At 59.6% G+C, this 56809-nt stretch carries 54 protein-coding genes and 1 pseudogene (2 of these 55 running past the window's edge); 20 read left to right on the top strand and 35 right to left on the bottom strand.

Features of this window, described 5'->3' with window-relative positions; all coding sequences use genetic code 11:
* The 13 genes and pseudogenes from AC2FFD_RS04830 to alr form a co-directional block, all read right to left on the bottom strand.
* Positions 1 to 158 carry the 5' end (the start) of an SDR family NAD(P)-dependent oxidoreductase gene (locus tag AC2FFD_RS04830; protein ID WP_170344073.1) on the bottom strand. It extends 487 nt beyond the left edge of the window, so the window shows 158 of its 645 coding nt (coding positions 1-158); the start codon lies at positions 156 to 158; its stop codon lies beyond the left edge, outside the window.
* 42 nt (positions 159 to 200) lie between these two features.
* Positions 201 to 449: a hypothetical protein gene (locus AC2FFD_RS04835; RefSeq protein WP_496872175.1), complete on the bottom strand. Its 249-nt coding sequence runs from the start codon at positions 447 to 449 to the stop codon at positions 201 to 203.
* Between the two features lie 299 nt (positions 450 to 748).
* Positions 749 to 2272 carry an amidophosphoribosyltransferase gene (purF, locus tag AC2FFD_RS04840; protein ID WP_257598839.1) on the bottom strand — a complete coding sequence of 508 codons (1524 nt, stop codon included), beginning with the start codon at positions 2270 to 2272 and terminating at the stop codon, positions 749 to 751.
* Positions 2273 to 2916: 644 nt separating this feature from the next.
* Positions 2917 to 3510: a CvpA family protein gene (locus tag AC2FFD_RS04845; RefSeq protein ID WP_170344077.1), complete on the bottom strand. Its 594-nt coding sequence runs from the start codon at positions 3508 to 3510 to the stop codon at positions 2917 to 2919.
* Between the two features lie 40 nt (positions 3511 to 3550).
* Positions 3551 to 4915, bottom strand: a complete 1365-nt coding sequence (gene radA, locus AC2FFD_RS04850) for a DNA repair protein RadA (RefSeq protein WP_480684156.1) — start codon at positions 4913 to 4915, stop codon at positions 3551 to 3553.
* A gap of 121 nt (positions 4916 to 5036) precedes the next feature.
* The gene (locus tag AC2FFD_RS04855; RefSeq protein ID WP_496872177.1) at positions 5037 to 5819 is read right to left on the bottom strand and encodes a DNA repair protein; all 783 of its coding nucleotides are present in this window, start codon (positions 5817 to 5819) and stop codon (positions 5037 to 5039) included.
* Positions 5820 to 5969: 150 nt separating this feature from the next.
* Positions 5970 to 6422 (bottom strand): paraquat-inducible protein A, encoded by a 453-nt coding sequence (locus tag AC2FFD_RS04860; RefSeq protein ID WP_170344080.1) that lies wholly within the window; start codon positions 6420 to 6422, stop codon positions 5970 to 5972.
* A 77-nt stretch (positions 6423 to 6499) separates the two neighbouring features.
* On the bottom strand, positions 6500 to 6982 hold the full coding sequence (locus AC2FFD_RS04865) for a cytochrome b (RefSeq protein ID WP_496872179.1): 483 nt from the start codon (positions 6980 to 6982) through the stop codon (positions 6500 to 6502).
* Between the two features lie 100 nt (positions 6983 to 7082).
* Positions 7083 to 7292, bottom strand: a pseudogene (locus tag AC2FFD_RS04870) (paraquat-inducible protein A); the annotation flags it as partial.
* A 2-nt stretch (positions 7293 to 7294) separates the two neighbouring features.
* On the bottom strand, positions 7295 to 7747 hold the full coding sequence (locus AC2FFD_RS04875) for a hypothetical protein (protein WP_496872180.1): 453 nt from the start codon (positions 7745 to 7747) through the stop codon (positions 7295 to 7297).
* The gene (locus tag AC2FFD_RS04880) at positions 7744 to 8490 is read right to left on the bottom strand and encodes an ABC transporter ATP-binding protein (protein WP_496872182.1); all 747 of its coding nucleotides are present in this window, start codon (positions 8488 to 8490) and stop codon (positions 7744 to 7746) included. Before AC2FFD_RS04880 ends, AC2FFD_RS04875 begins: the two co-directional genes overlap by 4 nt.
* On the bottom strand, positions 8487 to 9269 hold the full coding sequence (locus tag AC2FFD_RS04885) for an MlaE family ABC transporter permease (RefSeq protein ID WP_170344083.1): 783 nt from the start codon (positions 9267 to 9269) through the stop codon (positions 8487 to 8489). Before AC2FFD_RS04885 ends, AC2FFD_RS04880 begins: the two co-directional genes overlap by 4 nt.
* Complete coding sequence (gene alr, locus AC2FFD_RS04890) at positions 9266 to 10300, bottom strand: alanine racemase (protein ID WP_496872184.1); 1035 nt, start codon at positions 10298 to 10300, stop codon at positions 9266 to 9268. Before alr ends, AC2FFD_RS04885 begins: the two co-directional genes overlap by 4 nt.
* A 241-nt stretch (positions 10301 to 10541) precedes the next feature.
* On the opposite strand from alr, the gene AC2FFD_RS04895 reads away from it, so the two are divergent.
* Positions 10542 to 11081, top strand: a complete 540-nt coding sequence (locus AC2FFD_RS04895; RefSeq protein WP_496872186.1) for a GNAT family N-acetyltransferase — start codon at positions 10542 to 10544, stop codon at positions 11079 to 11081.
* A gap of 45 nt (positions 11082 to 11126) precedes the next feature.
* Here AC2FFD_RS04895 and AC2FFD_RS04900 read toward each other — a convergent pair whose 3' ends face one another.
* The 7 genes from AC2FFD_RS04900 to AC2FFD_RS04930 all read right to left on the bottom strand — a co-directional run bounded on the left by AC2FFD_RS04900 (position 11127) and on the right by AC2FFD_RS04930 (position 18312).
* The gene (locus AC2FFD_RS04900) at positions 11127 to 12173 is read right to left on the bottom strand and encodes a Hint domain-containing protein (protein WP_496872187.1); all 1047 of its coding nucleotides are present in this window, start codon (positions 12171 to 12173) and stop codon (positions 11127 to 11129) included.
* Positions 12174 to 12296: 123 nt separating this feature from the next.
* Entirely contained in the window at positions 12297 to 13787 is a 1491-nt protein-coding gene (locus tag AC2FFD_RS04905; RefSeq protein WP_170344087.1) for a replicative DNA helicase, read from the bottom strand.
* 225 nt (positions 13788 to 14012) lie between these two features.
* The gene (locus AC2FFD_RS04910) at positions 14013 to 14693 is read right to left on the bottom strand and encodes an orotate phosphoribosyltransferase (protein ID WP_170344088.1); all 681 of its coding nucleotides are present in this window, start codon (positions 14691 to 14693) and stop codon (positions 14013 to 14015) included.
* 142 nt (positions 14694 to 14835) lie between these two features.
* Positions 14836 to 16017, bottom strand: a complete 1182-nt coding sequence (locus AC2FFD_RS04915) for an ammonium transporter (RefSeq protein WP_496872189.1) — start codon at positions 16015 to 16017, stop codon at positions 14836 to 14838.
* 197 nt (positions 16018 to 16214) lie between these two features.
* Entirely contained in the window at positions 16215 to 16691 is a 477-nt protein-coding gene (locus AC2FFD_RS04920) for a CinA family protein (protein ID WP_496872190.1), read from the bottom strand.
* Positions 16688 to 17185, bottom strand: a complete 498-nt coding sequence (locus AC2FFD_RS04925; RefSeq protein WP_480445293.1) for a phosphatidylglycerophosphatase A family protein — start codon at positions 17183 to 17185, stop codon at positions 16688 to 16690. The genes AC2FFD_RS04920 and AC2FFD_RS04925 overlap by 4 nt, the downstream gene beginning before the upstream one ends.
* Positions 17182 to 18312 carry a bifunctional 2-C-methyl-D-erythritol 4-phosphate cytidylyltransferase/2-C-methyl-D-erythritol 2,4-cyclodiphosphate synthase gene (locus AC2FFD_RS04930; RefSeq protein ID WP_496872193.1) on the bottom strand — a complete coding sequence of 377 codons (1131 nt, stop codon included), beginning with the start codon at positions 18310 to 18312 and terminating at the stop codon, positions 17182 to 17184. Before AC2FFD_RS04930 ends, AC2FFD_RS04925 begins: the two co-directional genes overlap by 4 nt.
* A gap of 182 nt (positions 18313 to 18494) precedes the next feature.
* Between AC2FFD_RS04930 and dusB the strand changes: the two genes are divergently transcribed.
* From dusB to ntrX, 5 genes are all read left to right on the top strand, one after another.
* Positions 18495 to 19478, top strand: coding sequence for a tRNA dihydrouridine synthase DusB (gene dusB / locus AC2FFD_RS04935; RefSeq protein WP_496872194.1), 984 nt, complete (start codon positions 18495 to 18497; stop codon positions 19476 to 19478).
* Positions 19475 to 20563 carry a two-component system sensor histidine kinase NtrB gene (locus AC2FFD_RS04940; protein ID WP_496872195.1) on the top strand — a complete coding sequence of 363 codons (1089 nt, stop codon included), beginning with the start codon at positions 19475 to 19477 and terminating at the stop codon, positions 20561 to 20563. The genes dusB and AC2FFD_RS04940 overlap by 4 nt, the downstream gene beginning before the upstream one ends.
* Complete coding sequence (locus AC2FFD_RS04945) at positions 20563 to 21930, top strand: response regulator (protein ID WP_480684167.1); 1368 nt, start codon at positions 20563 to 20565, stop codon at positions 21928 to 21930. The genes AC2FFD_RS04940 and AC2FFD_RS04945 overlap by 1 nt, the downstream gene beginning before the upstream one ends.
* 123 nt (positions 21931 to 22053) lie before the next feature.
* Complete coding sequence (locus tag AC2FFD_RS04950) at positions 22054 to 24318, top strand: sensor histidine kinase NtrY-like (RefSeq protein ID WP_170344732.1); 2265 nt, start codon at positions 22054 to 22056, stop codon at positions 24316 to 24318.
* On the top strand, positions 24315 to 25724 hold the full coding sequence (gene ntrX, locus AC2FFD_RS04955; protein WP_152458151.1) for a nitrogen assimilation response regulator NtrX: 1410 nt from the start codon (positions 24315 to 24317) through the stop codon (positions 25722 to 25724). Before AC2FFD_RS04950 ends, ntrX begins: the two co-directional genes overlap by 4 nt.
* A gap of 18 nt (positions 25725 to 25742) precedes the next feature.
* Here the strand turns inward: ntrX and AC2FFD_RS04960 are convergent, their stop codons facing one another.
* Positions 25743 to 26222: a hypothetical protein gene (locus AC2FFD_RS04960; RefSeq protein WP_257598826.1), complete on the bottom strand. Its 480-nt coding sequence runs from the start codon at positions 26220 to 26222 to the stop codon at positions 25743 to 25745.
* Between the two features lie 96 nt (positions 26223 to 26318).
* Between AC2FFD_RS04960 and trkA the strand changes: the two genes are divergently transcribed.
* The 5 genes from trkA (at position 26319) to AC2FFD_RS04985 (ending at position 31202) form a co-directional block, all read left to right on the top strand.
* Entirely contained in the window at positions 26319 to 27695 is a 1377-nt protein-coding gene (trkA, locus tag AC2FFD_RS04965; RefSeq protein ID WP_170344096.1) for a Trk system potassium transporter TrkA, read from the top strand.
* Positions 27695 to 29233, top strand: coding sequence for a TrkH family potassium uptake protein (locus AC2FFD_RS04970; RefSeq protein ID WP_496872198.1), 1539 nt, complete (start codon positions 27695 to 27697; stop codon positions 29231 to 29233). Before trkA ends, AC2FFD_RS04970 begins: the two co-directional genes overlap by 1 nt.
* Before the next feature lie 132 nt (positions 29234 to 29365).
* Entirely contained in the window at positions 29366 to 29605 is a 240-nt protein-coding gene (gene hfq / locus AC2FFD_RS04975) for an RNA chaperone Hfq (RefSeq protein ID WP_005982826.1), read from the top strand.
* The gene (hflX, locus tag AC2FFD_RS04980; protein ID WP_496872199.1) at positions 29605 to 30882 is read left to right on the top strand and encodes a GTPase HflX; all 1278 of its coding nucleotides are present in this window, start codon (positions 29605 to 29607) and stop codon (positions 30880 to 30882) included. The genes hfq and hflX overlap by 1 nt, the downstream gene beginning before the upstream one ends.
* A gap of 14 nt (positions 30883 to 30896) precedes the next feature.
* Positions 30897 to 31202: a putative quinol monooxygenase gene (locus AC2FFD_RS04985; protein WP_496872201.1), complete on the top strand. Its 306-nt coding sequence runs from the start codon at positions 30897 to 30899 to the stop codon at positions 31200 to 31202.
* A gap of 1 nt (position 31203) precedes the next feature.
* On the opposite strand, the gene AC2FFD_RS04990 is transcribed toward AC2FFD_RS04985, so the two are convergent.
* The 4 genes from AC2FFD_RS04990 to hemB all read right to left on the bottom strand — a co-directional run bounded on the left by AC2FFD_RS04990 (position 31204) and on the right by hemB (position 36056).
* Positions 31204 to 31599, bottom strand: coding sequence for an SgcJ/EcaC family oxidoreductase (locus AC2FFD_RS04990; RefSeq protein WP_496872202.1), 396 nt, complete (start codon positions 31597 to 31599; stop codon positions 31204 to 31206).
* Between the two features lie 109 nt (positions 31600 to 31708).
* Complete coding sequence (locus AC2FFD_RS04995) at positions 31709 to 34171, bottom strand: penicillin acylase family protein (protein ID WP_496872203.1); 2463 nt, start codon at positions 34169 to 34171, stop codon at positions 31709 to 31711.
* Positions 34172 to 34339: 168 nt separating this feature from the next.
* Entirely contained in the window at positions 34340 to 34915 is a 576-nt protein-coding gene (locus AC2FFD_RS05000; RefSeq protein ID WP_152458143.1) for a lipid-binding SYLF domain-containing protein, read from the bottom strand.
* Positions 34916 to 35057: 142 nt separating this feature from the next.
* Positions 35058 to 36056, bottom strand: a complete 999-nt coding sequence (gene hemB / locus AC2FFD_RS05005; RefSeq protein WP_257598820.1) for a porphobilinogen synthase — start codon at positions 36054 to 36056, stop codon at positions 35058 to 35060.
* Positions 36057 to 36176: 120 nt separating this feature from the next.
* On the opposite strand from hemB, the gene AC2FFD_RS05010 reads away from it, so the two are divergent.
* Positions 36177 to 36701, top strand: a complete 525-nt coding sequence (locus AC2FFD_RS05010) for a component of SufBCD complex (protein ID WP_170344104.1) — start codon at positions 36177 to 36179, stop codon at positions 36699 to 36701.
* 21 nt (positions 36702 to 36722) lie between these two features.
* Positions 36723 to 40181, top strand: a complete 3459-nt coding sequence (gene mfd, locus AC2FFD_RS05015) for a transcription-repair coupling factor (RefSeq protein ID WP_496872208.1) — start codon at positions 36723 to 36725, stop codon at positions 40179 to 40181.
* A gap of 146 nt (positions 40182 to 40327) precedes the next feature.
* Here the strand turns inward: mfd and AC2FFD_RS05020 are convergent, their stop codons facing one another.
* The 4 genes from AC2FFD_RS05020 to AC2FFD_RS05035 form a co-directional block, all read right to left on the bottom strand.
* On the bottom strand, positions 40328 to 41986 hold the full coding sequence (locus AC2FFD_RS05020) for a tetratricopeptide repeat protein (RefSeq protein WP_496872210.1): 1659 nt from the start codon (positions 41984 to 41986) through the stop codon (positions 40328 to 40330).
* A gap of 58 nt (positions 41987 to 42044) precedes the next feature.
* On the bottom strand, positions 42045 to 43253 hold the full coding sequence (locus tag AC2FFD_RS05025; RefSeq protein ID WP_496872211.1) for a multidrug effflux MFS transporter: 1209 nt from the start codon (positions 43251 to 43253) through the stop codon (positions 42045 to 42047).
* 76 nt (positions 43254 to 43329) lie between these two features.
* Positions 43330 to 43989 carry a DsbA family oxidoreductase gene (locus AC2FFD_RS05030; RefSeq protein WP_425078353.1) on the bottom strand — a complete coding sequence of 220 codons (660 nt, stop codon included), beginning with the start codon at positions 43987 to 43989 and terminating at the stop codon, positions 43330 to 43332.
* The gene (locus AC2FFD_RS05035) at positions 43986 to 45503 is read right to left on the bottom strand and encodes a class I adenylate-forming enzyme family protein (protein ID WP_496872212.1); all 1518 of its coding nucleotides are present in this window, start codon (positions 45501 to 45503) and stop codon (positions 43986 to 43988) included. Before AC2FFD_RS05035 ends, AC2FFD_RS05030 begins: the two co-directional genes overlap by 4 nt.
* A gap of 64 nt (positions 45504 to 45567) precedes the next feature.
* Here AC2FFD_RS05035 and AC2FFD_RS05040 point away from each other — a divergent pair, with 64 nt between their 5' ends.
* A complete protein-coding gene (locus AC2FFD_RS05040; RefSeq protein WP_170344110.1) occupies positions 45568 to 46191 on the top strand; it encodes a helix-turn-helix domain-containing protein in 624 nt (207 codons plus the stop codon).
* Here AC2FFD_RS05040 and AC2FFD_RS05045 read toward each other — a convergent pair.
* Positions 46180 to 46419 (bottom strand): hypothetical protein, encoded by a 240-nt coding sequence (locus tag AC2FFD_RS05045; RefSeq protein ID WP_170344111.1) that lies wholly within the window; start codon positions 46417 to 46419, stop codon positions 46180 to 46182. The genes AC2FFD_RS05040 and AC2FFD_RS05045 overlap by 12 nt on opposite strands.
* Before the next feature lie 559 nt (positions 46420 to 46978).
* Positions 46979 to 48796, bottom strand: a complete 1818-nt coding sequence (locus AC2FFD_RS05050) for an extracellular solute-binding protein (protein WP_496872215.1) — start codon at positions 48794 to 48796, stop codon at positions 46979 to 46981.
* Here AC2FFD_RS05050 and AC2FFD_RS05055 point away from each other — a divergent pair.
* The 3 genes from AC2FFD_RS05055 (at position 48741) to AC2FFD_RS05065 (ending at position 50958) form a co-directional block, all read left to right on the top strand.
* Positions 48741 to 48959 (top strand): hypothetical protein, encoded by a 219-nt coding sequence (locus AC2FFD_RS05055; protein WP_257598813.1) that lies wholly within the window; start codon positions 48741 to 48743, stop codon positions 48957 to 48959. The two genes, AC2FFD_RS05050 and AC2FFD_RS05055, sit on opposite strands and share 56 nt — an antisense overlap.
* Positions 48960 to 49094: 135 nt before the next feature.
* A complete protein-coding gene (locus AC2FFD_RS05060) occupies positions 49095 to 49868 on the top strand; it encodes a 3-hydroxybutyrate dehydrogenase (RefSeq protein ID WP_480684179.1) in 774 nt (257 codons plus the stop codon).
* Positions 49869 to 49932: 64 nt separating this feature from the next.
* The gene (locus tag AC2FFD_RS05065) at positions 49933 to 50958 is read left to right on the top strand and encodes a patatin-like phospholipase family protein (RefSeq protein WP_480684180.1); all 1026 of its coding nucleotides are present in this window, start codon (positions 49933 to 49935) and stop codon (positions 50956 to 50958) included.
* On the opposite strand, the gene AC2FFD_RS05070 is transcribed toward AC2FFD_RS05065, so the two are convergent.
* The 3 genes from AC2FFD_RS05070 to AC2FFD_RS05080 all read right to left on the bottom strand — a co-directional run bounded on the left by AC2FFD_RS05070 (position 50959) and on the right by AC2FFD_RS05080 (position 53502).
* Positions 50959 to 51636, bottom strand: a complete 678-nt coding sequence (locus tag AC2FFD_RS05070; RefSeq protein WP_170344115.1) for a DUF502 domain-containing protein — start codon at positions 51634 to 51636, stop codon at positions 50959 to 50961.
* Positions 51637 to 51700: 64 nt separating this feature from the next.
* The gene (locus tag AC2FFD_RS05075) at positions 51701 to 52612 is read right to left on the bottom strand and encodes a pseudouridine-5'-phosphate glycosidase (protein WP_496872217.1); all 912 of its coding nucleotides are present in this window, start codon (positions 52610 to 52612) and stop codon (positions 51701 to 51703) included.
* Positions 52609 to 53502 carry a PfkB family carbohydrate kinase gene (locus tag AC2FFD_RS05080; protein ID WP_171725442.1) on the bottom strand — a complete coding sequence of 298 codons (894 nt, stop codon included), beginning with the start codon at positions 53500 to 53502 and terminating at the stop codon, positions 52609 to 52611. The genes AC2FFD_RS05075 and AC2FFD_RS05080 overlap by 4 nt, the downstream gene beginning before the upstream one ends.
* Before the next feature lie 171 nt (positions 53503 to 53673).
* Between AC2FFD_RS05080 and AC2FFD_RS05085 the strand changes: the two genes are divergently transcribed.
* Positions 53674 to 54816, top strand: coding sequence for a HupE/UreJ family protein (locus tag AC2FFD_RS05085; RefSeq protein ID WP_496872219.1), 1143 nt, complete (start codon positions 53674 to 53676; stop codon positions 54814 to 54816).
* On the opposite strand, the gene AC2FFD_RS05090 is transcribed toward AC2FFD_RS05085, so the two are convergent.
* Entirely contained in the window at positions 54813 to 55433 is a 621-nt protein-coding gene (locus AC2FFD_RS05090; protein WP_496872220.1) for a thiamine phosphate synthase, read from the bottom strand. The two genes, AC2FFD_RS05085 and AC2FFD_RS05090, sit on opposite strands and share 4 nt — an antisense overlap.
* Before the next feature lie 155 nt (positions 55434 to 55588).
* Between AC2FFD_RS05090 and AC2FFD_RS05095 the strand changes: the two genes are divergently transcribed.
* A complete protein-coding gene (locus tag AC2FFD_RS05095) occupies positions 55589 to 56332 on the top strand; it encodes an RNA methyltransferase (RefSeq protein WP_496872222.1) in 744 nt (247 codons plus the stop codon).
* Between the two features lie 59 nt (positions 56333 to 56391).
* Positions 56392 to 56809, top strand: partial view of a heme A synthase gene (gene ctaA / locus AC2FFD_RS05100; protein ID WP_496872223.1) — the 5' end (the start) only. It continues 731 nt past the right edge of the window; 418 of the gene's 1149 nt are visible here — the first part of the coding sequence; it begins with the start codon at positions 56392 to 56394; its stop codon lies off the right edge, out of view.

Below are 56809 nucleotides of genomic sequence, written 5' to 3' on the forward strand. Positions count from 1 at the left end.
CCACCCTTGGCCTTGATGCGATCGTCCAGTTCTTCCAGCCCGCCAGTGGTCCGGGCGACTGCGACGATGTGGTATTCGGGCGCCAGCGCTTCGGCCAGCGCAGCGCCCAGCCCGCGAGAGGCCCCGGTTATCAGGGCGATTTTGGTCGTATCGGTCATGCCTGCGGTTTGAACCCCCGCGCGCGGGGCGTCAAGATGTGATCAGCCGCCGGGGATGGCGATACGCCTGGTCTGGCCGCTTTGTCGCAGCATGATGCCATGCTCATCAATCGCGACCACTGTGCCCGAGGCAACGCGGCTTCCGGGTTTGACCTTTTTTACACGGCCTGATGACAGGCGCATCAGGGCGCGCATGTCTGCTTTCGGCCCGAATACGCCCAGAACCGAGACGGAATTCTTCTTCAGCGCGCCCCGCTGCGTGGCCGCGCTTTTGACTGTGGCGTTTGACATGATCCGTGGTCCGGGACATGGCCCGGAACCCCTTGTTGAGTGAGTGGTGGCCGCCGGATAACAAAACGCTCAAGCGAACAAAAGCGCTGCGCGGACAGGTGTCATCACGATTTGGCGCCCTTGAAAAAAGCCCTTGTGATTGCGTGGAATTCGCCGTTTGGTTGTGGCAAGTTTCCACTCATCCACATCACGTGACAGCAACCGGACCGGCCGACGGTCATCGACTGCCCGGAACGATCCGCCGTTCTGATTCGCCATTCAGAATGGAAAACCGACTATGTCAGTTCCGTATCGTCCGCTCAGCCCGAGGCCAGTTTTGCCGCATTCCAGGACCCGCCCGGGACCTGCATGTCAGCGCGTTTCTGGCTGACACGGCTGCTGTTTTCCAGATTGTCCAGATAGCCTTCGCTGACGCTGCCCGTGATGTATTTGCCGTCAAAACAGGAACAGTCGAAGGCTTCGATCTCGGGATTGCCCTCCTTGGCGGCCCAGATCAGATCTTCCAGGTGCTGATAGAACAGGGCGTCCGCACCCAGTTCTTCGCGGATCTCTTCGATGTCCTTGCCATTCGCGATCAGCTCGGCCTTGGTGGGCATGTCTATACCGTAGACATTGGGGTATTTCACCGGCGGCGAGGCGCTGGCGACATAGACCTTCTTGGCCCCGGCATCGCGGCACATCTGAACGATCTTCTTGATGGTGTTGCCCCGTACGATGGAATCGTCGATCAGCAGAACACTGTGGCCGTCGAATTCCAGCGGCACGGCATTCAACTTGCGGCGGACGGATTTCTGCCGTTCCGCCTGACCCGGCATGATGAACGTACGCCCGACATACCGGTTTTTCACCAGCCCTTCGCGATAGGGGATGCCGGTGATCTTCGCGGCTTCCAGAGCCACGGGGCGGGCGCTGTCGGGCACCGGGATGATCCGGTCGATTTCCAGCCCCGACTCCTGAATCTGCTTGGCCAGCGTCTGGCCCATGCGCATCTGAGTCTTGTAAACCGAAACACCGTCCAGCAAAGAATCCGGACGGGCCAGGTAGACATACTCGAATATGCAGGGCGTCAGTTTGCCCTCGACCGCCTGAAACTCGTGCATGTTGCCGTCCAGATCGATCAGAATTGCCTCACCCGGGCGAAGATCACGCAGCTTTTCAAAGCCGTTGATGCCAAAGGCCACGTCTTCCGAGGCAAAGGCATAATCATCACCGTCTCCGTCCACTTCGCGTTTGGCGACCGACAGTGGGCGAATGCCAAACGGATCGCGGAAAGCCAGCATGCCGACGCCTGCGACCAGACAGATCACGGAATAGGCGCCCTGAACGCGTTCCATCGTCATCTTCACACCGGCAAACAGATTGCGGATGGGTTCGCGATTGCCATTCACCTTGATCGCATCCGCCACTTTGTCGGCCAGCACGTTCAGCAGGATTTCAGAATCCGACGTGGTGCGCAGGTGACGGCTGTATTTGCCGGTAACCTTTTCGCGCTGTTCAGCGGTATTGGTGATGTTGCCGTTGTGAACCAGATAGATGCCGTAGGGGGCGTTCACGAAAAAGGGCTGCGCCTCGGCCGCGCTGAGGGACCCCGCCGTCGGATAGCGCACATGACCCATGCCCACACGACCCAACAGGCTTTCGGCATCCTGGGCATTGAACACGTCCTTGACCAGACCGTTGGCCTTCTTTTCGCGGAAGAATTCGCCGTTGTAGGTCACGATCCCAGAGGCATCCTGACCCCTGTGCTGCAACATCAGCAGCCCGTCATAGATTTCGGCAAACACATCATGTGTCCGGCTTGCGATTCCCAAAATCCCACACATTTACGGGGCTCCAACTTCTATGACGATTTGACCTGAGGATTGACCGCAGTTCGGCATCGGATCCTCTGCAAGGCGCGTGCAGTCGGTTTGGTGGCAGGCGACAACGACGCCAATAGGGCGACCATCACAACGACCAGCGCGCATTCGTACAGAAAGAACAAGATCGGTGGCTCCGATTCCGTGGCGGGTTGGCCTCCACATAATGCCTAATGGCGTGGCTGTCATCAAAGGATCCACTCACCTATTGCCGCAGGTCGGGATTTCAGGGATCGTGGCAGGGTCAGGAACAAGATGACATGTGCAATCATATGTGCTGTCATGCCAGTCAATAAGTGCAAGTCAGGATGGGTGAAGCACGCAAAGGGCCGGAATGTGGCAACATAAACCTCAACAGAACAAGCAGGAGCGGATCAAGCAACGGTGCCACAGGTGCCGGGGAATGGGGCGGGCACCCTGTCAGATCTGCAACGGCGCGGGCGAAGTTGTCAAAAGCCGCGATATTCTTGGCAAACCGATTTCCAGCCGGTGTGACGGGTGTTTCGGGCTGAAAACGATCCGCTGCACGGTTTGTGGCGGGGAAGGGTATATGTGAATCGAAAAAGCCCGGACGATGCCGGGCTTTCCTCACGCTATGCACCCCAAGATTACCCGTCAGCTGGTGCCGTGGTTTCGGGTTGTTCGTTTCCTGCCGTGCAGCTGGCGACCAACTCTTCATATTGTGCAGTCACCCACCCCAGAGCCGCTTCGGGGTTTTGTTCTTCAATCTGGCTGCTGAACTGCTCGAACACCTTGGCCGAGCGGCTTTCGTCCACGATTGTGTAGGACTGGCCGGTCATGACCGTGTCATAGACAAAGAAGGCGATTGCAACCAGCAGAATGCCGCGTGCGATGCCGAAGAACAGCCCCAGCGCCTGATCCAGGCCGCCCAAAGCCGAGCGCTGGACCAGCGATGAAAACAGCGGCGTGAAGATGCTGACCACGATCAGCGCCACGGCGAAGACTGCTGCAAAGCCGGTGATCACCGACAGTTCACAGCTGTCGCGCAGGAAATCTCCGACCACCGGGATTTCCTTGACCAGCGGTACGGCCTGTGGGGCAAAGATGAATGCCAGAACGGCCGCTGCGACCCAGCCTGCAATGGCCAGAACCTCGCGCATGAACCCGCGTGAGTAGGCCAGCAAGCCCGACAGCACGATGATCAGGGCGACCACCCCGTCAATTATTGTAAAACCTTCCATTGCCCTCGCCTGTTCTTTTTCTGCCCCTCGGGGCGCGACTTTAACCTGCTCCGAAGGTTTCGCCAACAAACCCCACCAAATCAGAGGGTCGGGTGAGTGTCAGACCTGCCACAGTGCCGGTTTTGCCACCTGCCGGAGCAATTGCCGCTGTGAAACCAAGTTTTTGCGCTTCTTTCAACCTGTTTTCGGTCTGTGGGGCCGGTCTAAGTGCCCCTGACAGCGAGATTTCTCCGAAAACGACCGTATCCGTGGGAAGGGCCGTGTCTTCGCGTGCGCTCAGTAACGCAGCGGCAACGGCCAGATCGGCAGCGGGTTCGCTGATTTTCAATCCTCCGGCGACGTTCAGATAGACATCAAGACCCGCGAAGGGGATGCCGCAGCGCGCTTCGAGCACTGCGAGGATCATTGCCAGCCTTCCGCTGTCCCATCCAACGACGGTTCGGCGCGCTTGCGAATGAGGTGAGGGTGCGACGAGCGCCTGCAATTCGACCAACACGGGGCGGGTACCTTCAATTCCGGCGAAAACAGCAGAGCCGGGGCTTGGTTTGCCACGTTCGGACAAGAACAGGGCCGATGGGTTGGTGACTTGTGCCAACCCCTTGCCGGTCATTTCGAATACACCGATTTCGTCCGCCGGGCCAAAGCGGTTCTTGACTGCGCGCAGGATGCGGAACTGGTGGCCGCGCTCGCCCTCGAAATAAAGCACCGTGTCAACCATGTGTTCGACCACGCGAGGGCCGGCGATCTGGCCCTCTTTGGTGACGTGGCCAACCATGATGATCGAAACACCGTGCCGTTTCGCAAACGTGGTCAATTCATGTGCCGCAGCCCGGACTTGTGAAACAGAGCCGGGTGCGCTGTCGACATTGTCTGCCCACATGGTCTGAATCGAGTCGATGATGGCCAGACCGGGTTTTTCCGCTTCAAGCGTTGTGAGGATGTCGCGCAGATTGGTTTCGGCGGCGAGTTGAACTGGGGCGTCCTCAAGCCCCAGACGGCGGGCCCGCATGCGAACCTGTGCGCTGGCTTCTTCGCCCGAGACATAGATGGTTTTCACGCCCGCACGCGCAAAACGCGCTGCGGCTTGCAGCAGCAGGGTGGATTTCCCGATGCCGGGGTCTCCGCCCACCAAAAGGGCCGAGGCCGGGACCAGCCCGCCGCCCAGAACACGATCGAGCTCCTCAACCCCGCAGAGGGTGCGGGGCGGCGGTGTTTCCTCGGTCGACAAATCCGTGAGTGCAATGGACTGGCCGCGTTTTCCGCCAAGGGATTTTTTGGCCGGGCCAGCCGAAAGGGGCGCGTCCTGAACTATGGTGTTCCATTCGCCACACCCATCGCAGCGCCCGGACCATCGTGTATGCGTCGTGCCGCAGGCCGAGCAGGAGAAGGATGTCGTCTTTGCCATGACGCTCTTCGTGCCCGAGGTTGGGCGGTTCTTCAAGCCCTTGTCGGCTTTCGTCACCGCCGGTGGCGCGCTGCGGCCTCAGGCCCCGATGGGCCATCGCCCGCAGCGGGCGCGGTCGCGCCTATTCCGCTGGTCGAAGGGGCGACATTGCTATCACGCTGGCCGCCTTGGAAGAACTCTCATTGCGTGGAGCCTGTAGTTGGGTGGACAATTCGGGCAGAAGCTCGAACAGCTCATCCCGCAGACGGGTAAGTTGCGACCTGGCGATCGTCTCTTCCATTTCCACATCCCGCGTCCACTGGCGCAATTCGTTCTGGATGACCTGCGCTTCTTCCAGACGCCGCTGAAACAGCTCGATCTCTTCCTGCCGCTGTTGCAGGAACATCCGCGCGCGTTCGACCTGCGCATCGCCATAGGTTCGGGCCAGTTCCTGACTGATCTGGCTCATCTGTGCGGCCAGTTCCAGAATCTCTGGTTCAAGCGATTGCAGATCAGGGTGCTGGCGCAGAAAACCCAAACGTTCCTTTACGGCGTCAAACTCGGACGACATCATGAACAGCCCGCCGCGATCGGCGGCATGGGCCATTTGATACGCTTCCGCGATGTCATGCATGTTGAGCGCGAATTTGCGGTGGTTGTTTTCCAGAGCCATCATTCGGGCATTGGCCGGCAGGTAAAACGCCAGCATGAGAATTAGCGCTGTCAGGCCGATCTGGATGAACATGCCGGCATCCGCTGGTGGAGCCTCGCCGAATCCGGCCTGCATCGAGAGCCAGGGCAATACGCCAAAAGCGGACAACAACGTGGCTGAAACGGCCGACAAGGCCGCCAGGCAGATCAGGAAAAATGTCAGTCTTAAAAAGGCATTCTGAAATTGCATTGTAATACTGTGGAGGGCGGCCATGATCGTCGAACTCCTTCTTGAAACCGGAACACACCGGGCCAAAGCGGAAGGTGATCTGACGACTTAGTGCGATCCGCTGCGGACCCGAAAACTACAAAACACTGCTGCTCGAAATATAAAGATGATACTTAGATTTGTGTTTTCAATCAATTAGGTCTGAGCTTTTCGTGATGTGGATGTCATCTCTGTAATATGGCCAAGCGCGATGGAGGCCAGAATGCAGGCTGTAAACAGGTATAGACCCCATGCGGTCTCAACGGTCGCGTAAGAGATGCCTTTGGCCAAAGTGATGTAAAGCGCGATCAGGAAGATGTCGGCCATGGCCAGCTTGCCGAGGATGTTGAGCGCCGGCTGGACGCGGGCATCCAGCAGATTCCATTGGATCAGCGCGGTGCCGATGGTTTTGATGTAAGGCGCAAACAGGGCGAAGATGGTGACGATCAGCGCAAGGAAGACATCGGATTTCCACAGGGATTGCAGCCCGGTGATGACGCTGATTTCGCTGAGGCCGAAGATCGGCAGGAACCCTGCACGCATCAGCGGGGCGAACCACGCGATGGGGTAGAGGATCAGCAGCGAGAGGGTGGCGAGGCGGAGGGTCATGGCGGCCAGTTCTGTTACGTTTGACCGCCTAACAGTACGTCGTTGGATCGTCTGTGCAAGGATGCTTGTTTGGGAGGTTACTCTGCCCGCCTCATACGGGCCATCAAATTGGTTTTCAGGACGAACTGATGGAACAGGGCGGCCAAAATATGCAGAAGAACCAGAACAAGCATCAGTGTTTTCAAGACTTCATGCACTTCGGCGGATGCTTCTATCCCTCCGAACCAAGCCAGAGCACCGGTCACCGGCAAAAGCACCATCAAGGCATATAGCGAGAAATGGGTCGCATGAGCCGCGAGTTTCATCGCAGCAGTTTCCTTTTCCGGAAGGGAGGGCGCGCCGCGGCGAAGGCGCAATGCAATCCGCCAAAGCGCGAGTGCCAGAATAAGGAAACCCCCGAAAACATGCAAAGCAACCGGGGCTTGAAATGCGACCGGCAACCCACGTTCAATTTGATCCCATGCTTCTGAAATCGGCTCGTGAAAGAGGAACTGAACTGCGATCAGTACGAAAATGGCCCAATGAAGGGCGATTTGTGCGCGGGAATAAGAAGTGGGCATGGGGAAGCTCCGGGAAATACATGGGTTACATTGGTGTAACGCGTGACGTTCGGAATTCCGTCGATGAGTTTTGAGTTTTTTCGTCGCGCGTGGGAACCTTCAGCGCGGTGCCGATGGTTTTGATGTAAGGCGCGAAGATGGTGACGATCAGCGCGAGGAAGATGTCGGATTTCCAAAGGGATTGCAGGCCTGTGATGACGCTGATCTCTGAGAGGCAGAAGATCGGCAGGAACCCCGCGCGCATCAGCGGGGCGAACCACGCGATGGGGTAGAGGATCAGGAGGGAGAGGGTGGCGAGGCGGAGGGTCATGATCATATGCGCGAGAGAAGAAAAAGCAGTCCTATCGCAATACTGCCAAAGTCAAATTCCAGCATACTGCCAGACCAACGTTTTCGGAAATTCCTTCGGATATTTATAGCCATGATGATCATTAGAACCCCGGCAGCCAAACTCAATATCGGATAGTGGAGCCTATTCATCAGAAACCACATAAAGAAAGCAATGGTTGCCAAGACTATGAGCCCCAGAACGTTTTGAAACAGAGAAGATTTCGTTGCCGCATCGGAGTACTTTTCCTCGGCGCCCCAGCCAAACTTTTGCCTTCTGAATGCGGCGATGGCGTCCGCGTAGTTTTCACCGGAGTCAGAGGTTCGTTGGAAGCCAGGAATAAGGCCGGATAATATTATGCCAAGACCAGCCAAATAGCTGAAACCAATCTGTTTGACGAAATTCGACAGTTCGCCAAATGTCATTGGTTCGATCATCGCACCGCCTCAATCGGCCCCTCTGCGCTCCCGCTGATGAACTGCTCGACATAGGGATCACCAGACGCATCCATCTGGCTGACCGGGCCGGTCCACTGAATGACGCCACCGTGCAGCATGGCCACGTTGTCGGCAATCGCGCGGACCGAGCTCATGTCGTGGGTGATGGTCATCGCGGTGGCGCCCATCTCGGTCACGATCTCGCGGATCAGGTCATTGATGACGCCGGACATGATCGGATCGAGGCCCGTTGTGGGCTCATCAAAAAAGATGATCTCGGGCTCGGCAGCGATCGCGCGCGCGAGGCCCACGCGTTTCTGCATGCCGCCTGACAGTTCCGCCGGAAAGCGGTCGGCCACGTCGGATTTCAGGCCCACGCGGCGGAGTTTCTCGATGGCGATCTCGCGGGCTTCTTCGGTCGGGCGCTTCAGCGAGCCGCGCAGCAGGCGGAAGGCAACGTTCTGCCAGACGGTCAGCGAGTCAAACAGCGCGGACCCCTGAAACAGCATCCCGAACCGGGCCAGAAACGCGTCACGGTCGCCTTTGCTCGCGTCTTTGCCGTCGACATAGATCATGCCGCTGTCGGGCTTGATCAGGCCCAGAATGCATTTCAAGGCGACCGATTTGCCGGTGCCCGAACCGCCGATGATGACCATCGAGGTGCCCTTGGGGATCTCAAGGTTCATGCCTTGCAGCACGTGGTTGTCACCAAAGGCTTTATGTACGTTCTCCATCCGGATCATAGCGAGAAGAATACCCCCGTGAGAACGAAGTTTGCAGCCAGGATCAACACGGCGGCGGCCTCGACCGAGCCTTTTGTGGCGCGGCCCACGCCCTGCGCGCCACGGCCGGAATTCATGCCGTAGTAGCAGCCCATGGTGGCTGCGATCAGGCCGAAGGCCGCGCCTTTGACCAATGATGAGACGATGTCGCGGGTTTCCAGGAAATCCACGGTGTTTTTAAGATAGGCCGCCGGGTTGAAGCCCAGGTTTTGCGTTGCCACGGTGTAGCCGCCGGCAATTCCGATGATGTCACCCACGGCCACCAAAGCAGGCACTGTGATCAGGGCGGCCAGAACGCGCGGGACGGTGAGGTATTTCATCGGATGCGTGGACAGCGTGACCAGCGCGTCGATCTGTTCGGTCACTTTCATCGTGGCGATCTCGGCCGCGATCGAGGATGTCACGCGCGCCGCAATCATCAGGCCGACCAGAACCGGGCCAAGTTCGCGCACCATACCGATGGCCACGATCTGCGGCACCACGGCTTCGGCGTTGAAACGCGCGCCGCCTGCGTAGATCTGCAATGCCAGCGCACCGCCGGTGAAAATCGCGGTCAGGCCGACGACCGGCAGAGACAGCCAGCCGATGTTCAGCAGGGCCATGCCAAATTCGCGCGGATAGAAGGGGGGACGCAGGATATGCGAGATCGCATCAAGCGCGAACAGTGCCACCCGGCCAAAGGCCGCAAGCAGGCTCAGAACCGTGCGGCCCAGACCTCCGAGCGCGGTGAGAGGGTTCATTCCACATAGCCCCGCGAATAGCGATTGCCCATTGAGGTGAGGATCTCATAGCCAATTGTCCCGGCAGCTTCGGCCAGATCATCGACGGTCTGATGGCCATTCAGGATACGCAGGCGTTCCGGGTCTTTCGGCAGGTCCGTGACGTCCACCGTGATCAGATCCATCGAGATACGGCCGACAACCGGGCAGGGCTGATTGCCGGCGAAGGTGTCTATGCCGCCGCCGATGGCGCGATGCAGGCCGTCTGCATACCCCGCCGCGACTGTGGCGATACGAGAGGGTCGGCGCGCAACCCAGCTGTTGCCGTAACCAACAGTTTCGCCCACGGCCACCTTGCGCACCTGGATGACAGGCAGATCGACCGTGACAACGGGTTTGGCGTCCCCAAAGGGCAGGCCGCCATACAGGCCGATGCCCGGGCGGCAGAAATCGAAATGGAACTCGGGACCCAAAAGCATGCCGCCGGTCGCGGCCAGAGAACGCGGCGCGGTGACACCTTCGGTCATCTCTCGGAAGGTTCTAAGCTGCTGCTGGTTCATCGGATGGTCCGGCTCGTCCGCGCAGGCCAGATGGGACATGATGACAACCGGTGACATCGCCTCGGCCTTTGGGCGCAACTCGGCCCAGTCGGCGGGTTCAAGACCCAGCCGGTTCATGCCACTGTCCAGTTGAATGCCGAACGGATGGTTGGGCAGGGCGTGTTGGTGGAGTTGGAACTGCTCTGGCGAATTGATCAATGGTGTCAGATCGTTGGCGAGCAGCAACTGGGTATCGCCTTCCATATGCCCTGAAAAGACACAGATCATCGGGCCTGGACCAACCGCCTGGCGGACAGCGGCGCCTTCTTCTGCGGCAGCCACAAAAAACTTGCGAACGCCCTCTTCGGCCAGCGTGTCGCTGACGGGCCCGGCACCCAGCCCGTAGGCATCGGCCTTGACCACGGCACCGGTTTCGACCCCGGTTTTCGCGTCGAGCGCCCGCCAATTGCTGGCGAGCGCCTGAAGATTGATCGTCAAACGTGCAGTACTCATGGCACTGTTCATGACATTGCGCCGTCCAAGGTCAAGAGGGAATGGCGCATTTACCTGGCGGTTTATGACGGTGTTTCGTCTGTTGTGGCGGAAAACACCAAAAAATCGGAAGATTCGGCAACCTGCCGCTGTAATTGCCCGGTTCGGGGATTGTCTTCACATCCAAGTTAAAGCGATCCTGTGAACAGGATCGTTCTGTCCCGGCGAAGGCGAGGGCGCACCGTCAACCAATGAGGAAGTCATGGATTTTTCTAGCGGATTGGCCGTAGACCCATCACAGATCACAAGTTTTTTTGCAGACGTTTTTTCCGCATCGGAAGGGCCGGAAGAGGGCGCAGCAATTGGTACGTTCGTACGTGAATTGATCAACAGCACGCCGCCTGAAGACATTCTGGTGTGCACGGCGCATCACGATCACGAGCTGCTTGGCTGTGCCATTTTTTCCCGGATGACGTTTTCGCAGGATACGCGCAGTGTGTTCATCCTCTCGCCGATGGCCGTTCAAACGGGCTCGCAAAAAACAGGTATTGGACAGGCGCTGATTTCTTATGGTCTGGATCGCTTGCGGGCCTCAGGTGTGGATGTGGCACTGACCTATGGCGACCCGGCCTATTATTGCAAGACGGGATTTGTGCAGATCACCGAGGATACTGCCCAGCCACCGCTGAAACTCAGCCATCCGCATGGCTGGTTGGGTCAGGCGTTGGATGGTCACGAACTGAAGCCTTTGAAAGGCCCATCGCAATGCGTTTCCGCACTGAACAACCCGGCGCTGTGGTGAGTGGGATTGGTTTTTCGCTTTGGTCGATGGCCTTGGCTCCACAGCCTAGAACAGGGCCTGATCTATGATCGCCTTGCTGTTCCGGACATGTCGGGCCACCAGCTTTTTCTGCCGCCTGCCGCTGGGGATATAGAAGGCAGGGTCCATATCTTTATCGCAGCTGAGACCCGGAAAAATCTGCAACAGCTCGTGCAACGCTTCGGGCGGAAGGGATTTGAGAGCTTCGGGGCCGGTAAACAGGCTTTCACTTGGCGCGCCTTCGGCAAAAAGAACCACGTGACGGTCACAGACTACGTGATGGTAAACCACCTGCGTCGCGTCCCGATCCACGTAAACGCCCGGTAGGTCTGTCAGCCGGATGGCCGAGACCAGAACCTCCCTTGAGTCGAACATGCGCTGCGCGATGTCCGAACGGACCAGCATTCTGTGCTGTCGTGAAACCGTCAGGTCCCGGCGGGGCAGGCCGTGCCCCAGGGCGCCGGCCGTGATGCGGACTGGGCGCAGTTCGGGTGTTTTTAACAGATCGGCCTGGCGCAGGTGCCGGGACAGAACAAGCCGAACGGTTGCCGAGCTGTCTCCGGTCGTCATCACCCTGTCACCCCGGCAGATATCCTGAACCCTGATTTCGCCACGGTCCGTCAGGACCAGGGTGTCCGAAGCAAAACAGGGGGCGCCGGGGCTGGGGTTGGGATCCTCGACAAAGTTGACCCCGTCCTTCGATGACAGCGACGCGGTATCGTCCGTGCCGTTGCTGCCGATCTGGGTCGAGGTCTGGCCACTGGCCGGCCCCTGGGTCGCTGTCACCTGCGAGTCAAAGGATACAAAGCTGAGAACCGAACCATTGTCAGAAAGAGAGACCGCCCCTAATCGGTTGATGCGCGCCGAAATCACGTAATAGTCGAACCCGCCCACGGTGGTCATCGTTCCGGTGTCGACATCCGTCGAACTGCGTACCGAGCCGTTGGCGTTGTAAACATCGACCTGCAACCCGGTGACATCGGTTCCGACGGGGACACGGATTTCAATGTAATCTCCGTCCGGAGCAAAGTTCGGGCCGTTGCGATATCTTATTTCCGATATGATCGCGGGCAAATCTGTGGGTCTCCGGGCGGAAATGGCACGTTTTGGTTGAACGACACCGTCACGTTAACACCGGGCAGGGAAAACACCAAAGCGCTTGGCGTGTCCAGCACGGGGCGGGCGTTCTTTACGCGATCAATAACCCTCGATTTCACCGCCCTGTTGCCAGGGCTTGACCAGATTGCCAAAGCGGGTGAATTGTGCCTCGAACGACAATTCGACCGTACCGATGGGTCCGTGACGTTGTTTGCCGACGATGACTTCGGCCTTGCCATGCAGACGTTCCATCGCCTGCTTCCACTCTTCCATCTTTTCCAGTTCGTGATCGCCGGGCTTTTCCCGTTCCTTGTAGTATTCCTCGCGGAACACGAACATCACCACGTCGGCGTCCTGCTCGATCGAGCCGGATTCGCGCAGGTCGGACAGTTGCGGGCGCTTGTCGTCGCGGCTTTCGACCTGACGGGACAGCTGTGAAAGCGCAACGACCGGGATGTTCAGTTCCTTGGCGATGGCTTTCATGCCCATCGAGATCTCGGCGATTTCGTTCACCCGGTTGTCGGACATGCCGCGGCACAGCTGTAGATAGTCGATGACCAGCAAGTCCAGCCCGTGGGTCCGTTTCAACCGTCGTGCCCGGGCTGCAAGTTGCGAGATCGGCAAGGCAGGGGTGTCGTCAATAAACAAAGGGCAGGCTTCCAGTTCCTTGGCCGCATCCACGAAACGGCGGAATTCGGCCTCGGTCATGTCGCCCTGACGGATTTTGTGGCTCGAGATCTCCGAGGCTTCCGCCAGAACCCGGCCTGCAAGCTGTTCCGCACTCATCTCGAGTGAGAAGAAGCCGACAACGCCGCCATCGATCGCACCTTCGCTGCCGTCGGGCTTAGTCCCGCGCTTGTAGGCCTTGGCAACGTTGAAGGCGATGTTGGTGGCCAGCGAGGTTTTACCCATGGATGGGCGCCCGGCCAGAATGATCAGGTCGGACGGGTGCAACCCACCCAATTGCTTGTCCAGATCGGCCAGACCGGTGGAAATCCCGGCCATGCCGCCGCCACGCTGGTAGGCCTCGTTGGTGACGTTGACGGCTTCGGTGACGGCCTTGAGGAAGGATTGAAAGCCTTGTTCGGTCTGGCCCTGCTCGGACAGCTGATAAAGCTGCTGCTCGGCCTCGACGATCTGTTCTTTCGGCTCGCTCGAGACATCGACCCGCGCCGCCTTGTCCGAGATGTCGCGGCCCAGCCGGATCAGCTCGCGCCGGATGGCAAGGTCATAGATCATCTGGGCATAGTCGTGCACCGCGAATGCGCTGATCGAAGCGCCGGCCAGTTTGACCAGATAGGCGGGACCGCCCAGTTCCTTCAGACCCTCATCCTCGGCCATGAACGATTTGAGCGTCACGGGCGAGGCGAGCGCATTCTTTGCAATACGGGCCGAGGCCACTTCGTAAATCCGGGCATGGACCGGATCATAGAAATGTTCAGCCCCGATGATCGAGGCGACCCGGTCATACAGGTCGTTGTTGGTCAGGATCGCACCCAGAAGCTGTTGTTCGGCCTCAATGGAATGCGGCATGGTTTCGGCGTTCTGAATCTGTGCCGCTGCCTGCTCGATACTGCTGATCTCGTTCATTTTGTCCCCGCTGCCCGTCCCGAGGTTCTACACATGAAACACCACCGCAAGCTATCTGGAAATACCTGTGGCTAACTTGGGGTAAAGCCTTGGGATAACTTTCCAGACCGCTTGGATGCCGGCGTCCGCATCCCTTATTATGTAGGAATTGTGGGAAAAGTCACCATATATCGTGGCGAGCTGCCCGATTCTTCCGGGTTTATCCCCATTCCGTCCACAACAGGTTTACGCTGGTTTATTGGCCTCTTGCCAGCCGCGCGGATCGTTCAGAAAGGCCTCGACTTCGCTAAGGGTCTCGTCGTCAAAGGCTTTCTGTGCCTTGGCCTCGGCCAGAACATCCCACCATGTGCAGAGCGAGTGCAGCTTGACGCCATGATCACCCAGCGTTTTCTCGGTCTCGGGGAAGATGCCGTAGTAGAAAATGACGGCGGTGTGCCCGCAGGTGGCGCCGGTTTCGCGGATCGCATCGACAAAGGACAGTTTCGAGCCGCCGTCGGTTGTCAGGTCTTCGACCAGCAACACACGTTCACCTTCGCTCATCGCGCCTTCGATTCGGGCGTTACGGCCATAACCTTTGGGTTTCTTGCGAACGTAAGTCATGGGCAGGGCCATGCGCTCGGCGACCATGGCGGCAAAGGGGATGCCCGCCGTTTCCCCGCCTGCGATGTTGTCAAACGCCTCAAAGCCAGCATCCCGCATCACCGTGACGGTCAGGAAATCCATCAGGGTCGAGCGGATGCGCGGATACGAGATCAGCTTGCGGCAGTCGATATAGGTCGGGCTGGGCAGCCCGCTGGCCAGCGTGAACGGTTCCCGCGAGTTGAAATGCACGGCTTTGATCTCCAGCAACATCCGTGCGGTCAGGCGGGCGATTTCGGTGCTGTCGGGAAAGGAACTGGGGATCATGGTGCAAACCTCGGGGCTGAAAACACGTTGCGGGCTGATAGCCCGACCCTTGGGCCGGAGTCGAGAGGGATTGGACAAAAGAAAAGCGGACCCCCAAGAGGTCCGCTTTTGCCCTTACGGGCGATGGGCAGCCAAGGTGGGCTTAACTGCTCATGTCATAGGCCCGCTCGCCATGTACCGAGAGGTCGAGGCCATTTGTCTCGGTCTCGGCGTCTACGCGAAGTGGCGTGATCTGTGCAACCAGTTTGACCAACACAAACGTGACAACTGCCGTAAAGACACCCACGATAATCAGCCCGCCCAACTGAGCGGTCCAGGTTCCGAGGCCAAACAGGGCGATCATGAGCGTGCCGAAGATACCGCCGACGCCATGCACGGCGAATACATCCAGCGTGTCGTCGATATTCAGCTTGTTGCGCACCACGCTGACGGCTTCCTGACACAGAACGCCGGCCACGGCGCCAATGATCAGGGCCTGAACCGGACCGACGAAGCCCGAAGCCGGCGTGATCGAGGCCAGACCCGCGATTGTGCCCGTGACCAGACCGACCATCGAGGCCTTGCCAAAACGGATACGTTCCCACAGGGCCCAGCTCAGCGAAGCGGTGGCTGCGGACAGGTGCGTGACGGTCAGGGCCATCGCCGCTCCGCCATCAGCGGCCAGTTGCGAACCACCGTTGAAACCGAACCAGCCGACCCACAGCATTGCGGCACCGATCATGACATAACCGGGGTTGTGCGGTGGTGTCGTGCGGTTGCGGCGCGGCCCGAGGATGACCGCGATGATCAAGGCTGCCAGACCAGCGGTTTCGTGCACCACGATACCGCCCGCAAAGTCGCGCACGCCGATCTCGCCCAGAATGCCGCCATCAGCCAGCATCCCTCCACCCCAGATCCAGTGCACCACGGGCGCATAGCACAGCAGCATCCACAGCGCCGAGAAGGTCAGGACAAAGCCAAAGCCCACACGTTCGACATAGGCGCCCACGATCAACGCCGGGGTGATGATGGCGAAGGTCATCTGGAAGGCAAAGAACAGGACCTCGGGCAGGGTTCCTGCAAGGCTGTCCACGTCGACGCCGTTTAAGAAGACCTTGCCCAAACCACCCCAAAGCCCGCTTTCACCGGGGCCGAACGCGATGGAATACCCAGCGACCAGCCAAAGAACGCTCATCAAACAGGCAATTGAAAAGCAATGCATGAACACGCTGAGGACATTTCGGGCACGCACGAGGCCGCCATAGAACAGGGCGAGGCCCGGCAATGTCATGAATAGGACCAACGCGGTTGCAACGATGATCCAGGCTGTATCGGCTCCGTTCATGGGCCATTCTCCCTTCCGAATGAGTGCGCCGGTCCGTCGAAATTCGGCACGGATCGGCGCTGTGTGAGCGGTGTGGGCTGTTTCAAGCCACCGTCGGTTGGAGAAAAAAGAGGCAAGGCGAAAAAAAGCGCCTGTTTTGGCGGCCTTTTTTCAACTGACTGCAAAAGGAGCGGTTTCAGGGGTCTTGTGCTAAAAGTTTAGGCGCCTGCGGAAAGGGCCGTATACAGCAGGGCCAAGGCGTGGTCACGCGCCGCGCGCCGCACGGCATCGCGACCGGGTGCGCCGAATTCGACGGTTTCGACATGCGTCGGCCGCCCCTCGGCGGCCAACCCGAAACACACACGCCCTTCGGGTTTGAATTCGGACCCGCCCGGCCCGGCAATACCGGTGATCGAGACGGCAAGTTGCGCCAGTGAATTGCGCAGCGCGCCTTCGGCCATTTCGCGGGCAACCTCTTCGGAAACCGCACCATGCGCGTTCAGCGTTTCGGCCTGAACGCCCAGCATGTCCTGTTTGGCTTCGTTGGTGTAGGTGACGAAACCCCGATCCACGACGGCAGAGCTGCCGGAAATGTCAGTCAGGGCCGCAGCGACCATGCCGCCGGTACAGCTTTCGGCGGTGGCGATCATCACGCCCTGCGCCTTGGCGCGGTCCAGCAGGCCTGTGACGTTCATAGCCCCAGAACTCCGTGTGCGATACCGGCCAGAACCATCACGCCGATGGCTGCGAAAATGCCTGCAATCACGTCGTCCAGCATCACGCCCATCGGATCTCCGCGGCGATCAGCCCAGCCGACAGGGCCCGGTTTGGTGATGTCGAACAGACGGAACAGGATGAACCCAGCAACCCAGCCGGGCCAGAGCGCGGTAATGTCGATTCCATGCGCCCAGGACGGATAGGAAATCGCCCAAAGCGCGATGAACTGGCCTGCAACTTCGTCAATGACGATTTCGGACGGGTCGTGGTCATCCTGACCCCTGGTCATCACCCGCGTGGCCCAGAGGCCGCCGAAAAAAACCGCAACCGTTGCGATCGCCAGCAGCGGGAAACCACCCAGCGTGTGCAATACCCAGGCCATCGGCAGGGCCACCAGTGATCCCCAGGTGCCAGGGGCGGGGCGCAAATAGCCAACGCCGCCGACAGTCCCGATCATCTGTGCCGCGTTCATGCCTTCACCAGACAGGCTGTGGCGAGCGAGGCGATGCCCTCGCCGCGGCCGGTAAAGCCCAGACGCTCGGACGTTGTCGCCTTGACCGAAACCTGATCTGCGCGCAGGCCCATGATCTCAGACATCTTTTCCCGCATGGTTTCTGAATGCGGGCCAATTTTCGGATATTCGCAGACCAACGTGCAATCGACGTTCGAGATACGGTATCCCATCCGTTCCGCCAACTCGACCGCGTGGCGCAGGAAAATCTCGCTGGCTGCGCCTTTCCATTGTGGATCCGAAGGTGGGAAATGCTGTCCGATATCGCCCTGTGCCAGTGCGCCATAGATCGCATCGGTGACTGCGTGCATCCCGACATCGGCATCCGAATGGCCTTGCAGCCCGCGGTCATGCGGCACCTTCACACCGCAAAGGATCACATGATCCCCATCGCCAAAACGGTGCACGTCGTACCCGTTGCCCAGCCTTACATCCATGTCCGTTCCCATTACGCGTTCCGCCCGGGCAAAATCCTCGGGGCGGGTGATTTTCAAATTGTCGGCATCGCCCGGTACGATGCAGACATCGAGCCCGGCGGCTCGGGCAACCTGGACATCATCTGCCGCGCCGCCCGGATGGGCGGCGTGGGCAGCGGTGATGGCGCCATAGTGAAACCCTTGCGGAGTTTGCGCGGCGAACAGGTTGCTGCGATCCTGCGTGCCGGTCACAGCCTGTTCATGCCCGATCCACAGCGCATCTGTCACCGCCAGCCCGGGCGCCGCCGCCGGACATGTTTCCAGGGCGTTCAGAACGTCGGTGATGATGCGGCGCGTGACGCAAGGCCGTGCAACGTCGTGGATCAAAACGCGCTGCACGTTCCGGTCGGCCAGAGCAGCCAATCCGTTGCGCACCGATCCCGCGCGATCCGTTCCGCCCGAAGCCAGGATCAGGTCGGTTTCACGGAAGTCTTCCCATGCGGCGCTATCTTCGTCGGACAGCACCAGAACTATGTGATCCACCTGTCCGCGAAAGCGCTCGATCGTCCAATCGGCCACCCGCCGGCCCGCAAGGCTGCGCCATTGCTTTGGCACGCCACCCCCGGCGCGCGACCCGCGACCGGCGGCGACTATGATGGCGGCTGTTGTCATATGTGTGTGCTCTCCTCGTGATGGGCATTGTTTAGGCGGCGGTGAATGCAGAGGCAATCACCCATGGTCATGTGCTTAAAAAATAGGCAAATGATAGTTTTGCGGGCTTGTTGCGCGCCGTTTTGTTGTTCATATGCGCAGAAAGCGATATCAAAACCACAACTGCCCAAGGATTAAGCACGTTGACATTGCACCTTGCCGACAAGGAAATAGCACCGCCTGTTTTGCTAGCGCCCATGGCCGGAATCACCGACCGCCCGTTTCGCGATCTGGTGATGCGGTTTGGTGCGGGCATGGTGGTCAGTGAAATGGTCGCCAGTCAGGAGATGGTGCAGGCCAAACCCGGCGTGCGGGAGCGGGCGGAACTGTCCGCGGACGTGGAAAACACCGCCGTACAACTGGCAGGGCGCGAGGCCCATTGGATGGCCGAGGCGGCCCGTCAGGTGGCCGATCGTGGCGCGCGCGTGATCGACATCAACATGGGGTGCCCCGCCAAGAAGGTGACAAACGGCTATTCCGGCTCGGCCCTTCTGAAAACGCCGGATCACGCGCTGGCACTGATCGAGGCCGTGGTGGGCGCGGTCGATCTGCCGGTGACGCTGAAAACCCGGCTGGGATGGGACGATAGTCTGTTGAACGCGCCCGACGTGGCGCGCCGCGCTCAGGACGCGGGCATTCAGATGGTCACGATCCATGGCCGCACACGCTGTCAGTTCTACAAGGGTCACGCTGATTGGCGGGCGATCCGGGCGGTGAAAGAGGCCGTCTCGATCCCGGTCATCGCGAACGGAGATATCGTGGACACTGACGCCGCGCGAACCGCGTTGCGCCAGTCCGGCGCGGATGGGGTGATGGTGGGTCGTGGTGCTCAGGGCAAGCCCTGGCTGTTGGCGCAAATCTGTCACGACCTGTACGGGGCCGAGACACCTGACATTCCGACCGGTCATGATCTGATTGATATGGTTTGCGCGCATTATCAGTCGATGCTGGATTTCTACGGCACCGATCTGGGTCTGCGTGTCGCCCGCAAGCATCTGGGGTGGTACATGGACGAAGCCGCAACACCTGCGCCTCTGCGCCGGGCGGTCCTGACGTCACGCGATCCGGGGGAAGTGCTGCGCCTGTTGGCGGATGCGCTCAGCGTCACGGACGAGGTGGCGGCATGAATTCTGACACCAGCATCTGGAACTCGCTGCCGGTTCCGGCGTTCATTATTGATGAACAGGACCGGATATCCGATGTGAATGCTGCCGGTGAGGGGTTTCTGAACGCATCGCGCAAATCGGTGATCGGCCATCCGGTGTGGGATCAGATCGCCGTGGACGCGCCGTTGGAAGAGGCTTTCGAGCGCGCCCGCTGGCAGGGCACACCTTTGTTCGTGAATGATGTGGATGTGGGGTCGGGCAGCCGGGCACCGCTGCAATGCGCGTTGCAGATTGCGCCTTTGGTCGGGCATCCGGAGTCCATGATCATGATCATCTCGCCTCGTGAATTGGCGGGTCGGATGACGCGGGGGAATACGGTCAAATCCGCGGCACAATCCGCCATCGGCATGGCGGAAATGCTGGCGCACGAGATCAAGAACCCGCTGGCCGGGATCACCGGTGCCGCGCAGTTGCTCAGCATGAATATACCGCCGCAAGACCTTGAACTGACTGACCTTATTGTCGCCGAAAGCCGCCGGATCGTAAAACTGCTGGAACAGGTCGAACAATTCGGGAACCTTCAGAAACCTGACTTCAAGCCGGTCAACATCCACGATGTGCTGGATCGCGCAAGACGGTCCGCGTTGCTGGGATTTGGTGCGGATATGACGATCATCGAAGACTATGACCCGTCGCTGCCGCTGGCCTATGGAGACCCGGACCAGTTTCTGCAAGTGGTCCTGAACCTGCTTAAGAATGCGTCCGAGGCGGCGGGGCCGCAGGGCGGAACGATCCGCCTGCGCACCTATTTCGAACATTCCTTCCGGCTGCGTCGCAGTGACGGGTCGGGGCACTCGCTGCCCTTGCAGATCGAGATCATCGACGATGGTCCGGGGCTGCCTGAAGACATCCGTGGCGACATTTTCGATCCGTTCGTATCCGGCAGGGAAAACGGCACCGGCCTGGGGTTGGCGCTGGTCAGCAAGATCATCTCGGACCATGACGGCTGGATTTCGGCCGAATCCGTGCCCGGGCGAACGGTATTCAAACTGTCACTGCGCCGCGCGCCGCGAGACGCAATCGAGGACAAGAAGGAGAGCACCTGATGGATGGCACCGTACTGGTCGCGGACGACGATCGCACGATCCGCACTGTTCTGACGCAGGCCCTGACGCGTGCCGGGTGCAAGGTGCACGCGACCTCGTCGCTGACCACGTTGATGCGTTGGGTCGGCGAGGGAAAAGGGGACGTGGTGATTTCCGACGTGGTCATGCCCGATGGAAACGGGCTTGAGATGCTGCCGAAGATTGCCGAAGACCGCCCCGGTTTGCCGGTGATCGTGATTTCCGCACAAAACACCATCATGACGGCGATTCAGGCGACAGAGGCGGATGCCTATGACTATCTGCCAAAACCCTTCGACCTGCCGGATCTGATGAAACGGACGGCGCGGGCGCTGGATCAGAAACAACGTGCCCAGCCAGTACCAACCGAAGGCACAAGCGAGCGCCCCGAAGAACTGCCTCTGGTCGGGCGTACACCGGTGATGCAGGCCCTGTACCGGTTGGTTGCGCGGGTGATGAACACGGATCTCTCGGTCATGATCTCCGGCGAAAGCGGCACGGGCAAGTCATTGATTGCGCGGGCCATTCACGATTTCTCCGACCGTCGAACCTTGCCCTTTGTCACTGTCACCGCTGCCGAATTGCGCGATCTGGAGGGCCCGGCGCGCGTGATGGCGCGGGTTCGCGGCGGCACATTGTTGATAGACGAAATCGCAGATATCGATGATGAGCTTCAGGCGCGTATCGTCCGCATGATGGACACACCGGGCGATCACGTTCCCCGTTTCATGGCCACCAGCCAGTCGGACCTGACCGAAGGGATGGAGAACGGACGTATCCGCCAGGACCTGTATTATCGTCTGTGCGGGGCCACGATCCACGTACCGTCATTGCGAGAAAGGGTGGACGACATTCCGTTGCTGGCCGAGCATTTCCTGATGCGGGAAGAGCGGGAGAACGGCACCAAGCGCTGGCTCAGCCCCGAGGCGGTAGAGCTGGTGCGGCGCTATTCCTGGCCCGGGAACGTACGGCAACTGGAAAATGCCGTGCGCCGGCTGGGTCTGACCAGCCGCGCTGACGAAATCACGAAAACCGAAGTGGAAATGGTGCTGGGCAGCCAGCCAGAGGCAGAACCGGTCCTGAGCGGTGGCGAACGCGAAAAGCTGTCGACTTCGGTCGAGCGGCATTTGCGGAGGTATTTTGACCTGCACGGCAACATTCTGCCGCCCCCGGGTCTGTATCAGCGCATATTGCGTGAAGTTGAGGCCCCACTGATCGAAATCGCACTGGATGCAACCGGCGGAAATCAGGCGAAATGTGCCGATCTGCTGGGAATCAACCGAAATACGCTGCGAAAAAAGATTACGGATCTCGATATTCAGGTGACACGTCGACGCAAACTGATGTAATATCGCCACACAAACCGTGGCATCCCGGCATCTGTTGGGAAAAGATCACGATATATGGCGGTAAGCCGCGCAAGCGGCACATCAGGATGAGGGCAGACAGTGGCAACCCGAGCACAGAGCGGGATGATCCCATCGATCAGTCGATGGCGTAAATCACGGAAACTGCGCAATTTTGGCACTCTGGGGCTGGTCCTCATGGGCCCCGTTCTGGCGCTGGCCACTTACCTTGTCATCGGTCCTTTCGATCTTGGTGCGACGGCACCGACCTTGCGACTGATTCTGTTGGCCGACCTTGTTTACGTTCTGGTTGTTGCAGCACTTGTGCTTGGACAGGTTGGCAGCTTGATTGCCGCACGACGGGCCAAGTCGGCGGGTTCGCGCCTGCATTTGCGCCTGATCGGGGCGTTTACTCTGCTGGCGCTGGTACCAACCGTGACCGTGGCGATTTTTGCCGGATTGACCGTCAATATCGGCCTTGAGGGCTGGTTTTCCGACCGCGTGCGTCAGGTTGTGGGATCTTCGCTGACGGCAGCAGAAGCCTATGAACAGGAACACCGCCAGGGATTGATACAAGACGCGTCTGTTCTTGCGCGATATCTGGATAATGCACGATCGCTGGATTTCTATATCTCCGACGCTGAACTGCGTGAAGTTCTGGCGCAGGGGCAGGCTCAGATTCAACGGGGGCTGCGCGAAGCCTATGTCATCGACGGTGGTGGCGAAATCAAATCGCGCGGGGACCGGTCCTACCTGTTCAACTACGAAGCCCCAACCCCCGAACAGATTGCTGAAGCCACCGACAAGGGCTTGCTGATCATCGCCGACTGGCCCAACAACGAGTTCCGTGCGCTGGTTCCTCTGAAGGCTTATCTGGATCGCTATCTCTATGTCAGCCGCGAGGTGGACGGACAGTTGTTGACGCTGCTGGACGATACCAAGGAAACGGCACAGTTCTACCAACAGCTTGAAAGTGAACGGGGCCGGGTGCTGTTCGAGTTCGGCCTGTTGTATCTGGGCTTTGCCTTGATCCTGATCCTTGCGGCAATGTCCCTGGGCATGTGGTTTGCCGAACGGCTGTCGCGTCCCGTGGGACGGTTGACCACTGCGGCACAGAGGGTTGGGGCCGGTGACCTGAGCGTTCAGGTTATTGAAGAAGCCAGCGACGACGAAATCGCGATGCTGGGCCGGTATTTCAACCAGATGACCCGGCAGTTGAAAGGACAGCGGGATACGCTGTTGGAGAACACGCGGCAGATTGAAAGCCGGCGCCGTCTGTTCGACTCGGTGCTCAGCTCGGTCACGTCCGGTGTCGTTGGCGTAGACCCGGAAGGATGCATCACCTTCGTGAACCGCTCGGCCGAGCGGTTGCTGGATTGGACCAGGGGCGAGCAGCATCTTGCCATCGGCATTGCAGTGCCGGAATTTCTGCCCCTGTTCGAAAGTCTGAAGGACAGCGGGCAAGAGGCCGTTCAGGGAGAAATCAAGGTGACCCGCAAGGGGCGGCTTGAGAACCTGTTGGTCCGCATGGCTATCCGGCGCGGAGAAGACGGGGGCCTGGAAGGATATGTGGTTGCCTTCGATGACGTCACCGATCTGGTCAGCGCCCAACGGATGGCGGCCTGGGGTGACGTGGCCCGCCGCATCGCGCATGAGATCAAGAACCCTCTGACCCCGATCCAGCTGAGCGCGGAACGGATCAAGCGCAAGTTCTCACGCAAGCTGGACGAGGAAGACAGCAGCAGCCTGGATTCGATGACCAACGTGATTGTGCGGCAGACCAACGACCTGCGTCGCATCGTGGATGAATTCTCGAAGTTTGCACGGATGCCTGAACCCGAGCGCAGGGAAGAGAACCTTGTTGATCTGGTGCATGAGGCGGTCCTGCTGCAACAGGCCGGGCAGCCGGATGTGCAGATCGATGCCGATCTGCCGCAACAGCCTATCATGGCGGATGTGGATGCAACCATGCTGAATCAGGCGCTGACCAACCTCATCAAGAATGCCGGGGAAGCCATTGCAACCCTTAAGGAAAAAGGGGCGCCCGACAATCTTCTGCCACAGATCAAAGTGGCGGTTACCAGTGATGACGCGGGTACGGTTATCACCATTGCAGATAACGGGATAGGTCTGCCCGTGGATCGGGCACGGCTGTTTGAACCCTATGTAACGACACGTGACGAAGGGACCGGGCTGGGCCTGCCCATCGTCAAGAAGATCATAGAAGAGCATGGCGGCGCGCTGACCCTCGAGGATGCGCCCGTATTTGACGGACAGGACCATTTTGGCGCGATGGCCGTGATCCGATTGCCGGGGGTTACAGTGTCCCCAACGGCAGCGCCACAGAAGCAGGCAATTAGAACCAACAAACTGAAAGCAGGCCAAAGATGAGTGACATTCTGATCGTAGATGATGAACGCGATATTCGCGAGCTGGTGTCCGACATTCTGGAGGACGAAGGCTATTCAACCCGGCTGGCGGCCAACTCGGACGAGTGCATGGCGTCAATCAACTCGGAACCGCCGGGGTTGTTGATCCTGGATATCTGGCTGAAGGACAGCCGCATGGATGGCATCGACATCCTGAAAGCGGTGAAACGTGACAACCCGGACGTGCCGGTGGTGATCATTTCTGGCCACGGCAACATTGAAATTGCCGTCGCCGCAATCAAGCAGGGCGCGTATGATTTTATCGAAAAGCCGTTCAACATAGACCAGTTGATGGTGGTGATCCGCCGCGCGATGGAGACCTCTCGCCTGCGTCGCGAGAATGCGTCTCTGAAGCGGAAAGAAGTCAATAATTCCGACATGATCGGCAAATCCGCCGCGTTCCGCGCCATGCAAGGGCAGTTGGACAAGGTGACCAAGTCGAATGGCCGCGTGATGCTCAGCGGCCCTGCGGGGTCCGGCAAGGAGATTGCAGCGCGATATATCCATGCCCATTCCAATCGCGCCAATGCGCCATTTGTCACGGTAAACTGTGCCGGGATCGAACCCGAGCGTGTGGAAGAGGTGCTGTTTGGCCGGGAATCGGCAGAACGCGGCGTGGAATCGGGTTTGCTGGAAGAGGCGCATGGCGGCGTGGTCTATTTTGACGAAGTTGCCGACATGCCCCTTGGGACACAATCAAAAATCCTGCGGGTGCTGGTGGATCAGCAGTTCCAGCGTGTCGGTGGCAGTGACAAGGTGCGCGTTGACCTTCGCGTAATCTCGTCAACAAGCAAGGATCTTGACGAGGAAATCGCGGCTGAACGCTTCCGGGAAGAGCTGTACCACCGTCTGAACGTCGTTCCGATTGCCGTGCCGTCACTGGAAGATCGGCGCGAAGATATCCCGGTTCTGGCGCAGCACTTTATTGAGATGTGCAACGAAACCCAGGGTTTGCCGATCAGGGAATTGTCGGAAGAGGCCGTTGCCCTGTTGCAGACGATGACCTGGCCCGGCAACGTGCGCCAGCTCAAGAACCTGATCGAGCGGGTTCTGATCCTTGGCGATGGCTCCGGCCCGATCGAGGCGCGTGAGTTGCCCAACGAGGAAGAAAAGGCAGAAGATTCAGGTCGTGTCGTGTTGTCTGGCGCGCTGGCCACCTTGCCGCTGCGCGAAGCCCGCGAGGCGTTCGAGCGAGAGTATCTGCTGACACAGATCAACCGGTTTGGCGGCAATATCAGCCGAACGGCCAGCTTTGTAGGCATGGAACGCAGTGCCCTGCATCGGAAACTGAAATCGCTGGGCGTTGTGACTTCGAACAAATCCGGCGCGCGCGTGGCGCAAATCGATGAACCCGAACCGGCAGAATAACCTGCCGGTCGCAGGGCCTCAGCCGGCCTGACCGGGCGTTATGATCTGAAACGAGCCGTCATCGAATTTCACAAAGCACGACGCGCTGTTGAGCGGTGGCAATGTTGTCGTTCGCGTTGCGGGCACGCGTGATTTCACGTTCTGCTTGCACGGCGGCAGGCTGACGGGTCGAAACCCTTTCTGGGCCATGCATTGCGCTTCGACCGTGTTGCGCAGGCCCTGATTCACATCCACGGTATAAACACGGCCGGGCTGCCACCAGCCGGGCGATTGATAGCAACGACCACTGCCGTCGCAATAGGTACGCCCCGGCCAATAGGTTGGCGGGCTTTGGCGGATCTGATTGGCTACCGGCACCTCTTTGACCGCCTTCAGCTGGCACTGGGTGGTCTCTTTTTGCAGGCGCGACACGGTTTCACCTTCGCGGTAGTAAAGCGAAAGAGGTCCGCATGAGGACAACACCATCAGAGGTAGCAGCATAGGAAACAGCGTTTTCATGCGCTTATCTTGCCGCAGCCGGGCTGCGATGACAATTCAATTGACCGCTCTGGGGGCATCTGTCATTCAATCCTTTCAGGCAGAAGGGCCAGAAGCATGAAGGTCATTATTTGCGGTGCGGGGCAGGTCGGCTGGCAGATCGCGCGGCATCTTTCGGGCGAGCTGAACGATGTCACCGTCGTGGACAACAACCCCGACCTTGTAAGGCGGGCGACGGAAACGCTGGATGTGCAGGGGATCGCCGGGTTTGCAAGTTACCCGGACGTGCTGGAACGGGCAGGGGCCCGGGACGCTGACATGATCATCGCCGCCACCCATTCGGATGAGGTGAACATGGTCACCTGCCAGATGGCGCACTCGGTCTTTTCGATCCAGCGCAAGATCGCGCGCCTGCGGTCGAAATCCTATCTCGAGGCGATCCATTCGGATCTGTACCGTCGTGATCATCTGCCGATTGATGTGGTGATTAGTCCCGAACGCGAAGTTGCCGCCGCTGCCATGCGCCGCCTGTCTGCCCCATCCGCCTTTGACACCGAGATTTTCATGGACGGCAAGGCGCAGCTGCTTGGGGTGCGGGTGGAAGAGGATTGCCCGATCGTGAATACACCGTTGCGGCAGCTGACGGATCTGTTCTCGACCCTCAGTTCCATCGTGGTTGGGGTGCGGCGCGAAGGCACGCTGTTTGCCCCCGAATCCGATGATCAGCTGTTTGTGGGCGACGAATGCTATGTCTTTACCAACGTCAAGGACGTGGATCGCACCATGGAAGTGTTCGGTAAGGCGCAGAAGCGGCAGGATCGCGTGGTGATCGTGGGCGGCGGAAATGTCGGGCTGGAAGTGGCCAGAACGCTGGAAGAACGCGAAAGCCGTGTGCGGGCCAAGATCATCGAACGCGACCGCCATTGCGCTGAGCTTGCCGCCGAAGCTCTGGAACGGACGATCGTGCTGCATGGTGACGGGCTGGATGCCGGGTTGCTGAGCGAGGCGGGGATCGAGCGGGCCGATGCGATGCTGGCGGTTACGGATGACGACCGTACGAACATGCTGGCCGCGGTGCGTGCCAAGGCCGAAGGCTGTGCTCTGGCGATTGCGTTGATCAACGACCCCAGCATGGTGGCCCTGATGGGGCCTCTGGGGATCGATGCCTATATCAATCCGCGGGCGACAACCGTCAGCTCGATCCTGCGACACATCCGCCATGGGCGGGTGCGTCAGGTCTATTCCATCGGGGATGCCGAGGCCGAGGTGATCGAGGCCGAGGTTCTGTCGACCTCGCCCATGGCCGGGCAACGTCTGCGCGATATCGACTTCCCCGAGGGTGTGCTTGTGGGCGCAGTCCGCAAGGGAGACGACGTTCTGCGACCGACCGGCAGCCTGCGGATCGATGAAAAAGATGTGGTCGCAATCTTTGCCATGGCCAAGGACGTGCCAGAGGTTGAACGCCTGATGCAGGTCTCAATCGATTTCTTCTGATGGCGCATGCAAGGACACAACGGGTTGGATTGTTGCGGCGGTTGCCGTTGTTCCTGCTGATCTGGGGCATTGCATCCCTGACCATGTGGATTCCGGCGATCTATGCGCTGGCACTGGATGATCACGACACGTCACGATCCTTTCTGTATTCCGGGATACTGGGCTTGTTTCTGGTGGCTACGATCGCGATGGCGTCCTCCAACCGCATACCCCGGCGCGGCACGTTGGGGCAGTTGGCGGTGATGCTGGGCTGTTTCACGCTGCTGCCCATCTTTCTTGCGATCCCGTTTCACGACGCGCTTGGAACCACCACCTTTCTGAACGCCTATTTCGATATGGTCAGTTCTCTGACGACCACGGGGGCGGACCTGTTTCCGGATCCGGCTCGTCTGACGGCCCCATTGCATTTGTGGCGCGCCATGGTCGGTTGGATGGGGGGCCTGCTGATGTGGATCGCCGCGGCGGCGATCCTTGCGCCGCTGTCGCTTGGCGGGTTCGAAGTCACCACCAGAGGCCAGCCGGGGCGCCCGGTGTCAGGGGTGGCACAGAGCGAACGCGTGGACCCGCGTGGCCGTCTGATCCGTGTCGCCAGGACCCTGACGCCAGTCTATGTCGGGCTGACGACCGTGATCTGGGTTCTTCTGTTGGTCTCGGGTGAAGTCGGTCTGACGGCCGTGTGCCATGCGATGGCAGTAATGGCCACGTCCGGCATCTCTCCGGTCGGGGGCATGGAAGGGGCGCAGGCCGGGTTTACGGGCGAAGCCATCCTGTTTCTGTTCCTGTTCTTTGCGCTCTCGCGCCTGACATTTTCGAAGGATACCGCGACAACGGGCTATTCCCGTCTGGATAAGGACCCGGAGTTTCGTATCGGTCTGATGATTGTCTTGGCTGTCGCAATCCTGTTGTTCTTCCGGGTTGTTGCAGGCGTGACGGAAATCGGTGGTCAAATGGAACCAATGCAGGCTTTGCAGGTCATTTGGGGGATGCTGTTCACCGTTCTGGCTTTCCTGACGACGGCCGGCTTTGAAAGCGCGAACTGGAACGACGCACAGCAACTGTCGGGTTTGGGAACGCCCGGTTTGCTGTTGATGGGGCTGGCATTGATCGGCGGAGGCGTCGCGACGACGGCCGGGGGGGTCAAACTGTTGCGGGTCTTCGCCCTGTATCTGAACGGCGCGCGTGAGATTGATCGCCTGATCTATCCTTCGTCCATCAGCAGTGCAGGGGGTGGCAATCGCCGCATTCAAAGCGATGGGGCGTTCATCGCCTGGATCTTCCTGATGCTCTTTGCGCTGACTCTTGCCGTGTTCAACCTTCTGCTGGCGGCGATGGGGTCCGGGTTCGAACAGGCCATGGTGCTCAGCGTGGCCACGCTCAGCACGACGGGGCCGTTGATCGAGTTGGCCACGGACGTTCCAATTCGCCTGATCGACCTCTCCGCGGGTGCCAAACTGACGTTGTGCGCGGCGATGGTCGTAGGTCGCCTGGAAACGCTGGCGATCATCGCCCTGATCACCCCGTCGCTTTGGCGGGATTGAGCCGGGTGTAACTTGCGGTGGCTAACGCCTGATTTTTCATCTGGAATATCTGTGCGTAGCACTCCATACTCTGCCGGAGGGAGCGCGTTGGTCCGCAGCGCGTAGCAAGAACAATGGCGAGATTATAAAAATATGGCTTCGGACAGACAGAATCTTCAGGATGCCTTCCTGAACAATGTACGGAAAGCTAAGGTTCCGGTCACGATTTTCCTGATCAACGGCGTGAAATTGCAGGGTGTTATCACCTGGTTCGACAATTTCTGCGTATTGTTGCGCCGCGACGGACAGTCGCAGTTGGTATACAAGCACGCGATTTCGACCATCATGCCGTCACAGCCGATCAACCTGTATGAGGGCGAAGACGCCTCTTGATGGAACATGACCGGATGCGCACCCGGGCCTGGGTGCTGCATCCCGAAATCAAATCAGATGAACAGCGCCGTGTCCCTGAACCGGCGCTGGAAGAGGCGGTGGCACTGGCCGCCGCATTGCCCGATCTGGATGTGATCGGATCCGAAATCGTGCGCCTTCAACGCGCGCAGGCCGGGTATTTGTTCGGCAGCGGCAAGATTGAAGAACTTGGTGAGCGTTTTCGCGACAACGAAGTTGAACTGGTTCTGATCGACGGGCCGGTGACACCGGTGCAGCAACGCAATCTGGAAAAGGCGTGGAAGGTCAAGATCCTCGACAGGACGGGGTTGATCCTTGAGATTTTCAGCGATCGCGCCCGCACGCGGGAAGGCGTGTTGCAGGTCGAGATGGCGGCGCTCAGCTATCAGCGGACGCGGCTGGTACGGGCCTGGACCCACCTTGAACGCCAGCGCGGTGGTTTGGGATTTGTCGGCGGACCCGGCGAAACCCAGATCGAAGCCGACCGTCGCGCCATTGACGAACAACTGGTGCGCTTGCGGCGGCAGTTGCAGAAGGTGGTCAAGACCCGGACACTGCACCGTGCCGCCCGGGCCAAGGTGCCCTATCCGATCGTCGCTCTCGTGGGCTACACAAACGCAGGGAAATCCACGCTGTTCAATCACTTGACCGGGGCCGAGGTGATGGCCAAGGACATGCTGTTCGCCACGCTGGACCCGACCATGCGCCGCGTGCAACTGCCTGATGGCCCCGAAGTGATCCTGTCGGACACGGTGGGCTTTATCTCGAACCTTCCGACCGAGCTTGTGGCAGCCTTCCGGGCGACGCTGGAAGAGGTCTTGGGTGCCGATCTGATCGTCCATGTGCGTGATATCAGCCACGAGGAAACAGAGGCGCAGGCGCAGGATGTCGAGGCGATCCTGACCTCGCTGGGCGTCGACGACGAGCGGCCCCGGCTTGAGGTTTGGAACAAGATAGATCTGCTGAGCGCCGATGAGCGCGAGGCAACGCTGACGCGCGCGGACCGAGATCCCGAGATTTTTGCGATTTCGGCGGTCACCGGCGAAGGCGTCGCACCTTTGCTGTCCGAGATCGCGATGCGTCTGCAAGGTGCACGGCGTGAGGCGGTATTGGATCTGTCTTTCTCTGACGGGGACAAGCGGGCCTGGTTGTTCCGCCAGGATGTCGTAAGCAGCGAAGAACAGACCGAGGACGGGTTTCGTATCACCGTTCTGTGGACCGAGAAACAAGCGGCTCAGTTCGAGGCGTTGAAGAATTAGCGTTGGGGCTGGATATGTCTGACAAGCCGGACCAAAGAGTGTTCCTGAACGGCCATATAGATGTGCCTGCGGACCGGCTGGAGGAGGTGCGCGCAGCGTTGCCGGACCATGTGAAACTGACCCGCGCGGAACAGGGCTGTATATCTTTCGACGTGATCGAGGATCAGACCTGTCCGGGTCGGTTCAACGTGTCAGAAGTGTTTGCGGATCAGCAGGCTTTCGATGTACATCAGGCCCGGACACGGGCATCTGACTGGGCTCGGGTCACTCAGGGGATACCGCGAGACTACAGGATAGAACGCGCATCCAACGGACGTTGAGTCAGGCCCCGTCTATCTGCCGTTGGTGGTCACCCGCGTCGAACCAGCCCAACGAGGACTGTACAAGGTAATCTGGCGTCAGTTCCCATTCCTCCCATCCACGTGTGACAACGTGATTGCCGGTTTCGGCGTGGTGCCCTTCGCGGGTCCAGACGAATATGGCATGCGTTCCGGCCCATCGCATCATGTCACAGCGCACTTCCAGATCTGGAAAGCTGGCGTAGGATTCGCGTACCAGGTTGGCGATTGCTTCGCGTCCTTTGGCTGGTTCGCTATCGTTGAAGGTGATCTGCCCGTTATGTGCAAAGAAACCGGCAACTGCGTCAGCGTCGCCAGAACTCCATGCGATTGCGTAGTCGCGCGCAAGATTATTTAGGACATCCCGAATACTGGCCATACTCGCCCCCCTTTGGTCCCACATAATCAGTCCGATAATGTTAGGCGAATTTGACCTTGGGCGCCACGAGGGCCAAAAAATCGGGGCGGGGACTTGCCGAATAGGCGGATTATCGCGGGATCAGATTGGTTGTTCCGACAGCAGCGGCGCGGGCCAGATCAAGATCCAATGACATGGGGATGTATTCGCCGCGCCGCCACAGCTGCGCCTGATCGTCATAGTAGCGCGACAGGAAGTGACCCGATTGCCCGGTCGCCGTTATGAAAACCGAGCTGTTGGGGTCAGCAAAGTCATAAACACCGCGATACCCGGCGCCGTGCACGTTCTGGAACGGATCAGGCCCTTCGCCTGACGTGCGGCCTCGCAGCAATGTGTTGTCGCCGCCGCTGGTCGATTGGCGAATGTTCACAAAAAACCGCAATATCGGGACAGAGCCCAGCACGGGATGATCATGAGTTGCCTGATGCGCGTCGCCCCAACGCAGGGATTCAAGCGCGCTACCATATCGTTCAGAGATCCAGATCAGCGCGTCGTCCAGCGCAAGCCGCGCCATCTCGGTGCATGTCTCGACCGGTGCGCTTTGAACCACGTCGCACCAGACACCCGCGCCGTCAATGTCGCGATAGACCCGTTCGATGAACAGCGGTTCGACATGTTTGTATTCGCTGGCCAGAGGCCCAAGCTCGTCCGAGATCAGCCGGATTTGCAGCGCACGCAGCCAGGCCGCATAGATCAACGGCTCGGGCAGGTGTTCGTTCATCTCACCGTTCCACTCCGCCAGCAGCGACAGCGCGATCTGGCGCTGGCGTTCCGGCGTTCCTTCGGGGGCCGAAGCCCCGGTGAACCACAGATCGGCACCGATCAGCGGCAACAGGGACCGCGCGGTAAAGCTGACCGTGTCCAGCTGTGCCTCGATAAAGCTGTCGCGGGTATGCACCTCGCGCGATTGCATCAGGCGTTCCCAGCGATGCACGCGCTGCGTATCGCCCCATTCATACGAGACGTGATCCGGGAACGGGCGGTCGATGATCTTGTTGTTCGTGTTGCCCAGAACACCGCCGACGGGGGCCACGAATTCCGGGTTGTCGACATAGGGCAGGCGGCCTTGCCAGCGATTGGCCTCGATCCAGCCGGGCGAGGGGATACGCCCACGGCTTTGGTTTTGCGGATCACGCCGAGGCATGGCGCCGATCAGTTTCATCCCAATGGTCGTCTTGTCGACCAGCGACAGGTTCTGAGAAGGCGCGATGAACTGTTCGCCGACCGCGATGGCCTGTTCGACGTTGTCGGCGTTCATCAGCGCCATGGACGCCGACATCGACGTGTCCTGCGGGCTGAGTGCCGTCCAGGACAGCGATGCCACATGTCCCGGCGGGGTGATGGTTTCCAGCTTGTAGTCCGTGCCCGGCAGCACCGGCCCGTTCTCGGTCCAGCGCAGGGTCAGCGTAACCGGAGCTTCCCCCTTGATCTCGATGATCGAAGGGCGGGTCCGGAATTTCTTGAAGCCGGTCGGGGTCAGGTATTCCTCGGGGTTGTCGGGATTAAGCTGCTCGATATGAACGTCCTGATCGTCAAGATACGAGGATGTAAGCCCCCATCCCAACCGGTCGCTGCGTCCGGTCATGATGGCGGGCACACCGGGGATCGAGGCCCCGATGACACCGCCTTTTTCCAGGCCGAGATGTGCCAGGTACCAAATCCCGGGCGCACTGAAACCCAAATGAGGGTCGTTGGCCAACAGGGTTCCGCCACTTGCAGAACGTGACGGCGCGGCGGTCCAGGCATTTGAAGCTCCGGCCAGACCACGTTTGGGAAGGGGTGAAAGAGGTGTTTCGGGAATGTCCGTTCCCGCGGCATAACGGGGAAGATCTGGGAACAGGGTGGCATATTCGGGCAGCGCGGCAATGCCGGGTCCGGGAACGTCGGGCAGGATGTCGGCCAGACGTTCTGGGTTGTTCAGCATCAAGGACGTGCGCGCGCGCAGAACTTCATCGGTCAGGTGGCCTGACAGTTGCAGCGCCATCAGCTTGATCACCGCGATGCTGTCACCCGGTTGCCAGGGTGAGACCGGAGCGTTGAACAGGAACATCTCGGGTGCGCCGCGACCCAGCGCCTCTTCGTTGATCTCGGTCAGGCGGGCATTGACCCCGGCGGAATAGGCACGCAAAGCGGCCTTGGTATAATCGTCCTGCACCTCGACCGAGCGGTGGGCCAGCCCATAAAGGTCCAACCTGCGCAGCAGCTTGTCGATGTGAAGCGTGCGCGGGCCAAAGACCTCGGACAGTCGGCCTTGCGCGGTACGGCGCATGACAGTCATCTGCCACAGTCGATCCTGTGCATGGGCATATCCCAACCCAAAGAACACATCGGGATCGGTCTGGCCCAGAATATGCGGTACGTTGGCGGTGTCGCGTACGATCTCGACCGGGGCGGTCAGACCTTCGACCTCAAGCGTTTGGTCATAGTCCGGCAGGGATTGGCTGGCCAGAAAATAGACAAGGCCCATTGCGGCGAGGATCAAAATGATCAGACCCGACGCGATGCGCACCAGCCAGCGGAAAACAAGACCCATTACTGCCTCAATTCTTGTTCAGACGAATGTTGCGCAGAGACTAGAGGATGGTCGGTCCGACCGAAAGAGGAACGCGGCAAGAACCTGCGCGGGAAGGGTTGAAATCAAATGCCCCGCCGCAGTGTTGTGCTGCGACGGGGCCATGTGTGGGGGAAGTGGTAATCCGGGTTATGGAATGATGCGGGTATATTTCGTACCTTCGACGGTCGCGCCGAATTTAAGACCGGCCTGGCCAAAGACCACCGCCAGCACCGGCGAACGCAGTGTTGTCGTGTCCGTGGACAAGGAATTCCCTGTTGCGTCAACCACATATCCAATATCGGCACCGGCTGTCCATCCGCTGGAACGGCGGAAATCGTTCAGCGCATCCTCGGTCATGAAGAACAGGATATGCGCATATTGCTGCGCACCGATTTGCAGACCTGCGGTTCCGGAAATTGCAGAATAGTAATCGACCGTAGCGCCGTTGATGCGCAGCGCGCCTTGGCCGTAGGCACCGCCAAAGAAGATCAATCCAGCGTCGGTGATCAGGGGCATAACCAACATGCCGTTGGCTTTGTTCGCGATTTCCACGGTGTTGGGGTACCGGCTGTACATTTCGGTCAGCGTGGCATCGACGCGGGCGTCGATCATGGCCGAGTTTGAATTGCCGACGCCGTTGCCGCAGGCGGCGGTCAGGGACAGGCCTGCCATGCCCAAGGCAAAGCCGCGACGGTTCAGTCGGGGGGAGTTGGAACTGCTCATGGTTTTTTTCTCTGTAACTGTGCCTGATGTGTCGGGTCATCCCGATCTTGCCGGCAAGGATACGCCGATTAGGGCGATGTGTCACGGGAAAGCTGCCCGCTCAAGGGGGCTTGTCGGCGAAAAATTGCGACTCTTCGGGGTTTTAGCCTTGCAGGATGCGGGCAACCTGAGGCGAAAAATAGGTCAGAATACCGTCGCACCCGGCGCGCTTGAAGGCCAGCAGGCTTTCCAGCATCGCCTTTTCTGCGTCGATCCAGCCATTCTGGGCGGCCGCCTGGATCATCGCGTATTCGCCCGAGACCTGGTAGGCATAGGTGGGTGCGCCAAAGCTGTCTTTCACACGGCGACAGATATCCAGATAGGGCATCCCCGGTTTGATCATCACCATGTCCGCGCCCTCGGTCAGATCGCGTTCGATCAGCCGCAGGGCTTCGTTCGAGTTGGCCGGATCCATCTGATAGGTTTTCTTGTCACCGGTCAGCGCGCCCGAGGCGCCGACGGCGTCGCGGAAGGGGCCGTAAAAAGCGCTGGCGTATTTCGCGGCATAGCTGAGGATCATCACATTGTGATGCCCGGCGCCTTCCAAAGCGCGGCGCATTTCTCCGATCCGGCCGTCCATCATGTCCGACGGTCCGATGATGTCGGCTCCGGCGTCGGCCTGGGCAAGGGTCATCTTGACCAGCGCTTCGATAGTCTGATCATTCACGATCTCACCGTCGACGACGTAACCGTCATGACCGTTGATATTGTAAGGGTCCAGCGCCACGTCCGTCATCACCGCGATGTCAGGGGCTGCCGCCTTGATCGCCCGGATGGCCCGGTTCGACAGGTTGTCGGGGTTCCAGGCCTCGGCGCAGTCTTCTGTTTTCAGCGCAGAATCCGTGTAGGGAAAGATGCAGATCGCCGGGATTCCAAGCGCCTGCGCTTCGACGGCCGCTTTTGCAATCAGATCCACCGACCGGCGAACTACGCCCGGCATCGAGGGTACGGGCTCTTCAATCCCTTCGCCGTCGCGTACGAAAACCGGCCAGATCAGGTCATCCGTGGTCAAGGTGTTCTCGCGCACAAGCCCGCGAATTGCCCGGGATTGACGGGCACGCCGAAAGCGGGTCATGGGATAGGGTGCAATGGTCGGTTTCATGGCGCGTTCTCCTTGAACATTCGTGCATTGGGTGGCATGAATTCACAAAGGTCTCAAGGGTATCAATGGACGCGGCAGCGTGGCCGAACCTCCCTGAGTGGTTTGAATAAAGGGTTGGGTTTGGACTGGTACTCTTCGATCTTTGAAGTCATCGACATGCGCAGCTTCTCGAATCTCTGGTTCTGGATCGTGCTGGCGGTTGTCTGGTCATCGGCCAGTCACTGGGTGATGGGCATTCCCTACGATCTGGTGGTGCGTGCCCGACGCATTGGCGGGCAGGTCGAGATCGACCTTCTCGACATCGTTCGCATACACACCAACCGGATACTTTTGATCGTCGACATGTCAGGAACCATCCTGTTGGCGTTCGGAAGTTTTTTGTTCACCGGACTGGCCACGCTGGGGTTCTATTACGGCGTCGAGTTCGCGCAGGCCGTGTTCCTTCTTCTGTTTCCATTGACGCTTGTTCTGCTGGTGAACATCGTGCATGCACGACGGTTGCGGCGGCAGGAACTGACGCTCGACTCGGTTTCGAAAACCATTGCGCGCTGTCGGCTCTATACCCAGATCATAGGCATGATCTCGATACTGGTCACTTCGTTCTGGGGCATGTATCAGAACATCTCGATTGGCGTTCTGGGATAGCAAAATCTGAAAGGCGAGGCGATGAAGGCTCCGAACCACGTGACAGTTGGCGGCGCCCCCGAAGGGTTTGACGCGCAGCTTGTGCTGAACGAAATCGCCCGCAGCAACGGGCCGGTGGCCCATGTCGCGCGAGATGACAAGCGGATGGAGGCGATGCGCGCCGCGCTGGCTTTCTTTGCCCCTGACATGCCGGTCTTCGTGTTTCCGGGCTGGGATTGTCTGCCCTATGACCGGGTGTCCCCCAATGCGGATATCTCGGCGGCCCGCGTTGCCACGCTGGCGGCGCTGGTTCACCAGATGCCGCAGAAATTCGTGTTGTTGACAACACTGAATGCGGCTACCCAACGCGTCCCGGCGCGAGACGTGTTGCGCGAGGCGGCGTTTACCGCCCGCGTCGATCAGCGCATTGACGAGACCGCGCTGCGCAACTTCCTGGTGCGCATGGGCTTCACGCAAAGCCCCACCGTGATGGAGCCGGGCGATTATGCCATTCGCGGCGGCATCATCGACATCTTCCCTCCGGGTGAATCGGGCCCCGTCCGTCTGGACCTGTTCGGAGACGTACTGGACGGCGCGCGCCGTTTTGATCCCGTGTCTCAGCGCACGACCGAAAAGCTGGACGTGGTCGAACTTGCTCCGGTGTCCGAGGTCATTCTGGATGATGCGGCTATCACGCGGTTCCGCCAGAACTATCGGATCGAATTCGGCGCTGCCGGAACCGATGATCCGCTTTACGAGGCGGTAAGCGCCGGTCGCAAACACCAGGGCATCGAACATTGGCTGCCCTTCTTCCACGAGAAGCTTGAAACGTTGTTTGATTATCTGCCGGATGCCACGATCACTGTCGATGATCAGGTTACCCCGGCCAGACTGGCCCGATGGGAGACGATTGCCGATCAATATGAGACCCGGCGTCTGGCGCTGGAAAACCGATCTCGTATGGATACGGTCTACAAACCCACTCCTCCGGGGCTGCTGTATCTGGATGATGCCGCGTGGGAGGCGGCCGTCGGGGATCGGCGTGTCATGCAGTTCAGCCCCTTGCCGCAGGCGTCGGGCCCGGGTGTCATCGATGCGGGCGGGCGGATCGGGCGCAACTTTGCCCCCGAACGTCAGCAGGAAAGCATCAGCCTGTTCGGTGCTTTGGCCAGCCACATCACCGCCAGGCTCGACAAAGGTCCGGTGCTGATCGCGTCCTATTCGGAAGGTGCGCGCGAACGTCTGACCGGCCTGATCGAGGATGAAGGTCTGGCCGAGGCGATTCCGATAACAAATGGCACGCGTATCGGAAAGCGCGGCCTGCACCTTGCCGTCTGGGCGCTGGAACACGGTTTTGAGACGCCAGACCTGACGGTGATCGCCGAACAGGATGTTCTGGGCGACAGGCTGATCCGCCAACCCAAGAAGCGCCGCAAGGCCGAGAATTTCCTGACCGAGACCCAATCCCTCAGCCCCGGTGATCTGGTGGTGCATGTGGATCACGGGATCGGTCGTTACATGGGGATGGAGGTCGTCACGGCCGCCGGAGCCGCCCATGAATGCCTGCTGCTGGAATATGCCGAGCAGGCAAAGCTGTACCTGCCGGTCGAAAACATCGAACTGCTTTCGAAATACGGTCATGACGAAGGCCTTTTGGATCGACTTGGCGGCGGCGCATGGCAGGCCAAGAAGGCCAAGCTGAAAGAACGCATCCGCGAGATGGCCGACAAGCTGATCCGCATCGCGGCGGAACGTGCCTTGCGAAAAGCCCCTGTAATGGACCCTCCGCCGCACGCGTGGGAGGAGTTCAGCGCCCGTTTTCCCTATCAGGAAACCGACGACCAGTTGCGCGCGATCTCGGATGTAATGGAGGATATGCACTCGGGCGCGCCAATGGACCGGCTGATCTGCGGTGACGTCGGCTTTGGCAAGACCGAGGTGGCGATGCGCGCCGCCTTTGTCGCCGCCATGTCCGGCGTGCAGGTTGCGGTCGTGGCTCCGACAACATTGCTGGCCCGACAACACGCCGCAAGCTTCAGGGAACGGTTCCGCGGTTTTCCTCTGGAGGTTCGGCAATTGTCGCGCTTTGTCTCGGCGAAAGAGGCCCAGAAAACCCGCGACGGTTTGGCCCGCGGTACGGTGGATATCGTGATCGGGACCCATGCGCTGCTGGCCAAGAACATAAGGTTTCACAATCTGGGTCTGCTGGTCATCGACGAAGAACAGCATTTCGGTGTGGGGCATAAGGAACGGCTGAAGCAACTGCGCTCGGACATCCATGTTCTTACCCTGACCGCAACCCCGATTCCGCGAACCTTGCAATTGTCGCTGACCGGAGTGCGCGATCTGTCGATCATTGGCACCCCGCCTATCGACCGTCTGGCAATCAGAACCTATGTCAGCGAATTCGACGCGGTCACGATCCGAGAAGCGCTGCTGCGTGAACACTATCGCGGCGGGCAGAGTTTCTACGTCGTCCCTCGCATCTCGGACCTGCCCGAGATTGAGGAGTTCCTGAAAAGCCAACTGCCGGAACTGTCCTATGTGGTCGCACATGGCCAGATGGCGGCGGGTGAACTCGATGACCGTATGAACGCGTTTTATGACGGTAAGTATGATGTGTTGCTGGCCACGACCATTGTGGAAAGCGGATTGGACATTCCGACGGCGAACACGATGGTCGTGCACCGCGCCGATATGTTCGGTCTTGCGCAGCTCTACCAGATCCGGGGCCGGGTGGGGCGGTCCAAAACCCGCGCCTATGCCTACCTGACCACCAAACCACGGCAGAAGCTGACCGCCACTGCCGAGAAACGCCTGCGGGTTCTGGGCTCTCTGGACACGTTGGGCGCCGGGTTCACTTTGGCCTCGCAGGATTTGGACATCCGAGGCGCGGGCAATCTACTGGGCGAAGAACAGTCCGGTCAGATGCGCGATGTAGGCTATGAACTCTACCAGTCCATGCTGGAAGAGGCGATCGCCAAGATCAAAGCGGGTGAGATGGAGGGGCTGTCGGATGCTGATGACCAGTGGGCCCCGCAGATCAATCTGGGCGTGCCGGTTCTGATTCCCGAGGACTACGTGCCCGATCTGGATGTTCGTCTGGGCCTCTATCGGCGCCTGTCATCGCTGTCGACCAAGGTGGAACTGGAAGGTTTCGCCGCAGAGTTGATCGACCGTTTCGGCAAACTGCCGAAAGAGGTTAACACTCTGATGTTGGTCGTGCGCATCAAGGCCATGTGTAAACGGGCGGGCATTGCCAAGCTGGACGGAGGCCCGAAAGGCGCGACGATCCAGTTCCACAATGACAAGTTCGCATCCCCAGAAGGTTTGGTCGAATTCATTCAGAACCAACGCGGCATGGCCAAGGTCAAGGATAACAAGATCGTCGTGCGCCGGGATTGGAAGAAAGACAGCGACAAGATCAAAGGGGCCTTTGCGATTGCCCGCGACCTTGCTGAAAAGGTGGTCGCGGAAAAGAAGAAAACCAAGGCTAGCTGATAGGCAAGATGGGGCTCTGCCCCCGCTGCGCGTTCCGCGCATCTCCCCCGGGATATTTGCGGCCAGATGAAGTAACGGACCCCGGCTTCATCTGGCCAAAAATATCCCCGCCGGAGGCATCGCGCGGCAGCGCGATTCATCGCTCATTATTCACGCATTGCAGCCTGCGCACAGAAACAGGACGCCGCAACCGCCCGATCTGCCCGGGCCAGAGCCAGATCCAGGCGTTGTTTGACCTGTAGGATTTCAACATCTTCCCCGCGGGCTTTGAGGCAATCGTACAGCCCCTTCAGGCTCCACACGTTGTCGGGATGGATCGAAGCGCGGCTGAGCGAACCGCCAAGGCCAAGATCTTCGCGATAGACGGCCTCTGCTTCTGCCGCATGACCTTGTTCGAACAGCAATGCGCCAAGCGCGTGGCGGGTGGGCTGCATCCAGCCCCAGGGCTCGTCATAGGGCAGGGTGTCGTCCAGTTCGACCGAGCGGCGCAGATGGGCAAAGGCGATCTCGAAATTGCCCTTTCGGTACTCGATCTCACCGCGCAGCATCTCCCGCGCGATTTCCAGCAGGTCGATCACACGATTGTTGTGCAGCCTGCGCGTTTCCGGAACGCATTCCCTGGCTGCGAGAAACAGGTTCTCTTCCGCTTCGGCATGGACAACATCACCGGTTGCGGCAAGAGCGATGGCGCGGGCGTAGTGGGTCGTGGCCGTCAGGGTGCGGTAGAGATCCGGATCGGAGGGCAGCTCCAGCGCCTTGGCCTCTTCCCAGCGGCCAAAGCGGATCAGGATGTGCGGCCCCATGGACATGTAGCTTTCGAAGTAATCCGCCATGGGGGGGCTTTCGATGCGAAGCATTTCTTCGGGCGTCGTTTCCCACAAACCCTGATTGGCGCGCAGGGCAGGTTCGATCTGTCCCAGAAACAGCGCGCCGTAGATGGCGAAGTGATAGTTGTGTTGGCGGTAGCCGGTGTAGATATTGAACGCGCCTTCGCGTTCGTAATACTTCAGATCCGCGTCCGAGGCTTTTTCGTTCCAATGCACCACGTTGTGGTAGTGGCCGCACAGCACGTCGATATGCGTCGGCATATGCACCAGGTGCCCCGCATCGGGCACCAATGTGCGCAGGACATCACCGGCTTTCAGGGCTTTTTCCGGCGTGGGCGACATCTCCATCAGGTGAACATATAGGTGCAGCAGGCCGGGATGAGACATGGCGGCCGGATCGTTGGACAGGACCCATTCCAACGCCTCTTGCGCTTCAAGCGTCGCAGCGCCATCTGCCGGTTGGCCTGTTTGCAGGTCCCACATTTTCCAGGGCGTCAGGTTCAAAAGCGCCTCGACGTAGATGGTGCGCAGGTCCGCATGATCGGGGTGCGCGGCGAACGCCGCGCGCATTGCTTCGGCAAACTCGTGATCCCACCGGTGCATGTCCTCTGCCGGATCCCGCTGCGGGTATCGCGCTGGAAGGGCTCGGATCAGAGCTTGCTCGACAGGCGTACAGCGGTCCGCCAATCGAAGGGCGTTTTGCATGGCTTCATAAGCCAGCGCCAGCGCCTTGCTGCGTCCCTGCTTGTCCTGCAAGTCCCATGGCAGATTGTAATTTGGCCCGGCTGCATAGGCGACGCCCCAGTATGCCATGGCGCATTGGGGGTCATGTTCGACTGCACGCTGGAAACAAACCACGGCTTCTTCGTGATTGTACCCATAGGTCCAGTTCAGGCCGCGGTCGAACCACAGCTGAGCCTCGGGAACGGAGGTCGTTATCGGACAGGAATAGCTGCCCAGATCATAGTATTCACGCATCAGAAGCCCTCCGCTCGGTTCAGGTCGAGAGTAGCGCGTTTCTGACGAGTCGCACAGATCAGGCTGGCAGGCGTTCTTCAACGCGGCCCATATGCAGCATAAGCCCGAAGGCCAAAATGCACATGCTCAGGATGCCGAAGGTCAAAGGCGTGATCGAACCGTCGAACAACAGCCCGATTGGTGCGGCGATGGCGGCGGCCAGCACCGTCGAAATCGATCCGATGACCGAGGCTGCCATTCCGGCAATATGCCCCATCGGCTCCATCGCGATGGCGTTCAGGTTGCCCATCGTCACGCCGGCCATGAAAAACACCATGGTTTGCCAGAACACGAACAGCGCAAATGAAGCGTCCGGCGAAAGGTGCATGGTGTTGAGCGTCATGACAAAAGCGGTGATCAGGATTTGCCCCCCCAGCGCCCATGTCACCATCCGGCGCATGCCCACACGCACCACTAGTGCCGCGTTCAGCAAACTTGCCGACCCGGACATCAGCGCCACGAACCCGAACCAGAACGGAAAGCTTTCGGCGCGGTCATGGATTACGTCATAAACGGGCTGAACCATTGTCAGCATGGTGAACAGCACCCCCATGCACAGGGTCTGAACCATGATCGAAAGGCGCACGGTCGGATGGGAAAACATTTCCTTCGCGGCCGAGAACATCAGCGGAATGCGGAAGGGACGGCGGTTTTCCCGGGCCAGAGATTCCGGCAAGCGAACACCCATCCAGGAAATGATGACCAACGCAAACAGAATGAAAGACACGAAGATCCCGCGCCAGCCAAACAGGGCGATCACACCGGCGCCCAACATCGGTGCCGCTGCGGGTACCAACGTGAAAATCATCATCGCAATCGAGACGATCCGCGCCATTTCGCGGCCCGAATACAGGTCGCGAATGATCGCCATGGCCACCACGCGCGGACCTGCGGCGCCCAGGCCCTGAACCACACGCGCAATCAAGACCAGTTCCATTGAAGAACTGGCCCACGCAACCGCTGAGGCTGCAATGTACAGGGCCGCGCCGCCGTAAATGACCGGCTTGCGTCCCAGCGCATCCGAAAGAGGGCCGGTGAAAAACGTGCCGATCCCCATGCCCAATACAAATGACGTCAGGATCAGTTGGGCACGGTTAACGTCATCGGGGCTGAGCTGCGCGCCGATCTCGGGCAGCGCAGGCAGCATTGAATCGATCGAAAAGGCGATGGTGGCGAACATCATTGCAATCAGTGCGATGAATTCCGCCTTCGACATGCGATTGGCCATGAAGCACTCCTAACCCGTTCGCGCTATCACGGCGGGTCGGCATAGGCCAGACTGGAAAATTGCACAGACCTCTGTGCTATTCTGCAGGGGAAGCCTCAAGTTGAGACATAATTTCAGCGATCACTTTCTCCCACATTTCAGGAGGTTGCGCACCGGGAACTGCATGTTGGTTCGCAACGATGAAGGTCGGGACCGAACTGACGCCCATTTTGCGGGAATGAGCATCGCGGTTGCGGATTTCCTCGCGGTCGGCGTCTGATTTCAGCAACTTCATGACCACGGCTGCGTCCATTCCGGTGCTGTCTGCGATGTCGGCCAGCACCTCGTGGTCGCCGATGTCGCGACCCTGTACGAAATAGGCGTCGAACAGCGCATCCACCACCTCGTTCTGCTTGCCTTCGATGCCAGCCCAATGGATCAGGCGATGGGCGTCCAGCGTGTTGGGGGTACGTTCCATGGCCTCGAAGTTGATGTTCAGACCTGCCTTTTCGGCCTGTTCCACCACCGGCGCATAGGCGCGAACCGCGCCGTCCTTGCCGCCGAACTTGCGCTCGAGATATTCGCGCCGATCCATTCCCGCATCCGGCATGTCAGGGTTCAACTGGAACGGATGCCATTCAATGACAAAGGGGTGGTCGGGCGCGTTGGCCAGCGCCTTGTCCAGTTGAGTCTTGCCGATATAGCACCACGGGCAGATCGGATCGGACAGGATGTCGAGCTTGACGGACTGGGTCATTTTGTTGGTGCCTCGAAATAGGCCGGCAGCGCCCGGCGCAGGAGTTTGCCGTTTCCGCCGGTCGGCAGGGCAGGCAGATGGATGAAGGCGCGGGGTTGTTTGTACCGCGCCAGGTTGGCTTCGACATAGGCGCGCAAGGCCGCATCGTCCAGCTTTTCCGGGCCCGTATAGAAGGCCGCGATCACAAATGCGTCCGGTTTGACCTCGACCGCGGCGGCGCCGACTTGGGTGATGCCCGGAAAGCAGGACAGGGCGGCTTCGACCTCGACCGGGGACACGCGATAGCCACCCGCGTTCATCATGTCGTCGTCGCGGCCCAGATAGCTGATTTGGCCATCCACCGCCATGGCCCCCTGATCGCCGGTCAGAAACCACTCTCCCTTCATCCGCGTTTCAACCTCATCGGGTGCGTTGAGATAGGTCAGCATCAACCCGGGGTCAGACCGGTGAATGGCAATTGTACCTTCCTGCCCCTGTGGCACCGGACCGTCCGGACCAAGGATCGCCACACGACGCCCGGGTTGCGGTTGTCCCAATGCGTCGCCGCGCGCAGGATGGTTCGGGCTGGAGGAAATGAAGGTAGAGCATTCGGACATGCCGTAGGCTTCGAACAGCTCGGTGCCGGTGGCGTTCAGCCACTGTTCGTGCAGGGCGCGCGACAGTTTCTCACCCGCGCACAATCCGTGGCGCAGGTCTGGCAGTTCCAACCGATTGCGCCCTTGCACCAACTTGCGAAAGACCCCCGGGGCCGCAGCAAAGATCGTTGCGCCATGCTGGCGCAGCAAGGCAGGCAAAGCAGTGATTTCGGTGCCGGGTTCCGGGATCAGAGCGGTTGCCCCCATGGTCCATGGATCCATCAGGCCGGTGCCCAGCGTATAGGTCCAGTTGAAAGCCCCCGCGTGACACAGCCGGTCGGTCTCGCGTAGACCATACCAGCCATCCACCATCATCTGCCGCGCCCAGATTGCCCGATGGGCATGGGCCACGGCCCGAGGCTTGCCCGAAGTTCCAGAGGTGTAGACGACATAGGCCATACGTTCCGGATCGCCCATGTCAAAATCTGCCGGGGGCAGGTTTCGCATCGCTTTCAACGCGTCCAGCCCGATCTGCCTGGAATGCAAGGCGCAGGCAACGCCCGGATCACGCAGAATGGCCGCCGGAGAAAGCTCGTCGATCATTTTGGCGGTTTCGGGTTCCGTCAGCTGCGACGATGTCGGCACCGGCACGATACCCACGGCAATTGCCGCCAGATAGGCAATCGGGAAATCCACCGTGTTTCCCAACCGCATCAGGGCGATATCACCGGGTTTCAACCCGGCCCGCAGCAACCCCGCGCCGGTGCCCAGCACGGCTGCTTTCAGAACGCGATAGGTCCAGTCCTGCGCGCCATTCGGGCGCAATACCGACAAGGCCACTTTGTCCGGCGCGTGATCGGCGCGGCCCAGAACATGAGCCGCCAGATTGAATGGCGCGGGGCAGGGTGCGGGCGACCCCTGATCGAAGATTGACAACATGGCCTCTGGCTATCGCGCCGCCTGTCGCGTTGCAAGCGTGGCTGGCCGGGCCTATAGAAGGGTCATGAGCACTCAAGATCCCAAATCTCTGATCCGAATTGCCCGCGACTCTGGCGCCCATACCGAAGTCGAACCGTTGGACCTTGGCGCACGTGTGCGAGAGCTGCGCAAAGCGCGGGAATGGACATTGGAACAGGCGGCCAGTCAGGCCGGATTGGCACGTTCGACCCTCAGCAAGATTGAAAACGGGCAGATGTCGCCGACCTACGACGCGCTCAAGAAGCTTGCGACCGGGCTGGAGATTTCTGTTCCGCAACTGTTCACGCCGCCCCAGCGCGATCAGGTGATCGGACGCATGGCGATCACCCGTGTGGGCGACGGCACGGCCCATGCCACCACAACCTATGAACACGAGCTGCTGGCCGAAACCCTGACCAAGAAACAAATGCTGCCCTATCGTGCGCGGGTCCGTGCAAGATCAATGGATGAATTTGACGGCTGGGTGCGCCATGACGGTGAAGAATTCATGTATGTGCTGACCGGTGTCGTCAAGCTTTACACCGAGTTTTACGAGCCGGTTGAGATGCGCAGAGGGGACAGTGCGTATTACGACGGCAGCATGGGCCACAACGTGATTTCCGTCAGTGACGAAGACGCGACGATCCTTTGGGTCACATCACTTGCCTAAAGCGGTTCGGCTGAATTCCCGGTTCAGCCCTTCGGTGAACAGGAAATCTTCGACCTCTTCATGCGCCTCGTTCATCGTAAGTTGGTGACGTTCGGCCAAATAGGCTTCAAACCCTTTTCGATCCTTCAACACGCGCATCATGTCCTTGTCACGCAGGTTCGGGAAACGCCGCTTTGCGCGTTCGCATGCCGCATTCCAGTCGTTCGTAAGATCGGTCCAGTTCATCATCAATGAGCTTCCCTTAGCAACGATTAGGACTGCTCTCCCCCGATACCAGAGTACGGATAGGGTGCCGCAGGGTAAGACATGACAAAATGTCGCAGCGCTGGACCACGCTTTTTCGAGGGGGATTTGTGCCCGCTGCGAAGTTTCCGCAACGGGCCGACGGGCCTACATTTGGTGTGAGTGGTGGCGGGCCCGTTTGTTCTTTGGTTTCCAGCGTCAGATTGTCCGGGCAGTCCGGGATCTTGGGCTGGCTCCGGCTGTTTCTGACGGCTAAATATGCCGTTTATATACAGATTTTTATGGATGAGTAAAACTGTTCGAGGGCGTTTCCTGCGGGATCACCCGGTGATGATGGTGTTGGCAGCACTTTATGGCGGTTTGTGTGCGATCAAACGATATCTTGTATGACGTGGCAATGTGCTGAATTTTGCCGACTGATGGAAACTTTCTGACCGGAGATTGTACGGAACAGGTGGAGCTTCGAGCCTCCGACGTTCGGAATGCCCGCTTGGAAGGACCAGCCGGGATCACATATCCATCGGCTGGCCTGTGGATCACGCCTCTATCGGGCGTCGTACCACCATACCTCTGGCATGTATTGCGGACCGTCGCCATAGATGGGCAGGGTTTTCGGGTGCTTCAGTTCTTTGACATGCGCAATGCGTCCGATGTCAAAGCTCCAGATCGGGATGACATAGCGGCCTGCTGTCAGTACCCGGTCCAGCGCACGGGTGGCGGCGGTAAAGTCCTCGCGGGTTTTTGAGGCCAGCATGGCATCGATCATGGCATCAACTGCGGGCGAGGATACGCCCATCAGGTTGCGTGTGCCGGGGGCATCAGCAGTTTCGCTGCCCCAATAAAGACGCTGTTCGTTGCCAGGAGACAGAGAAAGCGCCCGGCGGAACGTCGTGACGTCAAAGTCCAGTTCAGACGTGCGCCCGACATATTGGGCATTGTCGACCTGTTCCGTCGTGACCTGGATGCCAAGACGTTCCAGCGCGCGGGAATAGATCTCGACCACGGTTGCCATCTCGCTGTCGCCCTGTTGCAGCAGGAAAGTCACCTGAAAGGCATCACCATTTCCGTTGCGCAGTACGCCGTCCTGAACGGTCCAGCCTGCCTCGCTCAAAAGCTTGGTGGCCTTGCGAAGGTTTGCCCTGTTCCGGGCCGATCCGTCCCCCTTCGGCAGTTCATACCCTTCCAGCGTGCCGGGCAACAGGATGTCAGCGTAAGGAAGCAACAGGTCTTTTACCTGCCCCCGGGCCGGGCCGGGCTGCATGGCAAGGTCGGACCCCGAGAAATAAGACGTGATCCTTGGTTGGGCGCCACCGGTTATCGTGTCGTTGATGAACTCGAAGTTGAAGGCAAGCATCAGCGCTTCGCGCACGCGCCAGTCGTCGAACGGAGCCTTTCGTGTGTTCATCACGAACCCGGTCATTCCCGACGGTTTTCCATGCGGAATTTCAGTCTTGATGACGTCGCCGCGCTGCACGGCGGGAAAGTTGTATTGCGTGTCCCATTTGTCGGCATTGAATTCACGAACGGCCGACAACTCTCCGGCTTTGAAAGCTTCGAACAAGACGCTGCCGTCGCCGTAGAATTCGATCCGCAACTCATCAAGGTTCATGGTGCCGCGGCGAAACGGAATGTCGGTCCCCCAATAGTCCGAATTGCGTCGCAGATTCACAAAGCGCCCCGCTTCGTAGCTTTCGATCACATAGGGGCCGGTTCCAATCGGCACATCATGCAGTTGTGCATCCGCGAAATCCTTGCCCTCCCATTGCGCCTTTTTCAGGATCGGGCGCATCCCGGCCAGCAGCGCAAGCTCTCGGTCGGGTTCATTGAACGTGATCCGTACCGAACGCGGGCCGGTTTGTTCGATACTGTCGATCTTGCCCCAAAGCCCGCGATAGCGCAGATGCCCCTGGGTGCCTAAAGTCTCGTAAGACCAGATCACATCATCGACCGTGACCGGGGTGCCGTCTGAAAAACGCGCCTCCTCCCGCAGGGTGAATTCGACCCAAGACCGGTCTGGATCGGTCTCAACTGATTCGGCTAACAGCCCGTAAAGTGTGAAAGGTTCGTCCCAGGATCGCCCCATCAGGCTTTCGTGGGTCCAGAAAGGCAACTGCCATGGCGCGGTGCCTTTTTGCAAAAACGGGTTCAGGCTGTTAAAGCCGCCCGTGTTTCCGAACACGGCTTTGCCGCCTTTGGGAGCATCCGGGTTGGCGTATGGGAGAGACACAAAATCCGGTGGTAGGGCCGGGTCCCCATACATAGCTATGCCATGAGACGATTCTGCATGGGCGACGGAGATCACGAAAATGCTGGCGATTCCCGCCAAAAGGGATCGAAACGGACGGAGAAAATCCGGGCTCATTTTGGAAACAATCCTGCTCTGGCCTTATTTTGTTGGTGTTCACCGTAGTGATGATTTTTCTTATTATCAAACTTTTAGCTTGGACCAAGGCGCAGAATTGCTTATAAAGGTTGCACTGCTCGATAGGTTTCTTGCCTGTATGAAACCTGCCTCAATAACTTAACGCCCGCTTCGTGCGGGCGTTTTTTTGTGCGTCGCGAAGTCTCAGGCCGGGATTCCAATCTGAAGTGTTTCCCCGTTTTCTTTGCAGGTGCAGCATGGCATGGTGCGCCTGATCAACGCTTGAGGGAGAATGGACATGAGCCTGTCCGGCAAAACGGCAATCATCACGGGATCAAATTCGGGCATCGGGCTGGGCGTCGCGCGCGAGCTGGCCAAGGCCGGTGCCGATGTGGTTCTGAATTCCTTTACCGATCGCGATGAAGATCACGCGCTGGCCGCCGAAATTGCGAAAGAGACCGGAACCAATGCGCGCTACATCAAGGCCGACATGTCCAAGGGCGAGGAGTGCCGATCCTTGATCGAACAGACGGGGTCTTGTGACATTCTGGTGAACAATGCCGGGATTCAGCATGTCTCGCCGATCGACAAATTCCCTGTTGAAAAGTGGGACGCGATTATCGCAATCAACATGAACTCGGCCTTTCACACCACGGCGGCCGCGTTGCCGATGATGCGCAAGGCGGGTTGGGGACGGGTGGTGAACATCGCCTCGGCCCACGGTCTGACGGCATCCCCTTACAAGGCGGCATATGTTGCGGCCAAACACGGCGTGGTGGGAATGACCAAGACCGTAGCGCTGGAAACCGCGCAGGAGCCGATCACCTGCAACGCCATCTGCCCGGGATATGTGCTGACGCCGCTGGTCGAGTCGCAGATCCCCGATACGATGAAAGAATACAACATGAGCCGTGAGGACGTTGTGAAGAACATTCTATTGGAACGGCAACCGTCCAAGGAGTTCGCCACCGTCGAGCAACTGGGTGGAACGACTGTCTTTCTGTGCTCGGACGCGGCGGCTCAGATCACCGGAACCACGATTTCCGTCGATGGCGGCTGGACAGCGCTTTGAGGTTTCGTGGGGGCGCTGCCCCCACACCCCCGGAGTATTTTGAAAAAGATGAAGGGGTTGCGGTATGAAGCGGATCAATCTGGCTTTGCAGGGAGGTGGGGCGCATGGGGCGTTCACCTGGGGTGTGCTTGATCGTCTTTTAGACGAGGAAGACATCGAGGTCGCTGCCATCACAGGAACTTCCGCAGGGGCGCTGAACGGTGCGGCCTACAAATCTGGTATGGTTCATTCCGGGCGCGAAGGCGCGCGGGCGCGCCTGGATGGGTTGTGGACGCGCATGGGCGCTATTGGCGACATGCGTTTTGCCAACTGGTTTCGCGGCCTGGAACCGGCGGCCATCGCGCAGGCGGTGGAATATTCTGTGCCGTTTTCGATCGGGGATGCGTGGTCGCGGATGGTGTCGCCCTATGCGTACGGACCGTTCTACAGCAACCCCTTGAAGCCGGTGGTGGACAGGTTCAATTTTGACGAGATATGCGCGGAAGAAGGCCCGCGCCTGTTTGTGTGCGCCACTTGCGTACGCAGCGGCAAGATCCGCGTCTTTACCGGAGACGAGATCAGCACGGATGCTATTCTGGCCTCGGCCTGTTTGCCGACCCTGTTCAAGGCGGTTGAGATTTTTGACCCGAATACAAACCGGACCGAAGCCTATTGGGACGGAGGGTACACCGGCAATCCGGCGCTCTATCCGCTGTTCAACGATGATTTGCCGGATGACGTGGTGATCGTGAACATCAATCCGCTGGAGCGCGACGAAGTTCCGGTCACACCGCAGCAAATCCAGAACCGGATCAACGAGATCAGCTTCAACTCATCCCTGTTTCGCGAGTTGCGGGCGATCAGCTTTGTCCAACGGTTGCTGAAAGAGGGCAAGCTGACTTCCGGAGAGATGAGCCGTGTTCTGGTTCACATGATTGCGGATGACGCGTTGATGAACAGCCTGTCCGTTGCCACCAAGACCGTGCCCAATCCGGTCATTCTACATAAGCTGAAACAGGCCGGACGGGACGCGGCGGATGGTTTTCTTGCCGAACACAAGGACGATTTGGGTCAGGCCAGCACAATTGATCTGCCTGCGATGTTCAGCTGATCATTCGGGTGGCTGGGTCGGATCTTTTCCATTCGGATAGACAAGCCCCGCTGAAATCACCAGTTTGGCTGCGTCTTCGATGCTCATATCCAGCAGAATCACGTCTTCTTCGGGGAAGAACAGCAGGAACCCCGATGTCGGGTTGGGTGTCGTGGGTACGAAGACGCTCAGCAGCTCTCCGCCGGTTTCGGCGCGTTCGCTTACCTCACCCTTGGCGCTGGTCGAGACAAAGCCGATGGCCCAGATTCCGCGACGCGGGTACTGGATCAGGCAGGCTTTTTCAAAAGAACGCTCAGTCTGGGCAAACACCGTTTCCGAAATCTGTTTGATCCCGGAATAGACCGAGCGCACGACAGGCATCCGGTCAACAACGCTTTCGGCGAAGTGGATCAGGGAACGGCCCAGAATGCCCTTGGCGATCCAGCCGACCAGAACGGTGAATATCAGGAAGATCACCACGCCCACACCGCGCAGGTTGATGCCCACGTACTGTTCGGGCTGGAACTGGTGGGGCACCAGCGGCAGGACCGCGCTGTCTATCCAGCCGACCACCGACCAGATCAGCCAGACCGTCAACCAGACAGGCGCAATGACCACGACGCCCGTCAGAAAGGACGCGCGCAGCCGTGAAAGCATGCCCGGGCGGCGGTGAGGTTCTTCGTCGAACGGTGTATTCATTGCGGTTCCGAATGGTTTCCGGAATTAGGTAGTCAATCCACGGCCTTGGTACAATAGGTTAACGTCACCTCTGTTTGACCAGCGCTTGCGCGATCTTTGCCGCCAACCGCGCATTGTTTCGAACAAGGGCGATGTTGGCGACCAGGGACCGGCCTTCGGTCTTTTCAAAGATACGTTGCAGCAGATAGGGGGTCACGGCTTTGCCGGTGATACGATGGGCATCCGCATCTGACTGGGCTTCGGCGATGATCGGGGCCAGTTCCTCGGCCGGGATCTGATCGGCGGCCGGAATCGGGTTTGCCACCAACTGCCCGCCCGGCAGACCCAGCGCGCGGCGGGTGGAGTGGGCCTTGGCGATGGCGTCGGCACTGTCCATGCGCAGGGGCGCGGCAAAGGGCGACTTTGCCGACCAGAACGCAGGAAACTCGTCCTGACCATGTGCAATCACGGGCACGCCCAGCGTTTCCAGAACCTCAAGCGTTTTGGCAAGGTCCAGGATGGCTTTCGCCCCGGCTGCGACGACGGTCACGGGCGTATGCCCAAGCTCGTGCAGATCGGCAGAGATGTCGAACGTGGTCTCGGCCCCCTGATGTACGCCGCCGATACCGCCGGTGGCAAAAACCTCGATCCCGGCATAATGCGCGGCGATCATCGTGGCCGCAACGGTGGTGGCCCCGGTGCCACGGGTCGAGATGCACGCTGCCATGTCCGCGCGCGAGATCTTGGCAACGCCTTGTGCCTGACCCAGCCATTGTAGCTGATCCTGCTCCAGCCCCACATGCAATTTGCCTTCGATCACGGCCATGGTTGCAGGAACCGCACCCGCATCGCGGATGTCCTGTTCGACCTGTGCCGCGACTTCGATGTTCTGTGGGTAGGGCATCCCATGGGTGATGATGGTGCTTTCCAGCGCAACGATGGGCAGGCCCGCGTCCTTGGCGGCGCGGACTTCGGCTGAGTATTGGATGTCGATCACAGTGGGGTTTCTCCGGAAACGTAGGTTGCAGCGGCGTGCAGGGCGCGGGCCAGAGCCTCGTCACTGGATGCACCGCGGGATTCTGATGCGATATGGGCCGCCATGAAAGTATCCCCGGCACCGGTCACGCGGGTGACCAGAACGGCAGGGGGTGTTTGCGTCAGGACTTCTGTCGAGCTGCCGATGGTTGCCGAATTGCCGCCATCGGTGACCAGAACGCGCAGCGCGCCGCGATCCAGAAGGCCTTTCGCGGCGGATTCGGAATCAGGGAATTCGCGCTGGCACAGGATGCCAGCCTCTTCGAGGTTCACATAGAGCGTGGCACGGGCGTGTTTCAGGAAGGGCAGCAGACGTTCGGCCTTGCCGGGCGAGGCCGGGGCCACGCGCAGATCAGCACGGGCAAAAGCAGGGCTTTGGGCAATTTCTTCCAGCAGGTCCAGTGTCAGATTGCCATCCAGTGCGATCGGGCCCTCAAACGGTGCGTTCTCATAGCCCAAAGGCCCGTGCATCAAGGGGCGCAGTATCTTTGCGCCTGCGGCCTCCAGCGAATGCGCGTCGGCAATCGCCGCGATCAACCCGTTCGCACCTTCGACGGCCATATAGCGGTCAGTCGGCAAATCCTGCGACCGATAGATGTGATCCGTCACCATGCCGAGGCGCGAACAGGCATGGACAAGTTCGTCGCCTTCAGGATCGCGGCCAATGGCGGTCAGCAGGGTGGGTGTCATGCCGAACCGAACCAGTGTCATGGCGATGTTCATCGCAACGCCGCCGGGCAGGCGGGTGATCCGGCCCGGCACGTCCGAGCCCTGTCGCATGGCGCTGGCCGATCGGCCGATCACGTCCCACAGGACCGAGCCGATGCACAGGATATTGGTGTTCTGAGTCATAGGGGACGTCATGCCGCAGCAGTGTTGCCCGTGCAAGCCGGAACGTCTTCGCAACAAGAGATTCCCGACCGGCCTGGGCCGAAATGGCCTTTGGGCTTGCGATCCGAGGCCTTCGCGGGAACAATCAAATGCAATGATTGGTGATTTTGTTTTCCTGTTGGAGCGTTTCGTATGAATGGCCCTGTCTTCCGTGCCATCCTCCGAGCCCTCAATACCTGCGCCCTGAGTATTATCGTTCTTCTGACCTTGCATCCGGGATCCGTAAAGGCGCAAACGGCCCCGCCGACGGTCATTGATTTCTGGGTCAAGGATGACACTCTGTTTCTTGAGGTGAAACTGAACGCCGAGGCTATGCTGGCCGGTGCCGATCCGACACAACCCGACGCTTATTCCGGCATTTCACAGTACCGATCTCTGCGACGATTGGTGTCGTCGGAACTGGAACCTCAGATCAGGAATTTCGTTCAGGTCTGGAAGCAGAGCCTTGTTGTCGAAGCACCTGATCGCTTGGACCTGTCTTATGAAGGTGTGCGTATTCCTGTGGTGGGGGATGTGGAAAAAGTGCGTGTTTCCAAATTGTTGTTGACCGCTCATTTGTCGGATCAGGCATCGAACTTGCGCCTGACCTGGCCGCTGCACGGCGGGTCGGTCGTGCTTCGTCAGCAAAACGTTGTGGCCCCGTATACAGGGTTTCTGACGGCCGGAGAAATCAGCCCCTTGATCCCGTTGCAGGGCGGGGCGTCGCTGACGACCGAGCAGACATTGCAGACGTATTTCGCAAAGGGGATCAGCCGATTTGTTCAAAGCCCCCTCAAGCCATCCATCCTTGTTCTGACACTCGTGATGCTGACGCTGAGCCTGCGGCCTGTGATGTCTCAGGTGGCGTTTTTGGCAGCAGGAATTTTTATCGGGCTCGGGTTGGGCATGTACGGTGTGCTGGACGTACCAGAAAACATGCAGGACCAGGCCTTGGTGGCTGCGATCATCATTCTGGCGCTATGGAACCTGGTGGCCCGGCACTTGCAGGTCTGGCGCCTGTTGGCTGTGCTTGCCACAGGCAGTCTTCACGGGGTGATATTGGCTACGGCTCTGACTGGGATCGGGGTGCCGCCCGATCATCTGGCCCCGGCTGTTTTTGGGTTTGGCGTCGGAAATATAATGCCGATTGTCTTCGTGGCTGTTCTGGCCTTTGCCTGCGCGCTTTTGGTTGCAGGCGGGTCACACAGAACACGAGGCCGGATTTCGGTTCTGGCCTCGATTCTGATCGCCGGGATCGGCGTGTATTGGATGGCTGAACCCTGGTTGCTGGCTTAAGACATCGCAGCCAGCAGCCTGTTCAGCGCACCCAGCGGGTCGTCACCGCCCCAGATCTCGTCGCCGATACCAAAGAAATCGGTGCAGGGGGCCAGATCACCGATCAGTTCGGGCGTCAGGCCGCCTTCGGCCACGACCGGGACTTCGATCATCTCGGACCACCATTGGAACAGATCCTTTTCGGCGCGGGTTCCGTCCCCCAACGTGGCAGTGCCTACGGGGCCGAAGGCCACATAATCCGCGCCGTGTTCGCCCGCCGTCATGCCGTCATGGCTGGACGCGCCGCAGAAGCTTCCGACGATCGCGTCCGCGCCCAGTTCCTTGCGCGCGGCACGGACCGAGCGCGCGCCGTCATCCAGATGTACCCCGTCCAGCCCCAGACGTTGCGCCAGCAGCACGTGGTTCGAGATAACGATGGCCACGTCGCGGGCGTGGGCCACCTCGCGGCAGGCATCAGCTGCACGGGCGATGGTATCTTCGTCGTTGCCAGCCAGCGCCAGGCGGATGCAGGCAATCTCGGCCCCGTCCAGAACCGAGGCCAGTTTGGCGGGGAACGTGCTCAGTTCGATCGTCGGAGGCGTGATCAGGTAAATCTGCGGCTGCTCGGGGGTGTCCATGGGCGCGTCCTTCGGGTTTCAGTCTTTGGCGCGGTTTAGCGGATTGCGGCGGGGAAGCAAACTTTTATGGCTGAGGCCGCGCAAATAACACCCCCAACGCCTTGCCCTGCAAGTGCCTGCCGATTACAGCAGGCCAAGTTTTCATAAGGTGAACCATGCCCAGCGACAAATCCCAGCCTTCCTTCGTGCTTGTTCGCCCGCAGATGGGTGAGAATATCGGTGCCGCGGCCCGGGCGATGTGGAACTTTGGGCTGGACCGGATGCGCATCGTGGCGCCCCGTGACGGCTGGCCGAACCCCAAGGCGGTGGCGATGTCCAGCGGTGCGGGCCGGTTGCTGGACGAAGCGCAGCTGTTTGACGATCTGGCCGGATCGCTGGCCGACAGCACTTTTGTCTTGGCCACCACTGCACGGCAACGCGGGCTGACAAAACCCGTCTACAGCCCCGAGCGCGCCATGCAGATCGCCGCTGAAAAGGTCGCGGCGGGCGAAAAGGTTGCGGTTCTGTTCGGCCCCGAACGCGCGGGGTTGGAGAACGAAGACATCGCCAAGGCAAACGCAATCATCTCGGTGCCCGTGAACCCGGAATACGCGTCGCTGAACCTGGGCCAATGCGTCTTGCTGACCGCTTACGAATGGATGCGCCAGACCGGCGACGTGGTGCATGAATCCACCGATCTGGGCAAGGGCGACTGGGCCACGGGGATCGAGGTCGAAAAACTGGTCGAGCACTACGAGGACCGGCTGGAAGAGGCCGGGTTCTTCTACCCCCCCGAAAAGGCCGAGGGCATGAAGATCAACCTGCGCAACCTGTGGTCGCGGATGCGGATGACGCGGGCCGACGTGCAGATGCTGCACGGGATCATGCGGCAGATGGTCCGCTGGAAAGACAAAGGCTGAGGCTGGACCTATCTTCCACCACACCCTAGCTTGCGACGAAATCAGGACATGAGGACAGCATGAGCGGTAAGCGCAGCATCTTCGAAGAGGTCTCGGACACGGAAAAACAACAGGCGGTTCAACCCGGTATGATCGACCGGGGGCGTGGCGGCGCGCGCAGGGCAATCCGTGCCTGGCTGATGATCCTGTTTGCCCTGGTCGTCGTGATGATCGCAGTCGGCGGCCTGACGCGTCTGACTGACAGCGGGCTGTCGATCACCGAATGGCGCCCGATCACCGGAGCGGTTCCACCGATGTCCGAGGCCGACTGGCAGGCCGAGTTCGACAAGTACAAGCAGATCGACCAGTGGCGCATTCAGAACCAGTGGATGCAGCTGAGCGACTTCAAAACCATCTACTGGTGGGAATGGGGGCATCGCCAACTGGGCCGCTTGATCGGGCTGGTCTGGGCCGCCGGTTTTCTGGGTTTCCTTGTGG

The organism is Ruegeria sp. YTSC002 (genome assembly GCF_059609845.1).

Bases quoted from the DNA above. Each gene is read 5' to 3' on its own strand.
- AC2FFD_RS04885 (WP_170344083.1), bottom strand. From the start codon at position 9,269: ATGAACCCTCTCACCGCGCTCGGAGGTCTGGGCCGCACGGTTCTGAGC.
- AC2FFD_RS04895 (WP_496872186.1), top strand. From the start codon at position 10,542: ATGGATTTTTCTAGCGGATTGGCCGTAGACCCATCACAGATCACAAGT.
- AC2FFD_RS04880 (WP_496872182.1), bottom strand. From the start codon at position 8,490: ATGATCCGGATGGAGAACGTACATAAAGCCTTTGGTGACAACCACGTG.
- alr (WP_496872184.1), bottom strand. From the start codon at position 10,300: ATGAGTACTGCACGTTTGACGATCAATCTTCAGGCGCTCGCCAGCAAT.
- trkA (WP_170344096.1), top strand. From the start codon at position 26,319: ATGAAGGTCATTATTTGCGGTGCGGGGCAGGTCGGCTGGCAGATCGCG.
- AC2FFD_RS04945 (WP_480684167.1), top strand. From the start codon at position 20,563: ATGGATGGCACCGTACTGGTCGCGGACGACGATCGCACGATCCGCACT.
- AC2FFD_RS05060 (WP_480684179.1), top strand. From the start codon at position 49,095: ATGAGCCTGTCCGGCAAAACGGCAATCATCACGGGATCAAATTCGGGC.
- AC2FFD_RS04915 (WP_496872189.1), bottom strand. From the start codon at position 16,017: ATGAACGGAGCCGATACAGCCTGGATCATCGTTGCAACCGCGTTGGTC.
- ntrX (WP_152458151.1), top strand. From the start codon at position 24,315: ATGAGTGACATTCTGATCGTAGATGATGAACGCGATATTCGCGAGCTG.
- AC2FFD_RS04990 (WP_496872202.1), bottom strand. From the start codon at position 31,599: ATGGCCAGTATTCGGGATGTCCTAAATAATCTTGCGCGCGACTACGCA.
- AC2FFD_RS05025 (WP_496872211.1), bottom strand. From the start codon at position 43,253: ATGGCCAATCGCATGTCGAAGGCGGAATTCATCGCACTGATTGCAATG.
- AC2FFD_RS04855 (WP_496872177.1), bottom strand. From the start codon at position 5,819: ATGGCCGCCCTCCACAGTATTACAATGCAATTTCAGAATGCCTTTTTA.
- AC2FFD_RS05050 (WP_496872215.1), bottom strand. From the start codon at position 48,796: ATGAGCCCGGATTTTCTCCGTCCGTTTCGATCCCTTTTGGCGGGAATC.
- AC2FFD_RS05000 (WP_152458143.1), bottom strand. From the start codon at position 34,915: ATGAGCAGTTCCAACTCCCCCCGACTGAACCGTCGCGGCTTTGCCTTG.
- hflX (WP_496872199.1), top strand. From the start codon at position 29,605: ATGGAACATGACCGGATGCGCACCCGGGCCTGGGTGCTGCATCCCGAA.
- radA (WP_480684156.1), bottom strand. From the start codon at position 4,915: ATGGCAAAGACGACATCCTTCTCCTGCTCGGCCTGCGGCACGACGCAT.
- AC2FFD_RS04920 (WP_496872190.1), bottom strand. From the start codon at position 16,691: ATGAACGTCACAGGCCTGCTGGACCGCGCCAAGGCGCAGGGCGTGATG.
- AC2FFD_RS04865 (WP_496872179.1), bottom strand. From the start codon at position 6,982: ATGCCCACTTCTTATTCCCGCGCACAAATCGCCCTTCATTGGGCCATT.
- hfq (WP_005982826.1), top strand. From the start codon at position 29,366: ATGGCTTCGGACAGACAGAATCTTCAGGATGCCTTCCTGAACAATGTA.
- AC2FFD_RS05070 (WP_170344115.1), bottom strand. From the start codon at position 51,636: ATGAATACACCGTTCGACGAAGAACCTCACCGCCGCCCGGGCATGCTT.
- AC2FFD_RS04925 (WP_480445293.1), bottom strand. From the start codon at position 17,185: ATGAACGCGGCACAGATGATCGGGACTGTCGGCGGCGTTGGCTATTTG.
- AC2FFD_RS04910 (WP_170344088.1), bottom strand. From the start codon at position 14,693: ATGATCCCCAGTTCCTTTCCCGACAGCACCGAAATCGCCCGCCTGACC.
- mfd (WP_496872208.1), top strand. From the start codon at position 36,723: ATGAAGGCTCCGAACCACGTGACAGTTGGCGGCGCCCCCGAAGGGTTT.
- AC2FFD_RS04930 (WP_496872193.1), bottom strand. From the start codon at position 18,312: ATGACAACAGCCGCCATCATAGTCGCCGCCGGTCGCGGGTCGCGCGCC.
- AC2FFD_RS05090 (WP_496872220.1), bottom strand. From the start codon at position 55,433: ATGGACACCCCCGAGCAGCCGCAGATTTACCTGATCACGCCTCCGACG.
- AC2FFD_RS05095 (WP_496872222.1), top strand. From the start codon at position 55,589: ATGCCCAGCGACAAATCCCAGCCTTCCTTCGTGCTTGTTCGCCCGCAG.
- hemB (WP_257598820.1), bottom strand. From the start codon at position 36,056: ATGAAACCGACCATTGCACCCTATCCCATGACCCGCTTTCGGCGTGCC.
- AC2FFD_RS04835 (WP_496872175.1), bottom strand. From the start codon at position 449: ATGTCAAACGCCACAGTCAAAAGCGCGGCCACGCAGCGGGGCGCGCTG.
- AC2FFD_RS05080 (WP_171725442.1), bottom strand. From the start codon at position 53,502: ATGACTCAGAACACCAATATCCTGTGCATCGGCTCGGTCCTGTGGGAC.
- AC2FFD_RS04950 (WP_170344732.1), top strand. From the start codon at position 22,054: ATGATCCCATCGATCAGTCGATGGCGTAAATCACGGAAACTGCGCAAT.
- AC2FFD_RS04995 (WP_496872203.1), bottom strand. From the start codon at position 34,171: ATGGGTCTTGTTTTCCGCTGGCTGGTGCGCATCGCGTCGGGTCTGATC.
- AC2FFD_RS04970 (WP_496872198.1), top strand. From the start codon at position 27,695: ATGGCGCATGCAAGGACACAACGGGTTGGATTGTTGCGGCGGTTGCCG.
- AC2FFD_RS05055 (WP_257598813.1), top strand. From the start codon at position 48,741: ATGCTGGCGATTCCCGCCAAAAGGGATCGAAACGGACGGAGAAAATCC.
- AC2FFD_RS04985 (WP_496872201.1), top strand. From the start codon at position 30,897: ATGTCTGACAAGCCGGACCAAAGAGTGTTCCTGAACGGCCATATAGAT.
- AC2FFD_RS05045 (WP_170344111.1), bottom strand. From the start codon at position 46,419: ATGATGAACTGGACCGATCTTACGAACGACTGGAATGCGGCATGCGAA.
- AC2FFD_RS05065 (WP_480684180.1), top strand. From the start codon at position 49,933: ATGAAGCGGATCAATCTGGCTTTGCAGGGAGGTGGGGCGCATGGGGCG.
- AC2FFD_RS04960 (WP_257598826.1), bottom strand. From the start codon at position 26,222: ATGAAAACGCTGTTTCCTATGCTGCTACCTCTGATGGTGTTGTCCTCA.
- AC2FFD_RS05040 (WP_170344110.1), top strand. From the start codon at position 45,568: ATGAGCACTCAAGATCCCAAATCTCTGATCCGAATTGCCCGCGACTCT.
- AC2FFD_RS04905 (WP_170344087.1), bottom strand. From the start codon at position 13,787: ATGAACGAGATCAGCAGTATCGAGCAGGCAGCGGCACAGATTCAGAAC.
- AC2FFD_RS05085 (WP_496872219.1), top strand. From the start codon at position 53,674: ATGAATGGCCCTGTCTTCCGTGCCATCCTCCGAGCCCTCAATACCTGC.
- AC2FFD_RS04860 (WP_170344080.1), bottom strand. From the start codon at position 6,422: ATGACCCTCCGCCTCGCCACCCTCTCGCTGCTGATCCTCTACCCCATC.
- AC2FFD_RS04940 (WP_496872195.1), top strand. From the start codon at position 19,475: ATGAATTCTGACACCAGCATCTGGAACTCGCTGCCGGTTCCGGCGTTC.
- AC2FFD_RS04845 (WP_170344077.1), bottom strand. From the start codon at position 3,510: ATGGAAGGTTTTACAATAATTGACGGGGTGGTCGCCCTGATCATCGTG.
- purF (WP_257598839.1), bottom strand. From the start codon at position 2,272: ATGTGTGGGATTTTGGGAATCGCAAGCCGGACACATGATGTGTTTGCC.
- AC2FFD_RS05030 (WP_425078353.1), bottom strand. From the start codon at position 43,989: ATGACCCAGTCCGTCAAGCTCGACATCCTGTCCGATCCGATCTGCCCG.
- AC2FFD_RS04875 (WP_496872180.1), bottom strand. From the start codon at position 7,747: ATGATCGAACCAATGACATTTGGCGAACTGTCGAATTTCGTCAAACAG.
- AC2FFD_RS05035 (WP_496872212.1), bottom strand. From the start codon at position 45,503: ATGTTGTCAATCTTCGATCAGGGGTCGCCCGCACCCTGCCCCGCGCCA.
- AC2FFD_RS05020 (WP_496872210.1), bottom strand. From the start codon at position 41,986: ATGCGTGAATACTATGATCTGGGCAGCTATTCCTGTCCGATAACGACC.